At 33.6% G+C, this 57671-nt stretch carries 61 protein-coding genes and 7 pseudogenes (2 of these 68 cut by a window edge); 60 read left to right on the forward strand and 8 right to left on the reverse strand.

The window, feature by feature from the left end:
• The 5 genes and pseudogenes from ORL93_RS16030 to ORL93_RS16050 form a co-directional block, all read left to right on the forward strand.
• On the forward strand, positions 1-274 hold the end of the coding sequence (locus ORL93_RS16030) for a DUF6944 family repetitive protein (RefSeq protein WP_070129309.1). 380 nt of this gene lie to the left of the window's left edge; only the last 274 of its 654 coding nucleotides appear in the window; its start codon lies beyond the left edge, outside the window; the stop codon is at positions 272-274.
• Between the two features lie 219 nt (positions 275-493).
• Positions 494-964, forward strand: coding sequence for an ArpU family phage packaging/lysis transcriptional regulator (locus tag ORL93_RS16035; RefSeq protein WP_265959208.1), 471 nt, complete (start codon positions 494-496; stop codon positions 962-964).
• A pseudogene (locus ORL93_RS16040) lies at positions 961-1071 on the forward strand (site-specific integrase); the annotation flags it as partial. The gene ORL93_RS16035 and the pseudogene ORL93_RS16040, both read left to right, overlap by 4 nt.
• A 124-nt stretch (positions 1072-1195) precedes the next feature.
• The gene (locus ORL93_RS16045) at positions 1196-1717 is read left to right on the forward strand and encodes a GrpB family protein (protein ID WP_088059590.1); all 522 of its coding nucleotides are present in this window, start codon (positions 1196-1198) and stop codon (positions 1715-1717) included.
• Positions 1718-1737: 20 nt separating this feature from the next.
• Positions 1738-1860 (forward strand): annotated as a pseudogene (locus tag ORL93_RS16050) (recombinase family protein); the annotation flags it as partial.
• Positions 1861-2190: 330 nt separating this feature from the next.
• Here ORL93_RS16050 and ORL93_RS16055 read toward each other — a convergent pair.
• The gene (locus ORL93_RS16055; protein WP_265959210.1) at positions 2191-3864 is read right to left on the reverse strand and encodes a ribonuclease J; all 1674 of its coding nucleotides are present in this window, start codon (positions 3862-3864) and stop codon (positions 2191-2193) included.
• 317 nt (positions 3865-4181) lie between these two features.
• Between ORL93_RS16055 and ORL93_RS16060 the strand changes: the two are divergent.
• Positions 4182-4304 (forward strand): annotated as a pseudogene (locus ORL93_RS16060) (recombinase family protein); the annotation flags it as partial.
• Positions 4305-4598: 294 nt separating this feature from the next.
• Here the strand turns inward: ORL93_RS16060 and ORL93_RS16065 are convergent.
• Together ORL93_RS16065 and ORL93_RS16070 are read right to left on the reverse strand one after the other, a co-directional pair.
• Positions 4599-4802, reverse strand: coding sequence for a DUF1657 domain-containing protein (locus tag ORL93_RS16065; protein ID WP_265959211.1), 204 nt, complete (start codon positions 4800-4802; stop codon positions 4599-4601).
• Between the two features lie 277 nt (positions 4803-5079).
• Entirely contained in the window at positions 5080-5388 is a 309-nt protein-coding gene (locus ORL93_RS16070; RefSeq protein WP_265959212.1) for a hypothetical protein, read from the reverse strand.
• Between the two features lie 430 nt (positions 5389-5818).
• Here ORL93_RS16070 and ORL93_RS31530 point away from each other — a divergent pair, with 430 nt between their 5' ends.
• Positions 5819-5929, forward strand: a complete 111-nt coding sequence (locus ORL93_RS31530; protein ID WP_373926169.1) for a hypothetical protein — start codon at positions 5819-5821, stop codon at positions 5927-5929.
• Positions 5930-6149: 220 nt separating this feature from the next.
• Positions 6150-6941, forward strand: a complete 792-nt coding sequence (locus tag ORL93_RS16075; RefSeq protein ID WP_265959213.1) for an alpha/beta fold hydrolase — start codon at positions 6150-6152, stop codon at positions 6939-6941.
• A 107-nt stretch (positions 6942-7048) separates the two neighbouring features.
• On the opposite strand, the gene ORL93_RS16080 is transcribed toward ORL93_RS16075, so the two are convergent.
• Complete coding sequence (locus ORL93_RS16080; RefSeq protein WP_265959297.1) at positions 7049-8491, reverse strand: glycosyltransferase family 39 protein; 1443 nt, start codon at positions 8489-8491, stop codon at positions 7049-7051.
• 173 nt (positions 8492-8664) lie between these two features.
• Between ORL93_RS16080 and ORL93_RS16085 the strand changes: the two genes are divergently transcribed.
• On the forward strand, positions 8665-9045 hold the full coding sequence (locus ORL93_RS16085; RefSeq protein ID WP_265959214.1) for a GtrA family protein: 381 nt from the start codon (positions 8665-8667) through the stop codon (positions 9043-9045).
• 34 nt (positions 9046-9079) lie between these two features.
• On the forward strand, positions 9080-10057 hold the full coding sequence (locus tag ORL93_RS16090) for a glycosyltransferase family 2 protein (protein WP_265959215.1): 978 nt from the start codon (positions 9080-9082) through the stop codon (positions 10055-10057).
• A 98-nt stretch (positions 10058-10155) separates the two neighbouring features.
• On the opposite strand, the gene ORL93_RS31390 is transcribed toward ORL93_RS16090, so the two are convergent.
• Entirely contained in the window at positions 10156-10398 is a 243-nt protein-coding gene (locus ORL93_RS31390; protein WP_369124019.1) for a hypothetical protein, read from the reverse strand.
• A gap of 85 nt (positions 10399-10483) precedes the next feature.
• Here ORL93_RS31390 and ORL93_RS16095 point away from each other — a divergent pair, with 85 nt between their 5' ends.
• Positions 10484-12163: a DUF6044 family protein gene (locus tag ORL93_RS16095; RefSeq protein ID WP_265959216.1), complete on the forward strand. Its 1680-nt coding sequence runs from the start codon at positions 10484-10486 to the stop codon at positions 12161-12163.
• A 214-nt stretch (positions 12164-12377) separates the two neighbouring features.
• Positions 12378-12797, forward strand: coding sequence for a VOC family protein (locus tag ORL93_RS16100; protein WP_265959218.1), 420 nt, complete (start codon positions 12378-12380; stop codon positions 12795-12797).
• A gap of 458 nt (positions 12798-13255) precedes the next feature.
• Here the strand turns inward: ORL93_RS16100 and ORL93_RS16105 are convergent, their stop codons facing one another.
• Positions 13256-13876, reverse strand: a complete 621-nt coding sequence (locus tag ORL93_RS16105) for a DUF2238 domain-containing protein (RefSeq protein ID WP_265959219.1) — start codon at positions 13874-13876, stop codon at positions 13256-13258.
• Between the two features lie 457 nt (positions 13877-14333).
• On the opposite strand from ORL93_RS16105, the gene ORL93_RS16110 reads away from it, so the two are divergent.
• Entirely contained in the window at positions 14334-14897 is a 564-nt protein-coding gene (locus ORL93_RS16110) for an undecaprenyl-diphosphatase (protein ID WP_265959220.1), read from the forward strand.
• 44 nt (positions 14898-14941) lie between these two features.
• On the opposite strand, the pseudogene ORL93_RS31535 reads toward ORL93_RS16110, so the two are convergent.
• A pseudogene (locus ORL93_RS31535) lies at positions 14942-15016 on the reverse strand (hypothetical protein); the annotation flags it as partial.
• A gap of 112 nt (positions 15017-15128) precedes the next feature.
• Here ORL93_RS31535 and ORL93_RS16115 point away from each other — a divergent pair.
• The 41 genes and pseudogenes from ORL93_RS16115 to ORL93_RS16315 all read left to right on the forward strand — a co-directional run bounded on the left by ORL93_RS16115 (position 15129) and on the right by ORL93_RS16315 (position 51400).
• The gene (locus ORL93_RS16115) at positions 15129-15272 is read left to right on the forward strand and encodes a hypothetical protein (RefSeq protein ID WP_265959221.1); all 144 of its coding nucleotides are present in this window, start codon (positions 15129-15131) and stop codon (positions 15270-15272) included.
• A 587-nt stretch (positions 15273-15859) separates the two neighbouring features.
• Positions 15860-16039, forward strand: a complete 180-nt coding sequence (locus ORL93_RS16120) for a small acid-soluble spore protein H (RefSeq protein WP_002161935.1) — start codon at positions 15860-15862, stop codon at positions 16037-16039.
• Positions 16040-16290: 251 nt separating this feature from the next.
• Positions 16291-16482, forward strand: a pseudogene (locus ORL93_RS16125) (DUF1657 domain-containing protein); the annotation flags it as partial.
• Between the two features lie 20 nt (positions 16483-16502).
• Positions 16503-17372 (forward strand): DUF421 domain-containing protein, encoded by an 870-nt coding sequence (locus ORL93_RS16130; protein WP_265959223.1) that lies wholly within the window; start codon positions 16503-16505, stop codon positions 17370-17372.
• 115 nt (positions 17373-17487) lie between these two features.
• Positions 17488-17694, forward strand: a pseudogene (locus ORL93_RS16135) (hypothetical protein).
• A 643-nt stretch (positions 17695-18337) separates the two neighbouring features.
• Positions 18338-18685 carry an ArsR/SmtB family transcription factor gene (locus tag ORL93_RS16140; RefSeq protein WP_265959224.1) on the forward strand — a complete coding sequence of 116 codons (348 nt, stop codon included), beginning with the start codon at positions 18338-18340 and terminating at the stop codon, positions 18683-18685.
• 28 nt (positions 18686-18713) lie between these two features.
• Entirely contained in the window at positions 18714-19769 is a 1056-nt protein-coding gene (arsB, locus tag ORL93_RS16145; RefSeq protein WP_265959226.1) for an ACR3 family arsenite efflux transporter, read from the forward strand.
• 26 nt (positions 19770-19795) lie between these two features.
• Entirely contained in the window at positions 19796-20200 is a 405-nt protein-coding gene (gene arsC / locus ORL93_RS16150; RefSeq protein WP_265959228.1) for an arsenate reductase (thioredoxin), read from the forward strand.
• A gap of 63 nt (positions 20201-20263) precedes the next feature.
• Positions 20264-20623, forward strand: coding sequence for an arsenite efflux transporter metallochaperone ArsD (gene arsD, locus ORL93_RS16155; protein ID WP_070184279.1), 360 nt, complete (start codon positions 20264-20266; stop codon positions 20621-20623).
• Between the two features lie 18 nt (positions 20624-20641).
• A complete protein-coding gene (arsA, locus tag ORL93_RS16160) occupies positions 20642-22402 on the forward strand; it encodes an arsenical pump-driving ATPase (protein ID WP_265959230.1) in 1761 nt (586 codons plus the stop codon).
• Positions 22403-22439: 37 nt separating this feature from the next.
• The gene (locus ORL93_RS16165) at positions 22440-22721 is read left to right on the forward strand and encodes a HesB/IscA family protein (RefSeq protein WP_265959231.1); all 282 of its coding nucleotides are present in this window, start codon (positions 22440-22442) and stop codon (positions 22719-22721) included.
• A gap of 26 nt (positions 22722-22747) precedes the next feature.
• On the forward strand, positions 22748-23173 hold the full coding sequence (locus ORL93_RS16170; protein ID WP_265959232.1) for a protein-tyrosine phosphatase family protein: 426 nt from the start codon (positions 22748-22750) through the stop codon (positions 23171-23173).
• Between the two features lie 259 nt (positions 23174-23432).
• A complete protein-coding gene (locus ORL93_RS16175; RefSeq protein WP_265959233.1) occupies positions 23433-24167 on the forward strand; it encodes a TnsA endonuclease N-terminal domain-containing protein in 735 nt (244 codons plus the stop codon).
• 1 nt (position 24168) lies between these two features.
• Complete coding sequence (locus ORL93_RS16180) at positions 24169-25323, forward strand: hypothetical protein (protein ID WP_265959234.1); 1155 nt, start codon at positions 24169-24171, stop codon at positions 25321-25323.
• A 42-nt stretch (positions 25324-25365) separates the two neighbouring features.
• On the forward strand, positions 25366-26325 hold the full coding sequence (locus tag ORL93_RS16185; protein WP_265959235.1) for a Mu transposase C-terminal domain-containing protein: 960 nt from the start codon (positions 25366-25368) through the stop codon (positions 26323-26325).
• Positions 26306-27844: an ATP-binding protein gene (locus tag ORL93_RS16190; RefSeq protein ID WP_265959236.1), complete on the forward strand. Its 1539-nt coding sequence runs from the start codon at positions 26306-26308 to the stop codon at positions 27842-27844. The genes ORL93_RS16185 and ORL93_RS16190 overlap by 20 nt, the downstream gene beginning before the upstream one ends.
• 160 nt (positions 27845-28004) lie before the next feature.
• Complete coding sequence (locus ORL93_RS16195; protein ID WP_265959237.1) at positions 28005-29912, forward strand: TnsD family Tn7-like transposition protein; 1908 nt, start codon at positions 28005-28007, stop codon at positions 29910-29912.
• A gap of 1474 nt (positions 29913-31386) precedes the next feature.
• The gene (fdhF, locus tag ORL93_RS16200) at positions 31387-34326 is read left to right on the forward strand and encodes a formate dehydrogenase subunit alpha (RefSeq protein WP_097794116.1); all 2940 of its coding nucleotides are present in this window, start codon (positions 31387-31389) and stop codon (positions 34324-34326) included.
• Positions 34327-34341: 15 nt separating this feature from the next.
• On the forward strand, positions 34342-34824 hold the full coding sequence (locus tag ORL93_RS16205) for a helical membrane plugin domain-containing protein (protein WP_097794115.1): 483 nt from the start codon (positions 34342-34344) through the stop codon (positions 34822-34824).
• Positions 34825-35003: 179 nt separating this feature from the next.
• Positions 35004-35348 (forward strand): Na-translocating system protein MpsC family protein, encoded by a 345-nt coding sequence (locus ORL93_RS16210; protein WP_000041501.1) that lies wholly within the window; start codon positions 35004-35006, stop codon positions 35346-35348.
• Between the two features lie 16 nt (positions 35349-35364).
• Positions 35365-36162, forward strand: a complete 798-nt coding sequence (gene fdhD, locus ORL93_RS16215) for a formate dehydrogenase accessory sulfurtransferase FdhD (RefSeq protein WP_265959239.1) — start codon at positions 35365-35367, stop codon at positions 36160-36162.
• A 44-nt stretch (positions 36163-36206) separates the two neighbouring features.
• Positions 36207-37223, forward strand: coding sequence for a GTP 3',8-cyclase MoaA (moaA, locus tag ORL93_RS16220; RefSeq protein ID WP_265959240.1), 1017 nt, complete (start codon positions 36207-36209; stop codon positions 37221-37223).
• A gap of 215 nt (positions 37224-37438) precedes the next feature.
• Positions 37439-38233, forward strand: coding sequence for a formate channel (locus ORL93_RS16225; protein WP_265959241.1), 795 nt, complete (start codon positions 37439-37441; stop codon positions 38231-38233).
• 63 nt (positions 38234-38296) lie between these two features.
• Complete coding sequence (locus ORL93_RS16230; protein ID WP_097794112.1) at positions 38297-39313, forward strand: molybdopterin-synthase adenylyltransferase MoeB; 1017 nt, start codon at positions 38297-38299, stop codon at positions 39311-39313.
• 20 nt (positions 39314-39333) lie between these two features.
• Positions 39334-40629: a molybdopterin molybdotransferase MoeA gene (locus ORL93_RS16235; protein ID WP_265959298.1), complete on the forward strand. Its 1296-nt coding sequence runs from the start codon at positions 39334-39336 to the stop codon at positions 40627-40629.
• Positions 40630-40798: 169 nt separating this feature from the next.
• The gene (locus ORL93_RS16240; RefSeq protein WP_097794111.1) at positions 40799-41263 is read left to right on the forward strand and encodes a molybdenum cofactor biosynthesis protein MoaE; all 465 of its coding nucleotides are present in this window, start codon (positions 40799-40801) and stop codon (positions 41261-41263) included.
• A gap of 4 nt (positions 41264-41267) precedes the next feature.
• Entirely contained in the window at positions 41268-41504 is a 237-nt protein-coding gene (gene moaD / locus ORL93_RS16245; RefSeq protein ID WP_097794110.1) for a molybdopterin converting factor subunit 1, read from the forward strand.
• Positions 41505-41554: 50 nt separating this feature from the next.
• Complete coding sequence (locus ORL93_RS16250; RefSeq protein WP_097794109.1) at positions 41555-42640, forward strand: P-loop NTPase; 1086 nt, start codon at positions 41555-41557, stop codon at positions 42638-42640.
• A gap of 32 nt (positions 42641-42672) precedes the next feature.
• On the forward strand, positions 42673-42894 hold the full coding sequence (locus ORL93_RS16255) for a group-specific protein (protein ID WP_097794108.1): 222 nt from the start codon (positions 42673-42675) through the stop codon (positions 42892-42894).
• A gap of 553 nt (positions 42895-43447) precedes the next feature.
• Positions 43448-43801 carry an ArsR/SmtB family transcription factor gene (locus ORL93_RS16260; protein ID WP_003196899.1) on the forward strand — a complete coding sequence of 118 codons (354 nt, stop codon included), beginning with the start codon at positions 43448-43450 and terminating at the stop codon, positions 43799-43801.
• Between the two features lies 1 nt (position 43802).
• On the forward strand, positions 43803-44243 hold the full coding sequence (locus tag ORL93_RS16265; RefSeq protein ID WP_097794107.1) for a DNA mismatch repair protein: 441 nt from the start codon (positions 43803-43805) through the stop codon (positions 44241-44243).
• Between the two features lie 137 nt (positions 44244-44380).
• Entirely contained in the window at positions 44381-46144 is a 1764-nt protein-coding gene (locus ORL93_RS16270) for a SulP family inorganic anion transporter (RefSeq protein WP_265959242.1), read from the forward strand.
• A 43-nt stretch (positions 46145-46187) separates the two neighbouring features.
• The gene (gene dltC / locus ORL93_RS16275) at positions 46188-46427 is read left to right on the forward strand and encodes a D-alanine--poly(phosphoribitol) ligase subunit DltC (RefSeq protein WP_003196905.1); all 240 of its coding nucleotides are present in this window, start codon (positions 46188-46190) and stop codon (positions 46425-46427) included.
• 127 nt (positions 46428-46554) lie between these two features.
• Positions 46555-46896 carry a zinc ribbon domain-containing protein YjdM gene (locus ORL93_RS16280; protein ID WP_265959243.1) on the forward strand — a complete coding sequence of 114 codons (342 nt, stop codon included), beginning with the start codon at positions 46555-46557 and terminating at the stop codon, positions 46894-46896.
• A gap of 345 nt (positions 46897-47241) precedes the next feature.
• Complete coding sequence (gene brnQ / locus ORL93_RS16285; protein WP_018765410.1) at positions 47242-48594, forward strand: branched-chain amino acid transport system II carrier protein; 1353 nt, start codon at positions 47242-47244, stop codon at positions 48592-48594.
• 186 nt (positions 48595-48780) lie between these two features.
• Positions 48781-49200, forward strand: coding sequence for a VOC family protein (locus ORL93_RS16290; protein ID WP_003196910.1), 420 nt, complete (start codon positions 48781-48783; stop codon positions 49198-49200).
• Positions 49201-49214: 14 nt separating this feature from the next.
• Complete coding sequence (locus ORL93_RS16295) at positions 49215-49382, forward strand: hypothetical protein (protein WP_003196912.1); 168 nt, start codon at positions 49215-49217, stop codon at positions 49380-49382.
• A 294-nt stretch (positions 49383-49676) separates the two neighbouring features.
• Positions 49677-50096: pseudogene (locus tag ORL93_RS16300) on the forward strand (copper resistance CopC family protein); the annotation flags it as partial.
• 209 nt (positions 50097-50305) lie between these two features.
• Complete coding sequence (locus ORL93_RS16305) at positions 50306-50641, forward strand: DUF4064 domain-containing protein (protein ID WP_098161015.1); 336 nt, start codon at positions 50306-50308, stop codon at positions 50639-50641.
• Positions 50642-50721: 80 nt separating this feature from the next.
• Complete coding sequence (locus ORL93_RS16310; RefSeq protein WP_016114488.1) at positions 50722-51072, forward strand: DUF4064 domain-containing protein; 351 nt, start codon at positions 50722-50724, stop codon at positions 51070-51072.
• A gap of 151 nt (positions 51073-51223) precedes the next feature.
• Positions 51224-51400: an IS3 family transposase gene (locus ORL93_RS16315; protein WP_018781380.1), complete on the forward strand. Its 177-nt coding sequence runs from the start codon at positions 51224-51226 to the stop codon at positions 51398-51400.
• Positions 51401-51620: 220 nt separating this feature from the next.
• Here the strand turns inward: ORL93_RS16315 and ORL93_RS16320 are convergent, their stop codons facing one another.
• Positions 51621-52532, reverse strand: coding sequence for a DMT family transporter (locus tag ORL93_RS16320; RefSeq protein WP_098161014.1), 912 nt, complete (start codon positions 52530-52532; stop codon positions 51621-51623).
• Between the two features lie 97 nt (positions 52533-52629).
• On the opposite strand from ORL93_RS16320, the gene ORL93_RS16325 reads away from it, so the two are divergent.
• The 6 genes from ORL93_RS16325 to ORL93_RS16350 all read left to right on the forward strand — a co-directional run.
• Complete coding sequence (locus ORL93_RS16325) at positions 52630-53499, forward strand: LysR family transcriptional regulator (RefSeq protein ID WP_003196930.1); 870 nt, start codon at positions 52630-52632, stop codon at positions 53497-53499.
• Between the two features lie 133 nt (positions 53500-53632).
• Positions 53633-54064 carry an Rrf2 family transcriptional regulator gene (locus ORL93_RS16330; RefSeq protein WP_018765415.1) on the forward strand — a complete coding sequence of 144 codons (432 nt, stop codon included), beginning with the start codon at positions 53633-53635 and terminating at the stop codon, positions 54062-54064.
• A gap of 115 nt (positions 54065-54179) precedes the next feature.
• Positions 54180-54830: a DsbA family oxidoreductase gene (locus ORL93_RS16335; protein ID WP_097794102.1), complete on the forward strand. Its 651-nt coding sequence runs from the start codon at positions 54180-54182 to the stop codon at positions 54828-54830.
• A 75-nt stretch (positions 54831-54905) separates the two neighbouring features.
• Positions 54906-55508, forward strand: a complete 603-nt coding sequence (locus tag ORL93_RS16340; protein WP_265959244.1) for a nitroreductase family protein — start codon at positions 54906-54908, stop codon at positions 55506-55508.
• 656 nt (positions 55509-56164) lie between these two features.
• Positions 56165-56293 (forward strand): hypothetical protein, encoded by a 129-nt coding sequence (locus ORL93_RS16345; RefSeq protein ID WP_003196938.1) that lies wholly within the window; start codon positions 56165-56167, stop codon positions 56291-56293.
• A gap of 461 nt (positions 56294-56754) precedes the next feature.
• On the forward strand, positions 56755-57671 hold the 5' portion of the coding sequence (locus ORL93_RS16350) for an AI-2E family transporter (protein WP_003196941.1). The gene runs 118 nt beyond the window's last position; 917 of the gene's 1035 nt are visible here — the first part of the coding sequence; it begins with the start codon at positions 56755-56757; its stop codon lies beyond the right edge, outside the window.

A 57671-nucleotide genomic window follows, 5' to 3' on the forward strand; every position in this document is an offset into this window, starting at 1 on the left:
AGGAAACTTATTACAATCTATAGGGAATTCATTACAGGCAATAGGAGGTATTTACGAATTAAAAAGTAACAGAGATGAAGAACAGTACAATAAAGAAGGTAAAGTAAATGGTGTGGGGAAAGATACAGACACTCAAGTAAACAGCGAAACTAATGAAAATGAAGAAGGACAGAGAATAGATGTTGTAGGAAGTTGGATCCAAGCTGTAGGTTCTGTAATTTCATTAATTGGGCAGATACGTGAAGAGAGTGAGGAATTGGAAGGAAACGATTAATAGATTAGTTTAATAGAGCTTTTTAATAAAATAATCCTTTTCTAATAAGAAAGTTACTAAAATAAGAGAAAATGATATAATAATACCAATTACACATTTAGTCCTACTGGAAGAACCAGCGGACATCAAACTATAAAGAGCATTAGTGATATTGCTCTGTAGTTTGGTGTCCGCTTTTTGGTTTTTTATTAACAAAATAGATAAGGGGTGTTTATATATATGATGCAATTAACTTTCTTACCTAAAATTGATCGAAAAGCAACACAGCTTCGTTTAGAAGAGATTTTAGAAAATGTTCGTATTTACAGACAATTGGGGATGATTAGAAACGAGATGAAGGTCACAGCCTCTAGTGAGGTAAGATATCACGGTCCAACAAACATAATAGGCAAGCCAACTGAAGATGTTGCTTTAACGAATATTGCAATGAGTGAAAGAGAAGTGAAATTGCAACGCTTATCTTTTCAAATTGATAAGGCATTAAGTCGCTTTAGTAAGAATCAAAGAGACATCATTGTAAAGCGATATTTAGAAGATGAAGAAGTCTTTGATTACATGGTTTATAACGAGATTGGTATGAGTGAACGTACATACAGACGAAATAAATCTAATGCTTTTTATAAACTAGCGTTTGCTCTTAGATTAGAAGTATATGAGATAGAAGAGCACTACAGAGGGGATGATCAATGAATTTTGTTCAACCAATACGTGATCCAGAGCAAATACAATACATTAAAGAATATTTAAAAGAAAAGAATGAACGTGATTATATTTTATTTGTAATGGGGATAAATACACATGCCCATCAACCTAAGGAATCAAAATCTCCCCATAAAGAAAATTCTATTGATTTGAAGTAGCTTTGCTCATCTAAATTTGATATTATGTTCAAGCGCAAAATACATAAGGGGGATTAGGAATATGGAAAGACCAGTTGTTATTGAGGAGTTTACACCGGATTGGGCACTACAATTTAAAGAAGAACAAAGGCTTCTAAAAGGTATAATGGGAGATAAAGCTATTACAATTGAACATATTGGAAGTACATCTGTTGAAGGATTAGGAGCTAAACCAATATTAGATATTATGATTGGAGTTCATAATTTAAAAGAAGTAGATGAGTTTATTGAACCTTTAAAAAAGATTGCATATGAATATGTATTTCATAAAGAGTTTCCAAACAGAAGGTTTTTTAGAAAGGGATTATGGAGAGCGGGAACACATCATTTGCATGTTTATGAACTAGGGAGTGAAGAATGGAACAGTAATATCTTATTTAGAGATTATCTGAAAAACCATCCTGATACACTCCAACAGTATTATCAATTAAAACAAAAATTAGCTGAAAAACATCATCATGATAGAGTCGCATACACAAATGAAAAAGCGCCATTTATAACAGATATTATTCAGAAAGCTAAAAATGAAATTAACTTCCGCTAACGAAAATCATGTAAATATATATAGAAGAAACTCATTCCAAATGGAAGAGTGGAGAAATAACAGCTGTTATGTTCATGGAAATGTTAGAACTAAAGAAAAACACGTTTTATAAAATAATGAAGGAATATGAAGAAGCAAAGTAGCATCTCACCTATTGGAAGTGCTACTTTGCCCCCAGTTGTAGGAACGCTGGTACTACCTCTAAATGTGAAAGAAGTTTTTTAAAAAATGTATACAATTTTATTGACACATTTAAATAGGATTAAGTTGTATTTTAAATAAAAAACAAAAATTTTCAAATCTTTCATAAAGTGTACTTTTTGACATAGCATATAATTTTTATAAAAAATAAAGTCTATTCCCCCTTTTCGGGGGATAGACAAAAACACCCAAGTTGCAAATTTTAAAAGTATACTTTATTTAGATCCTACCTGATAAAGCTGTAAACTTAATTAGTACAAAAAATAAGCACTTTAGACTTCAATTATTATGGGGAGAATCATTGGTTTTCTTTTTGTATGTGAGTATATAAAATGGCCAAGTGTTTCTCTTAATTCTCTTTTCAGAACATTCCATTGATTAATATTTAATTTTTGTAAATTGTTAATAGTTTCCACAACTAGTCGGTTAATTTTCTTTAGGAAATCCTCTGAATCACGAACATATACAAATCCACGAGAAACCGTGTCTGGTCCAGAAATTATTCTCGCTTCTGTTTTACTAAGAGTGATAACTATCACAAGCATACCATCTTCAGAAAGTTGTTTGCGATCTCGTAATAAAGCATTTCCAACGTCTCCAATACCTAATCCATCTACATATACATTCCCGGCAGGTATACGTCTAGATTGATTGGCAATCTGATTTTTTATATCGACAACATCACCATTACCAATAACATAGATATTCTCTTTTTTAACACCAACGGACTCTGCTAGTTGACTGTGATGATGTAACATTCTAAATTCGCCATGGATAGGAATAAAATATTGGGGTTTTATTAAAGTAAGCATTAATTTTAATTCCTCTTGATAGGCATGTCCAGAAACATGCATTCCTGTTGAACTTCCTGATCCATAAATAACATTGGCTCCCAATAGAAATAAGTTATCTATAATACGTGAAACATTACGCTCATTTCCTGGTATGGGAGTTGCAGATAAAATAACAGTATCATCAGGTAAGATATCAACTTGTCGATAGTTTCCACTGGCTAATCGAGACAGAGCAGCCATAGGTTCACCTTGACTACCAGTGCAAAGGATAGCTATTTTTTGGGGATCCATTCGGTTGATTTCACTTGCTTCAATTAACATTCCTTCAGGAATATTCAAATATCCTTGTTCTAAAGCAACAGAAACTACATTTACCATGCTTCTCCCAAGCAAAGCAAGCTTTCTATCTGTTTTTAAAGCGGCATCTACGATTTGTTGTACACGATTCACGTTAGAAGCAAAAGTAGAGATAATAACTTTTCTACGAGCCTTGATAAATGCTTCTTCAATCCGTTCACCTACTGATCGTTCCGATGGGGTAAATCCAGGCCGTTCGGCATTTGTGCTTTCAGAGAGTAGAGCTAAAACACCTTTGCTTCCAATATTGGCCATTTTATGAATGTCTGGATATTGATTATTTACGGGCGTCAAATCAAACTTGAAATCGCCTGTATGAACTACTGTACCTTCTGGGGTATGAAAAGCAATCCCGAGGCAATCAGGAATACTATGATTGGTTTTAAAAAAGGTTAGATTTATCTTTCCGAAATCAATTAACGAATCAGAATCAATAACAAACAACTGTGTTTGATTTTGAAGCCCATGTTCTTTTAATTTAATTTCTATTAATCCTAGAGTTAATTTCGTTGCATAAATTGGTACATTCAGTTGTTTTAAAAAATAAGGAATACCTCCAATATGATCCTCATGTCCATGTGTAACAACTAAACCACAAATTTTATTCTTATTTTCTTGCAAATATGTAATATCAGGTATAATCAAATCTATTCCTAATAAACTTTCATCTGGAAATTTAGAACCACAATCAATGATCACAATGTCATCTGAATATTGTATTACATACATGTTTTTTCCTATTTCATTAACGCCACCTAAAGCAAAAATAGATAGTGTATTTTCTACTGTACTCAAAATGAATACCTCCTTTTTGAAAACACCCAAGTATGTCCGAATTAATATAGAAATGTTTAAATTGAGGTTCATGACCAATCATTTATAAAGCGTTGATCATGATAGTCTCAACGCTCCATATCTTTTAATCCTGGACTATGTCATTAGCTTAAAATATAAGTATCGCGACATAGCTATTAACGTAGGTTTTTAATCTATTCCTAAAGAGGAAGAAGTAAATATCACGCACAAGGATTAGTTGCTAGATATATGGATTAACCAACAGATCGTAAGTACCAACAATCATGCAATTATTTGATAGAAGAAACTCATTCCAAATGGAAGAAACTCATTCCAAATGGAAGAGTGGAGAAGTAACAGCTGTTATGTTTATGGAAATGTTAGAACTAAAGAAAAACACGTTTTATAAAATAATGAAGGAATATGAAGAAGCAAAGTAGGATCTTGCCTATTGGAAATGCCACTGTGCCTCCAGTTGTAGGAACGCTGGTACTACCTCTAAATATGAAAAAAGTTGTTTTTTTAATGTTAATAATAGCTAACAAAAAGAAATTGGAGCTCGCTTACTGTTTTATAAAATACGGAAAATTTGTTGTTTCTCGGTTTATTACCTGAAGAAAAAGAATGACATTGAATCATCTCTTTTCAGTTAACCTAAAAAGTATAAATACTTTCTAGATATATAAATCCAACCATGATGCTGCTTATGCCAAAAGTCTAGTAATCACCCCATTTTATTGATTATACTGGGGTTCTTCTTGTTGAACTTCTTGAATGCGTGGGTCTAAAGAATCAATAATTGTCTGTGTTTGCTGAGCTGCATTTTGATACAGTTGTTTTGCTTGCTGATTGTCAGTATCAAGAACAAATCCTTCTAAACTTGCTTGAGCACTTTTTAATCCGGAAATAGTTTGTTTAAGCTTAGTAATTACTGTCATAATTAAATACCTCCTTATAAGTATGAATTCACTACTTAGAATAGCTATTTTCTACCAAAATATGTTTTCTAAATATTGGTTATTTTTATAAATACATTGACTAAGATTTAAAAAATACTAAACGAATCGTACAGAATAAGCCATGTTAGAGGATTATTAAATACGAAGGGAAGTTGCACAATTAAAATGGGAAAAACTGTTTCGATACAGCTATAGAGTCATTAAGAATAATAAAAAACTCGCGACTAAAAGACGAGTTTTTTATTATTCACGATAGTTATTGGTTTTGATTCCCTTGTTTCTTTTGGTTGTTAGGTGTAATTTCATCGGCAAACTCCATATTTGCCAAGTTTACTTTGGATGGAATAAATGTTCTTGTTGTATTTTGAACACCTTGGAACATACGTTGGATAGGTCTCATCATATTTGAATTACGTGTTGCTACTACACTAAAGAATGTTCCTAATCCTAGTAAAGAAACCCAAATCCATCCTCTATTATTTCGTCTATTTCTAAACAATTTAAACATTTGCTGAGTTCTTCTTCCAGAATTGAATAATGACAGCAAGAAGTTAAGAATATTCATTTTTTACCCCCTGTAAAAAAGTTAGGAAAAAGAAGCACTAAGTTCAATTTCACATGCTTTATATTGCATTGTTTTATAGAAATTTATGATGCCAACTTATGCTAATCCCTCTTCATTTTTCTTTCCTAAAAAGCCTAAGATTTCCTAAATATTTTTTATTGAAAATATGCAAGATAATAGTAACAGATATTCAAAAGTGAAAATGAAAGCAAGTTGAAAAGCTATGTACTAACGATTTTAAATTTTATCGATCCAATATATTATAAATTCAGTCGCTTAACTTATAAATAAAACTCACAAGGACAATATTTTACGTGTAAGGCTTACTCGATACAAAGGGAAAGCTGTTACTCTTTTTGATGGAACCTAAATAAAGAAGAATGATATCTTGGTTAAAATCCATTTACACAATGTTTATTTATTAAACGAAATGAAGTGCTTTAATAATCATGTTAAAAAAGGACGATTTATTTATCAACATGTTAAAAAGACCTTGCTTGGCCCTAAAATCATTCTAGGACAGATGAGACTTAAGGGATGATTAGGATTTCCATGTTAAACAAAGGAGCTGACCGATTAGGTTTTGAATTTGTTTCTATTTCTGATCCTTTTAACAATGGTATAAATGGTTAGCATTTATACCAATATGTTTATAATCTAATAATAATTCAATTTTTTATTATGCATCATTTTTTGAAAGTTGCTTTTTTTCTTTAAAGAAGAGTTAGGAATGATTTCAGATTATTGAGGTGATTAAATACATGCCAATGTTGGATGTGGACGGTAGTAGTCTGTATTATACCGTTAAGGGAAAAGGAATTCCTATTGTTTTTATTCATCCTCCTGTACTCACTTGTGTGAATTTTGAGTACCAAATAGAGGAATTATCTAAAGAGTTTAAAGTGATTGCTTTTGATATTAGAGGACATGGAAGGAGTCAATATTCAAGACAACCGATAACCTATCCGCTGATTACCCAAGATATTAGACGTTTATTGGATCATTTGGAAGTCAAAAAAGCCTTTATATGCGGATATTCGACTGGAAGCTCTGTTGCATTAGAATTTTTGTTAACTTATGCCGAATATGCCTTAGGGGGTATTCTAATAGGAGGAATGTCAGAAGTAAGGGATGGATACCTAAAGAATAAAATTTCACTAGGCGTGAAACTTGCGAAAACAGGCGCAGTTTTATTTTTAGCATGGTCTATTTCATGGGGCAATTCAAATACGTATAAATTGTTCAGAAAGATGTTTAAAGAAGCTCGAAAAGGAAATGCCCAAAATATCGAGCAGTATTATCGTTATAGTTTGCACTATAACTGTACTAATCAGATTAGAAGCATTGAGCTTCCGGTTTTGTTGGTTTATGGTAAGAAAGATAAATCATTTTATGATCACGCGAAACTACTGCATAGGAAGTTGCCATGTAATGAATTAAAATTCGTTGATAATGCAAAGCATCAAATTCCTACAAAAGCAGCGAAGGATTTGAATGAAATGATTAAGCAGTTTGTTTTTATTCATACCATGGTCAACAGATTTCCCAACTAAATGCAGAGTGCTAAAAAAAGTGAAGTAAACAAAAAATAACTCCAAAATCAACTTTTAGTGTATATTTTGGAGTTACTTGACGTTTACATATATTTAATTCTGTCATACTAACGGGCATTACTATGTTTGTATAGATGATTCATACCCAAAGCAGCTAAAATAACCATAGACATTGTAACAGAATAATGATATCTTCCTGCAACTTCTACCAGCATTTGCGCCATTGTTAAACCAATAGCATAAAGACAAATAAAGAGCGCTGCTGATTTATTCTTATCTTTTAATGCAATAAATACACCTAACAGTGAAATAACAATTAAGAAACAATAAAAAATATCACATATAATCATATATCGGATCTGATGGTCTAATACCGGGATCGCGTATAAAACTGCTGCCCTATCATGACCTAAGAAAATAATGAATTTATCAAAAAATAATTTAGCAAAATCAATATTATCATTTTTCAATCTATCCTTTGTATCCTCTAACATCTGTTCTTGAGCATCATTAGCAGTCCAGCCTTCTTTCTCATTATAATACATAAGTAACTTTGAGTCTTCTTCATTCCACGTTCCTAAGCTTTCTTTGTTAAACCCTACATACATGTTATACCCAGGTGCTTTTGCTATTTCTTCGCCTAATCGTGCAGTTGTATAGTTGTGTACAACTGAAGAAAACACAAAATAGCCAGCTAACACCGTTGCTATATATACATTTTTTTTAAAAAGGGTATTTTTATGACCAAGATGTTTTATATCAATAATAAATACCCAAACAATTAATGCAATAATAGGTACCGCTGCAATTGGGCGTACCATATTCATTAATGCAAGCAATAGGGACAATAAAAGAGAGTAAAAAATAAGCTTTATCATACCTATTTTAGATAACTTTTCATCAATAGTAATCATAATAACCCAAATTAACAATAGCTCAGTGCAATAAAGGGGTTCCGACATTGCAAACATATTATAAATTGTTTGTGAAGGTAACAGAATCCAAAATATACTCGCTATGGTTGCCGTTCTTACTCCATCAATTTTTCTACCTATGAAATATATTAATGCCATTGATATCGTAGTTAGAATAACATTCACAATAGGTGGAATCATATAACTTGTTCCAAATATTTTGAAGAAAACACTTAAAAATAATGAGTATCCGAAAATATGTGGAAATAATGCTACATACCGACTCTCAATTTGGAAATTTGCACTTAAAGCTTCTGCTGTATTATAGAAAGTTGCATAATCGACAAGTGGTTCAATTTTGTACAAACAAATCCATGTTACTTTCACTACAAAACAAGTAAGTAGTAATATAATAAAACATTTCTTTTCATTTAACTTTTCAAGATATAAAGAACTTTTTCTTAACATAAAGGTTCCTAACGTACATAAGACTAGAAAACCCAATAATAAAATCATATAATTATCTTTTTTTATATCTGTAAAATAAGTAAATATTAATACCACAGCAAAAATCCCATAGAGAGCATATATAAAACGTGTTGAAAAATTAGAAAATCCTTTTAAAAGTGTAAACAACCTTGCCACTCCTTTATTTGTATTCAGTTCCGATGTCATACAATTAGCCACTGCATATACTTGGCTTAAATTATAAATCGTTAAAGTAATAATCATCGATTTATACAAAAAACTTAAGATGGTTATTATACATATATTTACTATATTTTTTATGAAAATGAGGATATTACATTATGAAGAAATTTTTAAAGTTTAGCTTAATAGGAGTATTAAATACGCTTATCACAATTATTAGCTATATATTTCTCATTAAAATTGGTATGAATTACCTTATCGCCAACTGCTTTGCTTATTTGGTTGGTGTTGCTAACAGCTATTATTGGAACAAAAATTGGGTTTTTGAATCGAAAAATATAGATTTATCATTATTTTTCAAATTCCTAACTGTAAATTTAATTGTATTAACTTTTAATACAATTAGCCTGTTCATATTAGTTGATAAACTTTTCATAAATAAGTTTATCTCACAAATTTTTTCTATCAGTGTTGGTATGATTATGAACTTTTTCCTTAATAAACTTTGGACATTCAACGAACAAAACCATTTCCAATAAATTAATATATTGCTGCTACAAGGAGGATAAAAACTTGGAGAAACTTATTTCAATCATCGTTCCTATGTATTTTGAAGAAGAAGTAGCACAAGAGTGTTATAATTGCTTAAAGTCTGTTACGCTACAAAATAATATTAATTATGAATTTGTCTTTGTAAATGATGGTAGTACCGATCGGACAATGGAAATTTTAAAAGGTATTTCAGCCGAAGATCCTCGTGCTAAAATCGTAAACTTTGCTCGTAATTTTGGACATCAAATAGCTGTAACAGCAGGAATTGATGTTGCCAAAGGTGATGCTATCGTAATCATTGATGCTGATTTACAGGATCCACCTGAAGTCATCCCAGAACTTATTGCAAAATGGGAAGAAGGTTATGAGATTGTTTATGCGAAAAGAAAACAGCGTAACGGTGAAACTTGGTTTAAACTTGTTACAGCTAAATATTTCTACTGCTTTTTAAATTACATGTCTGATATCGATATTCCTAAAGACACAGGTGACTTCCGTCTTATCGATCGCAAAGTAGCAGATGTATTCAAACAAATGAAAGAACGAAATCGTTTCGTACGTGGAATGATGTCTTGGATTGGATTCCGCCAAACATATATTCAATACGAAAGAGATGAACGTTTTGCGGGTGAAACGAAGTATCCATTAAAGAAAATGATACAATTTGCTTCAGACGGAATTATCGCATTTTCTACAAAGCCACTAAGAATGGTTATGACTTTAGGTTTAATCTCTGTATTAATTTCTATTGCAGTTTTAATATACTCGGTTATCGTTAAAATTATCGGACAAGACATCCAAACTGGATGGGCTTCTCTTATGGTTGCCATCACATTCTTCAGCGGTATGCAACTGCTCGGTCTTGGTATTGTTGGTCAATATATCGCTCGTATTTATGACGAAAGTAAGAATCGACCAATTTATGTTGTAAAAGAGACTGTGAATATAGAAGAAGATGATGTAACTTTATACAATAAGGAAAAAACAAATATATCTTAAATATAATAAAAAGGATTGTAGCATGTGTATCTCACTGCTACAATCCTTTTTATCATTTAGATTAAATGAAGAATTCTATCTAGTATTTGAGCCACTTACTATTCAGAGTACTGCCGAGCCCCATTTTGAGCAAAATAATGGAATTTCTCATCAATTATATTCCAACCTGTATACATGTAATAACAATGAGTATTTAAGTAGTATGTGTTATTTCCTTTGTATAAGTGACCGTTTTCCATTCTTCCAGAAACACTAAAATGATACCACTTTCCTCCAATATTTTGCCATCCTGTTCTACGCCTACATTTATATAAGAATTTTCTTGTTTGTAAAAAATTGATAGCAAATTGATTACCAAGGGGATAATTTCTTTCGTTTTGGAAATTTTATAAGTAAACTTTTTAAGAATTTCTTGAGGTGAAGTGAATGTTTTCAACCCAGAACAATCAAGAAAAAAAGTTACTTGTTTTTGCAGCAATTATACTCATTCTTTATTTGTCTCCTTTATTTATTCTTGGAGAAAATGCGCATATTCGTGTTCATGATAATCTTGATTCCAATTTGTCCTGGTATAAGGTTTTGGCAAGGAGCGGGGAGATAATAGGTCCGATTGATGCTACAATTCCACAGGTGATAAACAATCAATTATCAAGAAATGCATTTAGCACGGAATTTAGTGGTATTGTTTGGTTGTATGCTTTTTTTCCAAATATGGTTGCATATGCATTAAGTCAGATGATTACAAGAGTGGTTGCTTTTATAGGGATGTATCTTCTTTTAAAACATCATTTTTTATCTAGAGAGGAATGGATGTTCATTTCAGTTGGAGTTTCATTGGCTTTTTCTCTTACTCCTTTTTGGCCTTCAGGAATGCTTAGCACTCTCGGAATGCCTCTTGCACTTTGGGCATTTTTAAATATTCGAAAAGGAGAAAAGTCGTGGAAGAACTATTTCGTACTCACTCTTATTCCTCTATATTCGAGTATTGTTTTAGGTTTTTTCTTCTTTTTAAGCGGGATGGGGATTCTTTGGTTATTGGACGTAGTAATAAAGAAAGAATGGAACTTTCGTTTTCTTTTTTCAATTGTTTATATGACGCTCATTTACATGATTGTAGAATATCGCTTAGTATCTTCCGTCTTATTATCCACTGCACCTAACAGCAGAGATGAATATTTTCATGCAAGATTATCGTTATGGCGGTCTCTCCGTCTTACAGTGAAAAATTTTATTTTAGGACATAACCATGTCATGACAGTCCATACATTTGTTATTTTACCTGTCATACTTATTGCGTTGTATTTTATCATTTCCAAGAGGAGATGGAAGCAAGAAAAAGTCTTTGTTTATTTGTTCTGGTTTAACATAGTATTGTCAATTTGGTATGCTTTTTGGTTTTATAAAGGTTGGCTTCCATTAACAAAACGTTTTCACATTTTGGATACGTTTAATTTTGCACGTTATCATTTTTTGCGCCCGTTAGTTATTTATGTTTTATTTGCTCTTGGATTAAAAGTTTTATGGTTACAAGGGAAAATATGGAGACACGCTGTGACAGGTTTTGTGATAGCTCAAATTATTTTGTTAAGTTTTTTTAATGAGGAAATTATTTTTCAAAGTAAACCTTCGGTAAAGGAATTTTTTGCAGAAAAACAATTTCAGGAGATAAAAGAGTATATCGGTTTACCTTTGGAGCAGTACCGTGTCGCTAGTGTTGGTTTACATCCTGCTATCGCTCAGTACAACGGATTCTATACACTTGATACATATAACAATTTTTATCCGCTATCATATAAATATGAATTTCGAAAAATAATCGAAAAGGAACTAGCGAAAAATAAAACGATTCGTACGTATTATGACGAGTGGGGTGGCCGCTGTTATATTTTCACCGATGAACTTGGAAAACACTATATGTTTAAGAAAAACTCGAAAAAACGCTTGGAAAATTTACAACTAAATATAGAGCATTTTAAAAAAATGGGTGGTCGATACATGTTTTCTGCTGTCCCTATTGAAAATGCAGTAGAAAACAATTTATTCCTTGAGAAAGTGTTTACATCAAAGACATCCGCTTGGAAAATTCATTTGTATAAAGCGATCTAGATGAGTGAAATAGATTGCCTCTCTCGATGTAAATTCATAAAAACCAAACTAATATTTAGATGCAATATTAGTTTGGTTTTTACTATTTCCATTAAAGGGATATTTTCTTGAATAAGAGAAAGGATTATTCGTCAGTAAATCGAAGTTAATTTCAGAAGATGTTATTTAGTTTAGCATAGGGACGTACTACTCAACATTAAGGAGGAAATCGATTATGAGCGACACACAGACATTACGAGGACTAACTACAGTCAGTTTTTGGACGGATGATCTAGCAGAGGCAAAGAAGTGGTACGCCGAGCTATTAGGCATCGACCCATACTTCGAACGTCCAGGATATGCCGAGTTTCGCCTTGGCGACTACCAGCCCGAGCTGGGCCTAATCGATAGCCGCTATGCGCCCGATGGTTCAACGACCGGTCCGGCCGGTGCTGTAGTGTACTGGCACGTCGACGATGTAACAGCAACTTTCGAGAAGCTGCTGTCTATGGGAGCGAAAGAGTACGAGGCACCTACAGAGCGCGGCGAGGGGTTCATCACTGCTTCCGTGGTCGATCCCTTTGGGAAGAACATTCTAGGCATTATGTACAATCAGCACTATTTGGAGGTTCTAGGTTCAATCAGAAAAGTTTGATCCTCGCCTTCAGTATTCACAGTTCACTGAGGTTTGGCAAGTTGCACTGTGGGACATAGCAATTATCTGTGCAGTGGCAGCTGTCTCGATTTATGTTATGCTTACCCTAACTGTTCGATACTCAACTACTATTCTGGAGACAAAAAGCATAAGAAGAGTGAAAAGGTGAAAAGGATTTCACGAGGTAATATTAGTAAAGGATTATTCCAGAATAGGGCGCGATTGTGCAATAACACTTAGATTTAAACGACGTGATTGTTGTATTTTTAAGTGTAGTGAAGTATTTTACATCAAAAATTAAACAACTTTATTTTAACCCCTTCTTAAAATCAGAACGGGGTTATACGTGTTTTAGATTTTAAAATTTAATAATTTCATTGTCATTTTACATTATATCCATTAAGGTATTTAACATGATTTAGTTTCACTGCTAAATAGATTCCTCTATATTCACTCTTTTATTCATTCTTTTTTAACAACCGATTATGTAGTTTTGAAAGGGTAAGTAATGCGAGAATCGAACCAACTAAGGCAAGCGACATATCCCATTGTGCATCCCACATATCACCTTGTGTACCTAAAAAGTCTTTAGCTGCTGTTCCTCCCTTTGTTATTTTAAAAGCCAACCATTCAATAATTTCGTATAATGCAGCGATAGCAAGCGAAATACTTATACTAATCGTAACTAACCAAGGACCTTCGGTTAGTTGAGTTTTCCGTAATAATATTTCTCTTATCACAATTGTAAACAAGCCTTTTATCAAATGTCCAAATCGATCATAATGATTTCGATTTAAATCAAAGACATCTTTTATCCAATTAAAAAGAGGAACCTTTGAGTATGTGTAATGACCGCCGATGAACATTATAATGGCTAGTATTGCAATAACGATATAAGAGAGAGTAGTAAAGCGAAACTTATTGTATATTGCAATTATAATGATTAGACCGAGAACGGCAGGAATAGCTTCCGCTGCCCATGTCGAGTATCTTGCAGGCTTAATAACAGACCATATAAAAACTGCAGTAACAATTAATAATAAAAATAGATGAATCATTTTACTTTTGTCTCTTATCACTTTTTTCACTCCTATTGAAAGGTTTTCTGCTTAAAGTATTTGAAAAAACACAGTTTCGTATACAAAGTACTTGGCACTGTTTGCCTTAGTTTACACTTAAGAACAGCTCTTTTAATGGGGAAAGTGTTTTTGTCTAGTAGATATTCACAATGAAAATAGACATATTCACAGCCTTCGTAAACTGCTCTAAAAGGTGTAGCTCTATATCAATGTCAAGTTAAGAATGCCAAGAGAATATAGGGGAGTGTGCTTTCTATAAATTTTTGTGACTAAACTAAAAATGTACATAACCAGTAGGAGGAGCATTATCACGTTAAACATGTTCAATTTGCAACTATATATTATTTATCTATTTAAACGGAGTAGAATAATAAGAAAAGGCATGCACACTACATATTTCTCTTTCGTGAGGGAATGATATTTATATAACAATTCAAAAATAAAGGAGAGCATCTGCATGAATTATAAGATGTTTAGGTCTATCAATCGTCTAGCTGGTCGTAACTCAACATTGGATACATTTATGATATTTATTTCACAAAAGACTCGATTCCTGTACATTTTCTTATTAACCTTAATGTGGTTTAGAAACAATTCCTACAAAAAAATTATTTTATTTGCAGGGGTGTCAGTAGGGTTCTCATTATGTATAAATCGTTTTATCCAGTTCTTTTATTTTAAACCTCGTCCGTTTGTTATACATCGTGTGCGTTTACTTATCCCATCAAAGAATAATTCCTCATTTCCTAGTAAACATACAGCCGTAGCATTTGCCTTAGCAACCTCCGTCTTACTCCGTGAGCGTTTATTTGGCTCAATCATGTGGTTCTTAGCAATTTTGACAGGTTTTTCACGTATCTGGCTAGGGCATCATTATCCATTTGATATCATAGGAAGTGCCTTCATAGGAATCTTAACCAGTATAGCTATTGGCAATACTACATATTTATTTAATTCTTTTATTACCTGGATTATAAATGTATATAGAAAATTAATTTTTGTGGATTTGAAACATTCCTGACGATATCTTTGATAAATCACAGCACATAATTTTGCACATTTTTTACTAAAGTTACTCTTCTTTGAAATACATTTTGCGGTAAACTCACAAATATCTAGGAAATCCCTTAATAATTGAATTTGATTCTAATTTGATATAAAGGAAAAAAACGTTAAAAAAACTGTAGCATATTCTTTTTCTTTAAGTAGAAGATAATAGCATAAATATTTCTCTGAAAGGAGCAATAATCACTTGAAGAAAAGAAAATATCTACTTGCTATCATGTCTACTATTTTATCTGTAGGTTTCTTGTGCGGTTGCACTGGCGTTGATGAGAATGAGCCAGATCCAACTGAAGAGCCTTCTGAAGAAATTCAAGAAAAGAATAATCAATAACAGGTTAATGTAAAGATTATCATTGGCTTACAGCGGATTCTTAAATATAGGAGAACCTAATTGAAGTAGAACAATATAGAGTAATCCAATAGAATAAAAAAAGAAAAAATACCTCTTATACCTTATTTTATTAGATATGGTACAAGAGGTGTTTTCTGTTTATGGGTACATTTCAGAAATTTATACAGTTACTTCTTGTTTCCTAAAAATTGTCATTGTAACCATGCTACTTACCTTTTCAAAATACTCATGCTAAGCATCCTGATTTTAAAACAAAAAGTTTTTAAAATATAAAATGTGCAAAATAAAGAACCGGTAGCGGTTCTTTATTTTGCACATTTTCATTTTTTATCTATGTAGAAATATTTAAGTATAGAAAAGGCTTAGCTATAAAAATTAAAACATTTACTTTCTACATAAACTAATCCCGCAACCAACTAGGAAATCAAAATCTAACCGTTGTCTTCGTTAGTCAAGTAACCGTAATTAAAACTAGCTCCCTGTTTACTTATTATTGAGTAATAAGAATACTTAAGTAGTTTGAAGTAAATATTATAACTGTTACAAATCAAAAGGAGGTCATTATAATGAACAAACAAAGAGCACAAGAGATTGCCGCTTCACCAGTCATGGCTAATGTAACGTATAATGGAGTTCCAATTTATATTCAAAATGTGGCTGAAAATAATGAAACAGCTAGAATTTATCCTCTTAATGAACCCAAGAATGAACAAGAAATTCCTTTATCCAACTTAATAGAACATTAATTGGTTACATGTTACCTCAATAAATAATTACTCAAACATACAAGCACCACTTACAATGGTGTTTGTATGTTTGAGTAATCTTATTTTCTTCTAGCTAATTAGGTTAATAAGGATAAAAAACATTTTTGATTGGTGGTTACAATCCTCTTTAATAAAGCAGCAAAAAAACTACCAAAATTATGGTAGCATTTACTAAATAAATGACTTATTTAAATTAGTGATAACGATGTACCTCCAACGGCACCAGTAAAAATGTAAAAACATGCCTCGTTAGTTTAAGGGGCGCTCAAGCAAGCTTAAGTTCCCTTTCATTAAATTCAAAAGATGAAGAAGTAAAACGTGTTTTTCATGAATGTATGTTAGAAATGGACAGCGTCATTGCTGATTTAAAGGATAGAGTTTCCGTATTAGAACGTGAAGAACCTCAATATAAAGGGTTTTAAGTAGACTGGAGGAAATTACTATGTCTCACCTACCCGAATGGACGCTTGTCATTCTCCGCTCTGTATTCATATTAATTGTTTTATTTACTATCACAAAATGTTTAGGAAAAAGGCAAATCTCTCAACTTTCCTTTTTCGAGTACGTAGCTGGGATGACAATCGGTGGTATCGCCGCTCAAGTATCTACAGGGCTAGACCAAAAAATTTTCCATGGCGTCTTAGCCATACTTATTTTCGCTTCGGTACCTTTTTTCGTAGGAATTCTTTCCTTAAAAAACAAAGCCGCGAGAGATTTCTTTGAAGGTAAGTCTACAGTTTTAATAAAGGATGGCAAAATACTTGAGGATAATTTAAAGAAAGAAAAGTATACCAGTGATGAATTACTTGAACTTCTCAGAGGAAACGGATCCTTTAGTATATCCGAAGTAGAATTTGCCGTCTTAGAACCAAGCGGAGAATTAAATGTATTATTAAAGAAAGAATCTCAACCACTTACAGCAAAAGATATTGGCTTGAAAGTACCAAATAAAAAGGAACCACAAACTGTTATTATGGATGGAAATATACTAGATGAACCTCTTTCAGCTAGTGGGCATAACCGCGCTTGGTTACATTCAGAACTAGAAAAACTCGGTGTTGTCATTGAAAATGTCTTTCTCGGTCAAGTTGATTCATACGGACAACTTACTATCGACATTTATAATGATAAACTCCAAATGCCTTCTCCTCAAAACAAACCTTTATTATTAGCATCTTTAAAAAAATGCCATGCTGATCTTGAACTATTTTCTTTAGAAACGAAATCAAAAACAGCAAGTGAAATGTATAGTAAAAATGCACAACAAATTGAAGCTATTTTAAACAAGGTAACCTACCTTTTAAAGAAATAAAAAAGGACGTTCTCACAAACGTCCTTTTCTCAGAGTGTCGGAAAACCCTTTAGGGTTTCCCAACACTCTGACATCTTTGTAGATTTTAGCAAATGAAAACAATAAATGAGGATGGATTTGGGCTTCTTTACTAGGATTAGGAACCGTTTTTGGTGTATTAGCAACACGTAATTCAAATATGACGAGACCTATCCAACGTATGTTCCAAGGTTTTTAAAATACAACAAGAACATTTATTCCATCCAAAGTAAACTTGGCAAATATGGAGTTTGCCGATGAAATTACGCCTAACAACCAAAAGAAACAAGGTAACAAAAACTAATAACTATTACCATTACAATACAAAAATTCCATCAAAAAACAGTGAAATAGATAGCCGGTTCCTTAACGTACAGGAAACCGGTTAACTTGTGTCTAAACGTACAATTTTCTTTTTTTGATATGGTGACCCCTCGTAGGTAATATGAATATAAAAGATTAGAATCTTAGCGGATTTGGCAGGGGTATTTATAAGCTTTATCACCTTTTATATAGACATATAATTATTTACTTATGTTATGATTTTAAAAAGGGCCTAAGAATTATATATTAAAAAGAACGGAGGGATAGGTTTGTTGGATCAATTGCTAATTGTAGGTATATATCTTTTAATAATTTACATGTGTACATATGTTACGCTCGAATATCAGAAAAATAAAATTAGTAAGCAGCACTTTCTGATATGGTTAGTTTTTATTTTTTTAACAGGACCTTTAGGATTTATCATTTATATCTTTTGGGATAAGAAAAAGAGTACAAACTTTAAATAAGAAAATCTAATGTGAATTTTATGTAAAGGTGAGACTTTTTCGTTGAATACATAAGCATATAGTTATATACTTATTTAGAAAGAGAGAATAAAGCACTTTATTTTTACACAACATATAAGCGTATGCTTATGTAATTATAACAAGGTAGGTGTAGATATGGAAAAAACAATTGTAGAGGTAACAAGAGCATCCCAATTTCTGAAACTATTAGGAGACAAAACAAGGTTAACAATTGTATCAATCCTTAAACAACGTGAATGCTGTGTCTGTGAGCTTCTCGAAGTATTTGATATGAGCCAACCTTCTATCAGCCAGCATCTTCGAAAGTTGAAGGATTTAGGTTTAGTGCAAGAAGAGCGTAGAGGTCAGTGGATTTATTATTCTTTAAATCAAGCAAGTGATTTATATGCGCTTTTAGAAGATATTTTAGCGCATGTATCTGACCAAACAGAGAAAATTAAACAAATTGAGAAGAGCAATCCTACACTCCGGTGTGGTTGTTAATAAATAGTTAGAAAGGGAAGTGAGAAGGATGAGCAACACGGGGAAAAAACGTCTGTCTTTCCTAGATCGATATCTAACCCTATGGATTTTTCTTGCGATGGCAGTAGGGATTGGAGTTGGATATCTATCACCTGGATTCGTTGATGGAATGAATAGTTTACAGGTAGGAACAACGTCTATTCCACTTGGGATTGGCTTAATTTTAATGATGTACCCACCGCTCGCTAAGGTTCGCTACGAAGAGATGGGGCGCGTTTTTAAAGATGTAAAAGTATTGGTATTATCACTGGTACAAAACTGGATTATTGGTCCTGTTTTAATGTTTGCTTTGGCTGTTATATTCTTACCAGATAAGCCAGAATATATGGTGGGCTTAATCATGATAGGTTTAGCTCGTTGTATTGCGATGGTTATCGTATGGAATGACTTAGCGAAAGGTGATACAGAATATGCGGCAGGATTAGTAGCATTTAACTCTGTATTCCAAATGTTATTTTTCTCAGTATACGCTTATGTGTTTGTAACAGTTATTCCAGAATGGTTAGGAATTGAAGGTGCTGTTGTAGATATAACAATGGCAGAGGTTGCAAAATCAGTGTTTATATATTTAGGAATTCCATTCATCGCAGGAATGCTAACACGCTTGATTTTTGTAAAAACGAAAGGACGAGAATGGTATGAAAAAGTATTCATTCCAAAGATTAGTCCAATTACTTTAATTGCATTACTATTTACAATCATTGTGATGTTCTCTCTAAAAGGAGAAGTGATTGTTAGCGTACCATTTGATGTTGTACGTATTGCAATTCCATTACTCATTTATTTTGTAATCATGTTTTTTATCTCTTTCTTTATGGGCAAAAAAATCGGTGCAAGTTACGGGGTATCAACAACATTAGCGTTTACGGCTGGAAGTAATAACTTTGAATTAGCGATTGCAGTAGCTGTAGGTGTATTTGGAATTCAGTCAGGTGCAGCGTTTGCAGCAGTTATCGGACCTTTAGTCGAGGTTCCAGTTATGATAGCACTTGTAAATGTAGCACTTTGGTTCCAGCGTAAATACTTTCAAACACAACCCAAATAAATATTCATAATAAAGGTGGAATTATCATGGAAAACAAGAAAACAATTTACTTTTTATGCACAGGAAACTCATGTCGTAGCCAAATGGCAGAAGCTTGGGGTAAAAAATATTTAGGTGACAAATGGAACGTACTTTCTGCTGGTATTGAGGCACACGGAGTAAATCCGAATGCAGTTAAAGCAATGAAAGAAGTAGACATTGATATTACGGATCAAACATCTGATATCATTGACCATGATATTTTAGACAAAGCAGATTTAGTTGTAACACTTTGTGGTCACGCAAATGATGTATGTCCGACAACACCACCACATGTAAAACGAGTTCACTGGGGATTTGATGATCCAGCTGGTCAAGAGTGGTCTGTATTCCAAAAAGTTCGCGATGAGATTGGTGGACGTATTAAAAAGTATGCCGAAACAGGAGAATAATTGAAAACAAAATAAGCCGAGAATCTTCTCGGCTTATTTTATAAAGAAGGGGAGAAATCAGAGATGAAAAAGATTGAAATTTTTGATCCTGCAATGTGTTGTTCTACTGGGGTTTGTGGACCAAGTGTTGATCCGGAATTAATTCGTATTTCAGTTGCTGTTAACAACTTGAAGAATAAAGGAATTGATGTGACCCGTTATAATTTGGCAAGTGAACCAGATGCATTTGCCAATAATGTTGTTATCAGTCAACTATTAACAGATAAAGGACCAGACGTATTGCCTGTAACCTTGGTAGATGGAAAAGTAGTAAAAGAAAAAAGTCACCTGACAAATGAAGAACTTACACAGTTAACAGATATAACAGAAGAAGAGTTGAGTCAAAAGCCAGTCGTACGTTTAAAGTTAAACGTGAAAAAATAGAGAAAGAAGTGAAAGGCAATGACAAACTTATATAACCCAAACACAATAGCATTCACACCATTTTTATTCTTTACTGGTAAAGGCGGAGTAGGAAAAACATCTACTGCATGTGCAACAGCTATTACGTTAGCTGATATGGGGAAACAAGTTTTATTAATAAGTACTGACCCAGCTTCTAATTTACAAGATGTGTTCGAAATAGAACTTACGAATAAACCGAAAGAAATTCCAAGTGTTCCAAATCTACAAGTAGCAAACTTAGATCCTGAAACAGCAGCTTATGAATATAAAGAACGTGTTGTTGGTCCATACCGTGGAAAGCTCCCTGATGCTGTTATTGCAACGATGGAAGAGCAATTATCTGGAGCTTGCACAGTAGAAATGGCCGCATTTGATGAATTCTCTACGTTACTTACAAATAAAGAATTAACATCGAAATTCGATCACATTATATTTGATACAGCGCCAACCGGTCATACGTTACGTCTTCTTCAACTTCCTACGGCTTGGAGTGGTTTCCTAGAAGAGAGTACGCATGGAGCTTCTTGTTTAGGACCATTAGCAGGCCTTGGTGATAAAAAAGAGTTATATAGTCAAACGGTTCAGGCACTATCTAATCCGAATCAAACAATGTTATTGCTAGTCACACGACCAGATAGTTCTCCATTACAAGAAGCGGAGCGAGCAGCTCATGAATTAAAAGAAATTGGTGTTAGTAATCAATTTCTACTTGTAAATGGGATCTTGAAAAACTATTTACAAAATGATGATATCTCAAATGCATTATTTAAGAGACAATCACACGCGTTAGAAATCATGGCAGAAGAATTAAAAAATGTGCCTACTTATGAAATTCCATTAGTACCGTTTAATGTTACTGGGATAGAGAATATGAGAAGACTGGTTCAACCAATGGCAAATCTCTCAGTTCCACATGAAGAAGCAAATACCGTCTCTCTTCCTTCACTTCAGACATTGATTACTAATCTTTCAGAGTCAGGAAAACGAGTGATTTTTACAATGGGAAAAGGTGGTGTCGGAAAAACTACTGTAGCTTCAGGAATTGCAGTTGGTCTGGCCGAAAAAGGACACCATGTACACTTAACTACAACTGATCCCGCAGCACATATTGATTATGTCATGCATGGAGAACAAGGGAATATTACGATAAGTCGAATTGATCCAAAAGTAGAAGTTGAAAACTATCGTAAGGAAGTCATAGAGCAAGCAAAAGATACAGTTAATGAAGAAGGTTTAGCATACTTAGAAGAGGACTTACGTTCTCCTTGTACAGAGGAAATTGCAGTTTTCCGTGCTTTAGCGGACATTGTTGAGAGAGCTAATGATGAAATTGTGGTAATTGATACAGCACCAACAGGTCATACATTATTGTTACTGGATGCGGCACAAACGTATCATAAGGAAATTGCACGCTCTTCCGGTGAAGTGCCTCAGTCTGTGAAAAACTTATTACCACGTCTTCGTAATCCAGAAGAAACAAGTGTTGTAATTGTAACGCTAGCAGAAGCGACACCAGTTCATGAAGCAAGTCGTTTACAAGAAGACTTAAAACGTGCGGATATTACTCCAAAATGGTGGGTTATCAATCAAAGTTTTTATGCAACACATACAATTGATCCAGTGTTAAAGGGTAGAGCGCATTCTGAGGTACAGTGGATTCAAGCGGTTCAAAGAGAGTCACAAAACAACTGTGTGATTATCCCTTGGCAATCAGAAGATATTGTAGGATATGAGAAACTTAAAGAGTTAGTAAAATAAAAAATTCGAGTAGTTACTGTGAAGGGGAGAAATAGGAATGAATATTACAGATAAAGCAAAAGAGTTTATTCAAAATGCTATGAAAGAAAACAGTGTTTCAACACTACGTTTTACATTTGAGGGCGCTGGGTGCTGTGGCCCAAGCTACGGTGTTACTTTAGCAGAGGCACTAGAAAATGATTTAAAAGAAACAGTAAATGGGATTGAGATTGCAATAGATCCTCAAGTAGTAGACATGGTTAATACGCTTACTTTGGATTACGTAGAAGACCAACAAGGTGCAGGTCTTGTCATCAGTGGCGGATCTAATTGCTGCTAAATAATGATTGAAGGAGACTAACAAACATGACTAACTATCACGAACTCGTAAAAGGAAAAGTATATATTGGTGGAGTAGAGGCTATACAAGAAGCTGTACAAATGCATGGAATTACTGAGGTGTTTGATTTACGTGCTGGAGGAAAAGAACCAGAAGAATTTCCAACTGAGACTACGCGTCATTCATATCCAATTGTAGAAGGTGCAGAAGGACAGGATGAATCGGTAAGAAATGCAATTGAAGCAGTTAAAGAAGCTGTGGAACAGGGGAAAACAGTATACTTCCACTGTTCAGGTGGGCGTAATCGTACAGGTACTGTTGCAACGGGCTTATTGTTAGAATTAGGTCATGCTTCTAATGTTAAAGATGCGGAACAACAAGTAAAGGCAGTTCGCTCAATTATTGCAATAAAGCCAGAGTTAAAACAAGTATTAATAAACTTATATCAATAATAAAAATAGAAGGCATTCGTAAGCTTAAACATACGGATGCCTTCTATTTTTATTAAGTAATAGCTTTGCTCAATAGAGTTTTCAGAATAAATGTTTCAATATTTAGTATATTGTTAATCCTAGTAAAAACTGTTACTGCGAGAGGACGATTTAATAATGAAGAGAGGAAGAATATGGACATGGGAAAAGATGGGGAAATGGATTAATGAAGGTAGAGGATTAGGGGAAGGTTCAGAATATCTCCCTTGGATAACAGTAAATGACTTCCCATCAAACGGTATTGTATCTAGGGAGTTGGGGGTTAAAACAAAAAGAATGCACCATTTTTTTATCTCGTCTTGAGTATAACTATTTTTTACTGTTAGATTACTCAAAGCATGTTATTGATATTCGGGAGCAGTATCCACTACTTGATTTAGAATTAGCAATGGAGATTGCAAAGGAAAAGAAGATTAAATATCCAACAGATAGTAGAAGTAGTACACCTTATATCATGAGTACAGATTTTATAATCACTATAAATGAAAATAATTGTGAAAAAATAATTGCAAGGACAGTAAAATCCTCAAATGAATTAGAAAAAAAGCGCGTTCAGGAGAAATTTGAAATTGAACGTTGTTATTGGGAACAAAAAAATATAGATTGGGGTATTATAACCGAACGAGATGTACCTCTTCCTTTTGTTAATAATTTAAAAAGAATTAGAAATGCAAATATAGTTATGAGTTGTCCTATGTTAACTAAAGAAATGATTCACCTACTAGAGAAATTTGTTGTTTATCTAAATGAATCTACTGTATATCTTGAAAAATCTTTAGAAGTCTTTACAAGAGAAAACCTTTTAAAGAATGGAACAGCACTAACATTTTTTAACTTTTTAGTTTTTCACCATGTTATTAAGATTAACTTACAACAAGATTTTAAAATACATTGGTTAGGTAGAGAAGATTTTTATGTAGATAGAGAGGCCTTCTATGAACATTTTATATCATAATATGATTTTAGAAGAAGATAAAATTTACTATAGAGTTTTATGGGTAGATTATAAACAAGAAGTCATGTACATTTTTGCTTTGAATGATAGCAAAGCCCTTCCTATCAAGAGGAATGTACTTGATATTATAAGTGATATTCAAAATAACATGGTTAGAATAAGTTTATCTGATCCTTATTATAAGTTATATATGGAAGAGGAGTTAAATGTATTACAAAGGGAACGCATAGAGAAAAATTGGGACTTAATTCAACAGTTACTATCAGAAGAGAATATTCCGGCTATATTTGACAGACAGGCAAGAGGTAGAATTTTAAAGCCATATATTGAGCAAGGATACACAAAGCCAACTCTATATAAGTTATTAAGAATGTATTGGAAAAATGGTCAAAATAAAGGAGCAATAGTTGATAATTATAAAAATTGTGGTGGAAAAGGAAAGGAAAAGATCCTTGGGCTCATAAAAGTTGGTAGACCAAAAAAAGATAAAGATATTCATGGGGAAGGAATAAATATAACACAGCAAGTAAAAAAACTAATCGTTAATGCGTTTCAAAAATACTATATGAATCAAAAAGAAAACTCCCTCCGTTATACATATGAAAGGTTTTTAGCGGAAAATTTTATGGTCAAGATAAAATTTGGTGGAGGGACTGTATTGAATTTTAAAGAAAATGCAAATCCTCCTTCGTATGCTCAATTTGCTTATTGGGCAAAAAAATTAACTAGTTCACATAAGGTATCAATAAAACGTTTAGGGGAAAAAGAACATAATTTAACTCAAAGAGCTATCCTAGGAAAATCAAATGATTATGTTTATGGACCAGGTAGTTTATATCAAATTGATTCTACAATCGCAGACGTCTATGTTGTATCTTCGAATAATTATAATGCGATAATAGGACGACCAACTTTATATCTTGTAGTTGACGTATTTAGCAGAATGATAGTTGGTTTTCATGTAGATACCAGATCGGCTTCACTAGAAATGGCCAGATTAGCACTTTATTGTGCAGTTAGCGATAAAGTAGAGTATTGTGGAAATCTGGGAATTTCAATTGAGCCAGGTGAATGGATAGCATCTAATTTGCCAGCAGCATTATTAGCCGACCGAGGAGAATTAATGGGAAAAGAAGCCCAAAAGCTAGCTGATTGAATTAATATTCGTCTTGAAAATACCCCTCCATATAGAGCTGATTTGAAAGGTATTGTAGAGCGTGCATTGGGGCTTCTTCAACAGAATGCTAAACCATTATTACCAGGATACGTTGAAAAAAATTTTGGGAAACGGGGGGCACCAGATTACCGTCTAAAGGCAGTTCTTACAATTCAAGATATTCGTAAAATCATTATTGAATATATAAGAATGCATAATCAGAAAATCCTTGAACACTATGAATTAAGTGAAGCGATGTTAAGAGATCAAGTAATTCCTACTCCAAATAATATTTGGAATTGGGGAATTGAAAAGTGCTCAGGTGTCTTAGGGACATTTCCAAAGGAAGAACTAAAATTTGCATTTATGTCAGTAGATGTAGGAAGGGTTTCTGGTGCAGGGATTAGATATAAAAACATGAGATATACGTGTACAAAAGCAATACAAGAACATTGGTTTGAAAAAGCTAGAAATAAAGGATGGAAAATTAAGTTACTTTTTGATCCGAGGAATATGACGTTTATTTATATTAAAGATGAAAATGAGGGCGACTACATAGTTTGTGAAATGGACAGGACTAGCGCGTATTATGGTAAAAGTTTAAGTGAAATAGAATATCTACAAAACACAGAAAGAGAATTAAAGCAGGTTAAGATAAAAGAGGATTTAGAAAGAAAATTGACTTATCAGTCTAGGGTGGAAGAGGTTGTTGCTGATGCAGGGCAACGAACAAAAAGTATTATACCGATATTTGAAGAAAGTAATACGGCAAAAATAAAAAATATTAGAGAAAGAAGAACAGAAGATAACTTTGAACGTCAACCACAAGAGGCATTTTTAATTGAAAATAGAGAAGAAAAGGGCGAGAAATTACATAAAAAAACATTATCCTTAGGATGTGAACAAGAAGAGGCGGAATTAAATGAATATGAGGTAGAACAACTAAAACTATATGAAAAGTTAATGGAGAAGGAGGGGAACTATGAGGAAGAAAATGGTTAATCATATCTGCATAGAAGAAAATTGCTTTCACCCTAAGGCGGTATACTTGCCTCAACAAGTCAAGGAGTATGAAGGAAACCCATTCTTAGAGACTTTGCCTCCTATACTGAGTATGGAAAGCCTTTACAAATCGTTAGCGGTTTATCCACATTTTAACAAAGGGGAAAGGTTACACCCCAAAGAGTTACGTTGCCATTATGTAATGCGTTTAAACAGTTTTTTTCAGCCATATGGTAGACAGATTTCTCTTTATAATCTTTTTGATAGAGCTCTTAGACAAGGGTATTTATATAGAAATCCTATGAATAAAGAAGAAAAATTATTGCTCAGGCAAATATACGATAATTTACAAAAAGGTGAAATGCCTTTAACAAATAGTGATGAAGTACCTGGAGAAGGCTTTATGATAATTGGAACTTCAGGTATTGGAAAATCAAGAAGTTTAAGCAGATTGCTCTCTACTTATCCGCAGGTAATTCAACATACAGAATATAAAAATCAACCGTTTATTAGAAAGCAAGTTGTTTATTTAAAAATAGATTGTTCTCATGATGGTACACTGAAAGGTTTAATAGGAGCATTTTTTAAAAAACTCGACAGTGTATTAGGAACGCAATATACACAAGAAATATTTAAGTCGCGTGTTACTGTTTCTAAACTTATTGTAGCTATGCAAAGTCATATAGTACAACATGGTATTGGAGTATTGATTGTGGATGAAATTCAACATCTAAGTATAGCTAAAAGTCAAGGTGAAGAAGTAATGCTGAATTTCTTTGTTACTTTAAATAATACATGCAAAATCCCAATCATATTTATTGGGACACCCAAAACAGAAGTGTTGTATAAAAGAGCATTGAGACAGATCCGGAGAATGTGTGGCCAAGGAGATTTAATTTGGATGCATCATAGAGAAACAGATAGAGAATGGGAGTTGTTGTTAAAAGGGTTATGGCGCTATCAATGGAACCGAGAGTATACAGAGTTGACTCCTGAATTAAGTAAAGTAATGTATGAGTACAGCCAAGGAATTATTGCAATTGCAGTCAAGTTATTTATGCTTGTACAAATGGAAACCATGAAAAAGAAAAAGGAAGTCATAACACCTACTATTATTAAACGAGTTTCTGAAAATTATTTAAAGTCACTACAACCAGTTCTTAAAGCGATGAAAACGGGGAAAAAATCTAATATGGCAAGGTATGAAGATATAGTATTGAGTACACTAGATGATACACTAGATTCTGGATTGAACGAAGCAACTAGCGTAGTCAATGTGAACTATTTTTTAGAGAAGCAAGAAGCCCTGTGTAGTCAAAATTCTAAAGATGACTTAGATATAAGAATTATTCAAAAATTGCAAAATATGGAAATAAACTACGAAGTTGCTAAAGTTTCTGTTGAAAAAGTATTAGAGGAATATGGAGAAAAGAAAAGCTTTAAATTTTTATTGCAGCAATCAGCATCGCTGGCTTTAACATATGGATTAGAAGAAAACATACAGAATGAAAAAATTTAATTAAAGCAAAAAATTAATTTTGGATCAAAGTTAAAACTTATGTATTGAATAACTTTTAAAGAATTGAACATAAATTCTCAATTATTAAGTGTAGGATACAACTAATTTGTAAATGAGTTAACAAGAAAAAGTTTGAAAGTGCTATTAGAAAGGAGTTATTATGATTTGTTATTTTCCAACTCCATACGAAAATGAGTTATTTTATAGTATTATAGCTCGTTATCATTATCACTCTGGACATAAATCTAAACGTGAAACGCTACTAAGATTATTGGGAAGTAATGCAAAAAAATTTGATGTTGATATTCCTAATGGAATTGATTTAATCGCGGAAAAACTAAAAGATGTATCTAAGGGTCTAACTGCAGACTATTTTATAGAAAAACATTCTATATTACCTTTCTTCCGCCAATTCATGGAAGTGGATAATTATCATAATGTTCTACTTAAGGTCAAGGGACAGGATAAATCTTTATATTCAACGCGTGTAATTCGAGAACTTGCTGACGATGTAAAGAGAAAAGAACACTTATATTATTGTAAACAATGTTTGAAAGATCAATTTGAAACGTATGGAGAAGGTTTCTGGAATAGATTTCATCAGGTGTCAGGGGTGTTAGTTTGCACAAAGCATAAAGTTTGTTTAACCAAGCTCCCTAGAAATAATCTCAAAAAGGAATTTAATAAATTTATTATGCCTAATATCAATGATGTGGATTCAAATGTAGAAGAAATACAGGTCAGTGACAAATCATTTGAAATTTTACTAGATATTGCTAAGGATATTGAGTATTTGTTTAGTGAGAATTTAACAGTTCACCCACATCAGCATTATTATGATAAATATATGGAACTTTTAAAAATTCATGGGCTTGGTCATCCAATAGCTAAGAGAAAATATTTGTTAGCAGAAAAGATATTAGATTTTTATCCCAAAGAAATTTTAGATTTATTTAATTCATATTTAAGTCCTGATAATCCTTTATCGTGGGTGCGATATATTACAGAGAAGCATAGGATTAGATATTTACATCCAGTAAGGCACATATTGATAATGCGTTTGTTATGCGGTAGTGTAAGAGAATTTTATGAAAATGATTACATTTATCAACCGTTTGGTTCAGGTCCGTGGATATGTATGAATCCTTTGGCAGACCATTATTTAGAAGAGTGTGTAGAAACTTTAGAAACTGATACGCACATGGCTTATAGGAGATTACAAGGTGATTTTACATGTAATTGTGGATTTAAATATAGATTGATTTTACCTGAACAAACACCTCTAGAGATTACTAAATTCTCTTTACGTATAATTGAAAGAGGGAATATATGGAACAATGAATTCCAAAAATTATTATCTCGAAATATATCTGTCAGAGAAATTAGTCGCATTACAAAGATGAGCTGTCAGACAGTGAGGAGTATAAAAAAACAAATGGTTAGTGGTAAACAAAATATAAATAATCGACCCACGGGAAGAATTAAGGAACTTTCCAATGAAGAGAAAACCCAAAAGTATAAAGAAGAGTGGGAAATTATTTTTACCCAGAATCCTAACCTCAAGCGTACTCAACTAAAAGCTTTAAACCGAGCGGCATTCTCCTGGATACAAAAGCATGATAAGTCATGGTTGGAGAAACATTTGCCACCTATGAGATGGAAGCAGAGAAATAGTAATCAGTACTATATAAAAATGGACAATAAATTATTGCAGGCCGCTCAAGGGGTTATCTCAGACTGGGCTGTATTTGAGAGCGAAAAGGGGGCATTACAGAAAATCACAAAAAACGCTCTTTTGACTCAAATAGGAATATCTATTGATTTATTAATAAGAAAAGGGGATAATTATCCGTTATTTAGAGAATATGTAGATTCTGTTATAGAAACCAAGGGGGACTTTCAGAAAAGAAGGATTAAATATTTATTAGATAATAAATTCAGTGCCCAAATGGTTACTGTTCCTAAGATAAAAGAATTGGCGAGTCTTTATTATAGAGTAAAGCCAGAAGTTGAAAATTATCTAGAAGAAGAAGTTGAATCTCATAATAAGCTACATCAAGGTTTTTAATAAACATGAACCGATGTAATTGAATTAAAAGAGACTGTTCTATAAGAAATAGTGGTAAAATAACTTGAAATTAATGTGATTTTATCCAAAAGAGATGTAAAAACATACAAAAAATATTTAAATCCGAAAAGGACATTTGATTAATAAAAATAGATACAAAGTTAATTTAGGCTCAGTTAAGTTACTTGTTAAGATGAGGAAATCCACAAATTCTTAAATATAGTCGTATGTCTATTTATCTCATTATTAATGCAGAAATGAATCGAAAAATTAAATGCATGCATTACCTAATATCGTACAATCAAGACTTTTAACTAACAGTATGTGATGATAAAATATAAGTATAAAGTTTTTTATAATGTGAATTTTTAAAAAAGTTCTTTACTTAAGTTACTTTTTTAGTTGAATGTTGCTATGTAGTTAAAGATAAAAAAGTTCTTTACTAATTCATAAATGAGCTGATTATGCTACTTGTTAGTAAAGAACTTTTTTATGTAACGACAGAGAGTTGTCAGCTAATAAAAAGTTCTTTACTAGGTAAAAAGGTTCTGTAGCAAGATGGAGTGCTTTTTTTCGTATATCTTGCGTCAAGACAATTTAAGCCATTCAGAATAAGAATAACTATACAAAGGTTTTATTTGGGGAATTAATGTTCACGAATTAAAAAGGTATTTAACAAATAATAAAGCCATTTAAAAAATAATAAAATAGCATTGCACGTTGATTCTAATATAAAACAACGTGTGATATGAAGTATAACTTTGCATAAAATGCAGATGTATGCTTTCTTTTTGTTGTACAAAGATATGTTTCATCAAAGTTTGCTAATTCAAATTATGATTATAAAAAAGCTGGAGGATTTTTTATAAGAAATCCTTTAGCTTAATAAATAACCGTGTATTTAAAATTAAGTTACATTTATTTTTTTATGTGAGCTAATACTTATTATTAAGTGAACTTTTATTGCGAGAATAACAAAAATAAATAATTAGTCCTACAGCTATCAAAGAACTGAGTTTGACTCATCTGTAATATCTTGTTCCTCTGGTACTTTGGGAAAGCAAACAAAGCACGGTGAAGGCTGGATACAGGAACACTTATCCCTATGTTGAAACGGATGGAGACTGCAAAGTTAATTCACCGAAAGCTCAGTAGCATGCGTTGAATTATGCTTGTCAATGCATGGCTTCGTGATTAAACGAATATATCCAAACAAGTCAGAGCATTGAGTGCCGTGACTTTTTTATCATTATTATATTGTGTATTTTTGGATTAAACGCTATAATTATAGTGTTAAAGATGGAATCGTGATATGACCTGTTATGAATCTATCATTTTACTTATGAATAAATGGATTGGTATTTTAGCAAGATGTGCTAATAAACTACTCCACCATGATGATAGCGTACCTATTAATTCGGTGCGTATATTTTCGTGGTGGAGTTTTTTTTATTCTCAAAAAGGGGGAAAGACCATGAATGACAGCATGGTTCATATTACAATTGACGGCAAAGAATATAGTGCTAAGCCCGGTTCAACTATATTAGGCATCATTAATGAGAACGGGATTGAACATCCACAAATCTGTTATGTGCCTGAAGTGGATCCTATTCAAACATGTGATACTTGTATTGTAGAAGTTGATGGGAAACTTGTGCGATCCTGCTCGGCAGTAGCAACGGATGGTATGAATATTGAGTTGTCCTCTATTAGTGCAAAGGCAGCACAAACGGAGGCGATGGATCGCTTATTAGAAAATCATTTACTTTATTGTACGGTCTGTGACAACAATAACGGGAACTGCAAATTGCATAATACGGCAGAATTAATGGAAATTGAGCATCAAAAATATCCTTACGAGCCAAAAGTAGATACAAGTGAGGTTGATATGTCTCATCCATTTTATCGCTATGATCCTAATCAGTGTATTGCGTGCGGTCAATGTGTAGAGGTGTGTCAAAACTTACAAGTAAATGAAACGTTATCTATTGATTGGGAAGCGGAACGTCCTCGTGTTATTTGGGATGATGGAGTGGATATTAACGATTCTTCATGTGTTAGCTGCGGTCAATGTGTAACTATTTGCCCTTGTAATGCTTTGATGGAAAAATCGATGCTTGGTGAAGCTGGATTTATGACTGGGCTGAAGTCGGACATACTTGAGCCTATGGTTGATCTTATAAAAGAAGTGGAACCTGGATACAGTGGTATTTTCGCTATATCAGAAGTAGAAGCTGCGATGCGTGAAACTCGTACGAAGAAAACGAAAACAGTATGTACGTTTTGTGGTGTAGGGTGCTCATTCGAAGTGTGGACGAAGGGACGTAAAATTCTTAAAGTCCAACCAACTTCTGAAGCGCCGGTTAATGCAATTTCTACTTGCGTAAAAGGAAAATTTGGTTGGGATTTTGTAAATTCTGAAGAACGACTCACTAAGCCTTTAATTCGTAAAAATGGAACATTTGTTGAATCAACTTGGGAAGAAGCACTTGAATTAGTGGCAAATAAATTAGGATCTATTAAACAAGAGTACGGCAGTGGTTCTGTAGGTTTTATTTCTTCTTCTAAAATTACGAATGAAGACAACTATGTTATTCAAAAATTAGCTCGACAAGTATTCGAAACGAACAACATTGATAACTGCTCTCGTTATTGTCAATCACCAGCAACAGATGGGTTATTCCGTACGATTGGTATGGGCGGAGATGCCGGAACGATTAAAGATATTGCACAATCAGGTCTTGTTATTATCGTTGGTTCAAATCCAACAGAAGGCCACCCAGTTTTAGCTACTCGTGTGAAACGTGCGCATAAACTTCACGGTCAAAAACTAATTGTTGCAGATCTTCGTAAAACCGAAATGGCAGAGCGTTCAGATATCTTTATTAGTCCAAAGCAAGGAACAGATCAAGTATGGTTAATGGCTGTTACGAAATATATGATTGATCAAGGTTGGCATGATCAACAGTTCATCGACGAGAATGTAAACTTCTTTGAAGACTTCAAAGATAGTCTTGCAGAATATACGCTTGAATATGCAGAAGAGATTACAGGCATTTCAAAAGAAACTCTCGTTAGAATGGCAGAAATGATTCGTGACGCAGATGGTACTTGTATTCTTTGGGGAATGGGTGTAACGCAAAATACGGGTGGTTCAGATACTTCCGCTGCGATTTCAAATTTACTTCTTGCAACAGGAAATTATCGTCGCCCAGGTGCTGGTGCGTATCCGCTACGAGGTCATAACAACGTACAAGGTGCTTGTGATATGGGAACTCTCCCAGGCTGGCTTCCAGGATATCAGCACGTTACTGACGATGTAGAACGTGCGAAATTTGAAATAGCTTACGGGGTGAAAATTGATAACAAACCAGGTCTTAATAACATTGAAATGCTTCACGCAATTGAAGAAGAGAAAATGAAAGCAATGTATCTAGTTGGGGAGGATATGGCCCTTGTAGACTCTAACGCAAATCATGTACATGAAGTTTTATCAAGTCTTGAATTCTTTGTCGTTCAAGATGTTTTCCTTTCTAAAACTGCTCAATACGCCGATGTAGTGTTACCAGCAGCACCATCTCTTGAAAAAGAAGGTACTTTCACAAATACAGAGCGTCGTGTACAAAGATTATATCAAGTTCTTCCAACGCTAGGTGATGCGAAACCAGATTGGTGGATCGTACAAGCGATTGCAAATAAATTAGGCGCAAATTGGAACTATAGTCATCCAAGTGAAATCTTTGCTGAAATGGCAAGTTTATCGCCACTTTTCGCACAAGCAAACTATGAAGTACTTGAAGGCTGGAATAGTTTCCATTGGGGAAGCTTTGAAGGAACGAATACGCCGCTTCTTTTCCAAGATGGATTTAACTTCCCAGACAAAAAAGCTCGTTTTGCGCTAGCTGATTGGGTACGTCCTGCTGAATTCCCAGCGGAATATGATCTTCACATTAATAATGGTCGTATGCTTGAACATTTCCATGAAGGTAATATGACAAATAAATCAACTGGTATTCAAACGAAAGTGCCTGGTGTATTCGTTGAAGTTTCTCCAGAACTTGCAAAAGAACGTGGAGTTAAAACTGGTTCGTTAGTGCGCCTTGTTTCTCCTTTTGGAGCACTTAAATTACGTGCACTTGTAACGGATCGCGTAAAAGAAAATGAGCTTTATTTACCGATGAACTCAACTGATAAAGAATCGGCGATTAATTTCTTAACTGGTCCGGCGGTCGATCAACGTACGAATACACCTGCATATAAACAAACGAAGGTTCGTATGGAAGTATTACAAGTAGAAGGTGAAAATCCGATGCCAAAAGCGAATCCACGTAACAAAAAGCGTCATCCTCAAAATGGGATTGAGGTAAATCGTAAGTGGGCTCGTCCAGGATACGTACATTTAACGGATAACTAGGGAGGAGAAAAGAATATGGCAGCACCTATTAAGGCGATCCAGAAGCAGGGGCTAACTGAGGAAGAACAAAAGCAACAAAAGCTAGAATGTTTAAAAGAACTTCTAGCTAATAATGAAGAAGCTTTAAATCAAATGTTTAATATTGTAGGTGAACTGAATGATATTGGGATGTTGGAAGCTGCAAATTCTATGCTTAAAGCGAAAGAACCAATTGCAAAAATTGTTTTAGGACAAGTCACTCGTGAACCAGTTACAAATTTAATTAATAATATGATGGGCGCTGCAGGAGCTTTAACAGAGCTTAATCCGGAACTTACTAAAAAGCTTGTAGGTAGTGTATTAACAGGCATGGATGAAGGTAATCAGCATCTGCAAAGTAATAAAAAAGTAGGAATACTGGACCTTATGAAGGTACTTAAGGATCCGGATATTAACCGTGCTATCGGATTCGGTCTTCATTTCTTAAAAGGTATGGGTAAAGGGTTAAAAGACGAATAGGTAAGCAACAATAATATTATTTCATATGTTGTATGCATGTTTGAAATAATGCCAAAAGATGAGCCTTTTCGTTTAATTATTTGAGTGAATAATTTAGACGAAAAGGTCATTTTGTTACAATGTTTATGATGAAGTAGTATTCGGAAAATTAATATTGATTAACTGGGAGGAATGAGAGTATGTCAAAAATGGTGCATGAATTTAATGATATGATACGAAAGCTTCGAAAAGATTTGTTCGGAAAGGGACCAGAACGAATTCATACTGTATTTGCTGAGAATATGGCTATTGCCACACTTTATGGAAATTTGACACCTACTGAGAAATTCATTTCGGGAACTATGGATGGTGCGGAAATGGTTCATATGGCTCGAACGAAAATGATTCAGGAGGTTTATGCTGTCAATTCTCGTGAACATTTGGAGGAACTTGTTGGGGCAAAATTAGTTCATCTGTTTTCGGATATGAAAGTGGAAGAAGATATTGCAGTTTCAGTCTTTGTCTTTGATAAAAATATAACGTGAGAGAAGGATACTGATCGTGAAATCGATACAGGTGGAACGGGGGATTTTCCGTTATGAACAAGGGGAATTTAAACAAATAGAGGACAGCATTGTAACAGAGTTTCCAGTGACGGTTAAAATTAACGGACAGGAATTTGTTACAATGGTTAGTACTCCAGAGTATATTGAAGATATGGTAATAGGCTTTTTAGCCTCTGAAGGTATAATCCGAAAGTATGAAGATATTGATGAAATATGGGTACAGGAGAAAGAAGGATATGTACATGTAAAAACGACAAAAATCAATCCTTATTATCGTGATATCCAAAATAAGCGTTATATCACTTCATGCTGTGGAATGAGTAGGCAAGGATTTGTTTTCGCAAACGATGCGCTGACTGCGAAGAAGATGAATGATATTCGCGTAAAGATCACTACTCAGGATTGTTTTCGATTAATGAATGATATGCAGCAATCTGCGGCTACTTTTCAACATACAGGCGGCGTTCATAATGCAGCTTTATGCGATGTGAATGGGATTATTTTAAGCCGAATGGATATAGGAAGACATAATGCTTTAGATAAAATTTACGGCTATTGTTTAAAAAATAACATTTCTATTGGTGATAAAATTATTGTTTTTAGTGGCCGTATATCTTCTGAAATTCTATTAAAAGTTGCGAAAATTGGCTGTGAAATAATATTGTCAAAATCCGCTCCAACTGAGTTTGCATTGCAGCTAGCAGAAGAATTGGGGATTACTACAATAGGTTTCATTCGGAATCAATCTTTAAATGTATATACTCATCCAGAGCGGGTTGTAAATATTAAATAAAACTTGTACGGAATTATAAAATATGTAGAAGCGAGGCAATAAACATGAAATCCGTCACATTAGACAAATTGCACCGTCCTTTAAAGGATTTACGTATTTCTGTTACCGATCGCTGTAATTTTCGCTGTCGATATTGTATGCCAGAGGAAATATTTGGTCGTGATTATTCTTTTTTGTCTAATGATAAAATTTTATCTTTTGATGAAATTGAAAGGATAGCGCGTATTTTCGTTTCTTTAGGTGTAAGAAAGTTGCGTATTACTGGGGGAGAGCCTTTACTTCGGAAAAACCTTTCTGAATTAATCGAGCGACTTAACAAGATTGATGGAGTAGAGGATATTGGTTTAACTACAAATGGATCACTACTTAAGAAGTTTGCTCCGGATTTATATAAGGCGGGTTTATCGCGTGTGACAGTTAGTTTAGATTCTTTAGACGAAGAGCGTTTCTCTTATTTAAATGGGAATAGAAGTAAAGTAAAAACGGTTCTTGCAGGAATACAGGATGCAGCGGAAGTCGGGATGAAAATTAAAATGAACATGGTTGTTCAAAAAGGAAAAAATGAACAAGACATCGTTCAGATGGCGCAATACTTTAAAGAGAATAAGCATATTCTTCGGTTTATTGAATATATGGATGTCGGAAATTTTAACGGCTGGGAATTAGGCGAGGTAGTCTCTAAACAAGAAATATTAGAGATGATTCATAAAGTTATGCCGCTTGAACGAATTGAAGCGAACTATCCTGGTGAAGTTGCTACTCGCTATCGTTATATCGGTAGCGATGAGGAAATAGGAATTATTTCATCTGTAACAGATTCTTTTTGTTCATCATGTACAAGAGCTCGTATTTCTGCAGAAGGAAAATTATATACTTGTTTGTTTGCTTCTAAAGGAAACGATCTTAGAGAATTACTTCGCTCTGGATATACCGATGAGGAGATTACTGATGTTATTCGTGACATTTGGAATAATCGTTCAGATCGCTATTCAGATGAACGGCTAAGTAATACAAATAAAAAAGCATTGCCGAAAATTGAAATGTCGCATATTGGTGGTTGAGAAATCACTATGAAAGAAGGCTGTTCGTAGCTTCTTTTTGTTAAAGTAAGTAGTGGAAAGTGTGCAAGTTTTGCAGATTTTCTATTTTATAGTAAAAGTGATGATTGATATCTCTGTAAGAGAAATGCAGGGAGATTAAGCAGCATTCAAAAATCCTTATTATGTTAAGGGTTTTTGAAGCTGCTTTTTTAATTGGGAAAATGGAGGAATTGGTTATGTCATTTCATAAACCGGAACAAATCGCTGAGCTTGTGATTGAATCCGGTGTTCAAAAGGTAAGGCAATCGCTATCCGCAATGCTTATTCTTGGATTTTTAGGAGGAGCATTCATTTCGTTAGGATTTTTGCTTAATATTCGCGTTCTAGGCAATGTACCTCAGCAATGGGGAAGTTTAGTAAATTTTATAGGAGGAGCGGTTTTTCCTATAGGTCTTATGCTCGTAGTCTTAGCAGGAGGAGAATTAATTACGGGAAACATGATGTCACTGTCCATGGCACTTTATGCACGAAAAATTTCATTGAAAAATGTGTTGAATAACTGGGTTTGGATAACTTTAACTAACTTTGTTGGTGCACTTTTCGTAGCTTATTGTTTCGGCCACCTTGGCGGGCTAACAGAGGGGGCGTATTTAAATAAAACGATCTCGATAGCTCAAGATAAGTTACATGAATCGTTTGGGAGAACGTTAATTTTAGCAATTGGTTGTAACTGGCTCGTTTGCCTTGCGATTTGGTTAGCTTATGGAACGAACGATTTGATTGGAAAGATTGTTGGAATTTGGATTCCGATTATGGCCTTTGTAGTAATTGGATTTCAGCAAGTAGTAGCAAATATGTTTGTTATTTCAGCAGTTATTTTTGCTGGTCATCTTACGTGGATGGATCTTGCTAAAAACTTTGTTCCTGTCTTTATCGGAAATGTAATTGGTGGAGCTGGATTTGTTGGGTTTGCTTATTTTTCTTGTTATCAGAAACAAAGTGCTACAGAGAAAGATGTATTGAGAAAATGATCGAATATGAAGCATGTTTTTTAAATTAAATGATGAGTATGTACATGAAAGGAAGGCTATCTAATGATAGAGCGGTATTCACGTCAACAGTTGTTCACTCCTATTGGAAGTAAAGGACAAGAGAAGATTAGAAATAAGCATGTGTTGATTGTGGGGGCAGGTGCATTAGGAAGTGCAAGTGCAGAAGCGTTTGTTCGTGCAGGTATTGGAAAGTTAACGATTATTGATCGTGATTACGTAGAATGGAGTAATTTACAGCGACAACAGCTTTATGTTGAACAAGATGCGATAGAAAAATTACCAAAAGCAATTGCAGCTCAAAATCGGTTGAAACAAATCAATTCAGAGGTACAGATTAATGCTTTCGTGATGGATGCAAGAATAGAAAATATGGAAGCTTTGTTAGGCGATGTCGATATAATCATTGATGCAACAGATAATTTTGATATTCGATTTGTGATAAATGACCTATCACAAAAATATGATATTCCGTGGATTTATGGTTCTTGTGTCGGGGGGTATGGTATGAGCTATACGATTATTCCAAAGAAAACACCGTGCTTACATTGTGTACTTAAAAGTGTTCCAGTTACAGGAGCGACGTGTGACACAGTTGGAATTATTAGTCCCGCTGTCCAAATAGTGGCAGCGTATCAAGTGGCAGAAGCATTCAAAATTTTAGTGGAAGATTTCGCAGCAATTAGAAAAACCTTTTTAATGTTTGATATATGGAGTAATCAACATCATTCCATCAAACTAGAAAAAATAAAAACAGACAATTGTCCTTCGTGCGGAACGCATAGGATTTATCCTTATTTATCTTATGAAAATCAAACGAAGACAGTTGTTTTATGCGGAAGAAATACGATTCAAATTAGACCGATGCATAATAGTTGTTACAATTTTGACCAGTTAGAAAAACAACTAAAAAAACACGGGAAAGTAGATCGAAACCCGTATTTGCTATCTTGCCAACTAGAGGATTATCGTGTGGTCATTTTCCAAGATAGTCGTGTATTTATTCACGGGACAAATGAAATTCAAAAAGCGAAACAAATATACTATCGTTTATTAGGATAACAGAAGGAGTGAGGGGAATGATGGAAAAAAGAATACCGATTACAGTTGGAGAGGCTGTCCATAAAGTAATGGAATTTGCCAATCGTGGTTTAAAAGAACTACTGCCACTTGAACTAGCTTATGGGCGTACATTAGCAGAGGATTTAGTAGCTGATCATGATGTTCCTTCCTTTGATCGCTCACCATATGATGGATTTGCTATTAGGGCAGAAGATACTGCCTGGGCAAGTTATGAGAATCCAATTTTGTTCGAAGTAATTGGCGAAATTGGGGCAGGTTCCATATTTCCTCAAGAGGTAGGTCAATTTCAAGCAGTTCGAATCATGACGGGGGCACAAATTCCAAAAGGATGTAATGCAGTTGTGATGCTGGAACTGACCCGTCAATATGAGGATGTCGGTAAAGCCTATATGGAAGTGAAACGCTCATTCAAAAAAGGAGAAAATATTTCCTTTCAAGGTGAAGATACACGTAAAGGAACAATTCTTGCGAAGAGAGGTTCTTACATTAATCCAGGTATTTCAGCTCTCCTTGCTACATTTGGTTACAGCGAAGTGCCAGTTGCAAAAAAGCCTGTAGTTGGAGTATTGGCGACTGGGAGTGAGCTTCTTGATGTAAATGAATTACTACAACCTGGGAAAATTCGAAATAGTAATACGTACATGATATTGTCCCAAATTCGAAGAGCAGGGGGAAGAGTGAAATACTTTGGTAAGTTTAGTGACGATTTTGATACGTGCCACGCAGCCGTAAAAGAAGCGTTAAGTCAAGTGGATATGTTAATCACAACCGGTGGTGTTTCGGTAGGGGATTATGATTATTTGCCAGCTATATACGAAAAATTAGGGGCATCGGTTCTTTTTAACAAAGTTGCAATGCGGCCAGGTAGCGTTACGACCGTAGCACAATTAAATAAAAAACTATTATTTGGGTTATCAGGTAATCCTTCTGCTTGTTATGTAGGCTTTGAGTTATTCGTAAGACCTAGCATTCGTACCTATATGTTTAGTGAAAAGCCACATTTAAAAAAAGAAAAAGCATTACTAGGAGAAGATTTTTTAAAACCTAATCCATTTACAAGATTTGTACGAGCAAAGCTCAAATATAACGAAGGACAAGTAATCGCCTATCCATCAGGGTTTGATAAGTCTAGTGCGGTTTCTTCATTAGCTGAATCAAACGCTTTTATCCTACTCCCAGGCGGTACAAGAGGATATAAGAAAGGGATGTTCGTAGATGTTCTCTTATTAGAAGATAATCAAGGCAGTGAATGGCCTTGGATCGATATTATTCCATCCTATAAAGTGAAACTTTAATCAGTGGGGGATGGCCCCCACTGATTATTAGTTGAACCAATCAGGCTTTTACGGGCAGTTGATCTCCCACCTAACCTTTTTGTTTTCGCTGAGTTTTGAGGTGGAGTCTTACTGCACGCAAATAGCGGGATAAATAATAGAGCTTTAAAACAAGAGGAGGATCATGTTGATGGGACAAGTATTATTTGAAATTGTAGATACTCCTATTTTAGTCGAAGAAGTAACGAATAAGGTAGCAAGAAGAGAAGCGGGTGCTATTACAACCTTTATTGGAACAGTAAGAGAATTGACAAAGGGAAAAAGAACTTTGCATTTAGAGTATGAAGCGTATAAACCAATGGCAATAAAAATGCTTACTCAAATTGGTGAAGAAATTAAGAAGAATTGGCCGGGTGCAAAGATAGCAATTACACATCGAGTGGGACGACTAGAAATAATGGATATTGCAGTTGTAATTGCAGTGTCGTCGCCGCATCGTAAAGTTTCCTATGAAGCGAATGAATACGCAATTGAACGCATAAAACAAATCGTCCCAATTTGGAAAAAAGAATTTTGGGAAGATGGAACAAAGTGGATTGGAGATCAGCTCGAAAATACGCCGTACCTGGAAGGGGAACCAAAGAAGGAAGAGTGAGAAGATGATTACAATTTTATTGTTCGCAAATTTGCGAGAGGAAGTCGGCTCAGACCAATTAGTAATAATAGAAAAACAAAAGATTAGTGTTCATCAATTAAAAGAATGGCTTAAAGATAGTTATTATTTACAATCGTTGGATAGAGTCATGGTGGCTATCAATGAAGAATTTGTAACTGACGAACATATTGTAAAATCCGGAGATAACGTTGCGTTTATCCCACCTGTAAGTGGAGGATAATGTTGTTTGTACTAAAAATTATCAAATAAAAATGAAAAGGACTGAGATTTATGCTTACTCATGAACAAATTATGAAAGTTCTAAGCCATGTTCAGGATCCAGAGTTGCACAAAAGTATTGTGGAATTAAACATGGTAAGAAATATTCAAATTGATGGCACACATATTTACCTTGAAGTTATTTTAACGATTCAAGGTTGTCCATTAAAGGCAAAAATTCAACAAGATATTGAAGACTCTCTTCGGAACATTGGAGCCTCTAAGGTGTCTTTGACTTTCGGCTCCATGACACCGGAAGAACGAGCTGTATTAACAGAAACTTTAAAGAAAAATTCTAGAACGGAAACCGGCATGCCTAGTATATTGCGACCGGATTCAGGTGTACGTTTTATTGCTGTGACAAGTGGAAAAGGTGGAGTCGGAAAATCAACTGTGACGATTAACCTTGCTACTGCTTTAGCCCGTATGGGGAAAAAGGTTGGGATTTTAGATGCAGATATATATGGATTCAGTATCCCTGCTATGATGGAAGCTAATCAAAAGCCAATAATGATAGATCAGACAGCGATTCCGGTCGTTAGCCACGACGTTAAAATTATGTCAATGGGATTTTTTACAGAGGGTAATAACCCAGTTATGTGGCGAGGGCCAATGTTAAACAAATGGATTCAAAATTTCATTGCCAATACTCATTGGGGAGAATTAGATTATCTTCTTCTTGATTTGCCTCCTGGTACAGGAGATGTCGCGATTGATGTGGCTGCGATGATTCCTCATGCGAAGGAAATTATAGTTACGACTCCTCATAGTGTAGCTTCGTTTGTTGCTTCCAGAGTAGGCGTAATGGCAAAGTATACAAAACACGATATTTTAGGTATCGTTGAGAATATGGCATATTATGAGGAACAAGATGGTTCAAGGAATTATCTCTTTGGGAAAGGTGGCGGCGAAATGTTAGCAGAACAACTGCAAACAGAAGTGATGGCACAAATACCTTTTGCAAAGCCTGAAGAAAATAAAGGTTCGTCCGTATATGACGAAGATTCGCTTGTTGGAGAGATGTTTACATCTTTAGCTCAAGATCTTATCTACAAATGGAAATTAAATATCAACATAGTAAAAGAACGGAACTTTTAAAAGAGAGAGATATAAGGAGGGATTTTAATAGAATGTGTAATATAGATCATTCTTTTGAAGATGTAATCAATAAACTTGAAACGCAGCAATGTTTTTTATCCGAATTTTTGGTTAAAGACTTACATGAATTTCTAAAAAGCAATCATTCACAGAAAATATTAAATGAAATATTTCACCTTTTAAAAAAGTACGACCTAGCAGCTAAAGAAGAACATGAGAAAAGAAATGAAAAATTAATGTTACTTATAAGTTAATTAATAGAATTTCCAGCAGTATTTAACTTGTGTTTTCTTTAGTTAGCTTTTCGGAAAGGGTGAATCTTATGGATATCAAAAAGTAAAAGATAAAAAAATTTTTACTAAATGAGTTATTATAAAATGCATGAAAAAAGCATGACAGCGAAATGTCATGCTTTTCTTGTTAGGCAACAAATGAGGGTAGAAGAAACGTGGCAAAGTCAAATTTGAATATATACTGTCCTCATTTCAAAACTTCACATCATTAAGGATGCGAGGTTTTTTCGTTTGAAATATTTCACTCAGAGGGAATTATAAATGAGAATAGACGCAATGATTTAAAAGAAAATAATGGATAAATTATTTGTCTCAATTCCTATCAAACTAATACTAAAAACCTTATCGAATTAAAATAAGGAACTTTGTTCTGGTACAAAAAACAGTTAGGTTTTTAAAGTTTCAAAATTTATATTGAAACTTGTAAGTTTTAGAAGTATCATATACATATTCAAACATTTGAAGATGTATATGATGATTTTTCAAATTAAGGATAAATAACGGAGGCGTTTGAATGGGAAACGAAATGCAACAATTTAAAGCTGATTTTTTTAAAGCCTTATCACATCCTTTGCGAATAGGTATTCTTGAATTATTATCAGAGGGCGAAAAAAGCGTAAATGAAATGCAAACGATTCTTAATAAAGAAGGTTCAGCTGTTTCTCAACAACTTAGTGTACTACGCTCAAAGAACATTGTTGTTGGTACGAAAGACGGAAAACGAGTTTTATATTCCTTGCGAGATCCTATGATTGTGGATTTACTGGTAGTTGCTAAGAAAATTTTTAACAACCATTTAATCGATACAATTTCAATGTTAGAAGAGTTGGATGAAACAGAACGTGAAGTGATGAGTAAGGAGGATTAGATTGAGTATTGAAGTTAAGAAAGAGGATATTATTCAATACGGAATGGAACTATTTCGCTCAATAGGAGCTCATCACGTTTGTAAAGTTTGTATTGAAAGTGGGAATTCTTGTTGTTTTTTATGCGAACATTTGCAAGAAGGAGTAGGATGTCAAAAGAGAAATACAGCTTGCACAGCTTGGCTATGTGGGATGCAATGTTTTTTATTTGATCAAATCGGAATATTGGACGAGTGGAATCGTTTCTGGAATGAAGTTCCAGGACAAATGTTTCGTAGAGATATTACCCCAGATATAGTAAAGGTTACATCGTTTATAAATATGAAAAAATTAAATAATCGAGATGGATTACTTTTAGCAGAAAGGTTAAAATCCTACATGCAAGAAGGTGGAGACATAGGGAAATTAGAACGACATTTAAGCAAAACGTATAGCCAATACTAGGCTGATATTTTCTTGTAACGGGATAAAGAACTCTTGTACAAAAGTATGAAACATACATTTAGGATTCAAATTTATCAAAAGAAAATATTCTTTCAGAAGAAATTAGATTTATTAAAAATAGAAAAGAAGGGTTTGTAATGAAAGGGTTATTTACAGGAAGATTTGAAGGATATTCATTGGGACATTTTCAAAAGGATCTTCTTTCTGGAATGATTGTAGGAGTTGTCGCGATTCCACTTGCAATGTCTTTTGCTATAGCCTCTGGTGTTAAGCCGGAGTATGGGATTTATACAACATGTATTGCCGGGATACTCATTTCGCTATTTGGTGGTTCAAAGTATCAAATAGGAGGACCTACAGGTGCTTTTGTTCCTATTCTTTTAGGGATTGTTATTACCTATGGGTATGAAGATTTACTACTTGCTGGTTTATTAGCTGGAATTATCTTATGTCTTATGGGGATTTTTAAGCTAGGATCTTTAATTAAGTTTATTCCGCGTCCTGTAACAATTGGCTTTACGTCAGGTATTGCTGTCATTATCTTTACAGGACAAATTTCCAGTTTCTTAGGTTTAACGGGTATCAAAAAACATGAAGAATTTATAGCGAACTTAAAAGAAATCTTTACTCATATTGATACTACTAATTTTTACAGTGTTTTAACTGCCTTGATTTGTTTGTTCATTATACTCATAACACCAAAAATTTTTCCAAAAGTACCAGGTTCATTAGTAGGGATTATAGTTTCAACTGTAATTGCAATTATATTTTTCTCAGGGCATATACCTACTATTGGCACAGCATATGGTACGATTCCAAATACACTTCCTCATTTTGGTATACCAGAAGTTACATTAGAGCGGATACAACAGCTAATTGGTCCAGCATTTGTTATTGCAATGCTGGGTGGTATTGAATCCCTTTTATCTGCTGTCGTAGCAGATGGTATGACAAATAGTAAACACAACAGTAATAAAGAACTGTTTGGTCAGGGTATTGCTAATATTGTTACACCGTTATTTGGAGGGATTCCTGCAACTGGAGCGATTGCTCGCACAGCAACCAATATCAAAAGTGGAGCCATATCTCCGATGTCAGGTGTGATTCATGGGGGATTTGTGTTATTTACACTTCTATTGTTAGCTCCATATGCTTCGCATATTCCTCTTGCTAGTATGGCTCCCATTTTAATGGTAGTAGCTTGGAATATGAGTGAGCAAAAACACTTTGTTCACATACTGAAAATGAAGACAGGGGATTCCCTTGTATTACTTGTAACTTTTTTACTCACTGTATTTACTAGTTTGACAACTGCTGTGGAAATCGGTCTTATTTTAGCTATTATTTTGTTTACAAAACGTATGAGCAATATGCTCGTTATATCTAAAGTGCTTCCTGATCACACAAAAAAGAACGAAAAATTGCTACCACATGTGGTAAGTAAAGCTCATGATTGTCCGCAAATTAGTATTTATACAATAGAAGGTCCGTTATTTTTTGGTGCTGCTCAGACGTTTGAACAAAACATTTTAGCAACCATTCATTATAAACCTAAAGTTTTAATTTTACGTATGGGAAAAGTTCCTTTTATTGATACAACAGGAGAATCATACTTTAGGAATATTGTCCAGCATTTTAAAAAACAAGGTGGCGTACTTCTCGTTTCGGGAGTTCAATCAGAGTTAAAAACAACTCTAGACAAGAATGGATTATACGCTGAGATTGGAGAAGAAAACTTTTTTGATCATACAGGAGAAGCGATTAACTACGCTCTAGAGCATTTAAATACGAAAAAATGTATAGGGTGTAAGCATTTCGCTTTTCGTGAATGTACCGGGCTTTCTCAGCAATCCCAGGAAGGGAATACAATAAATAATAAAGCTAATGCACTAGATTTTTAAGAAGAAATGTATTATAAATCATGGATATAAAGGAGAATAAATAATGTCTGAATTTCAAGATCAAGTATTAAACATTTTAGAAGAAGTATGTGAAAATGATATCGTAAAAGATAACCCAGATGTGCAATTATTTGAAGAAGGGATTTTAGATTCTTTTGGTACGGTATCTTTATTAGTAGAATTTCAAGAACGTTTAAACATTGAAGTGTCTATCTCTGATTTTGATCGCGATGAATGGGCGACACCAAACATGATTATTAAGAAATTGAAAGAAATTCGATAAAAATAGAAGTTTGAGAAATGGATAAGAAACAGTTTAACTTCGTAATTGTTTTTCTTATGAAGTCGTAAAAAGGAAATTGAAAATAATTCATATATATTAGAATGATAACAAGTGGAGGAAATAAAATATGTCTAATTTACCAAATTGTCCTAAATGTAATTCGGAATACACTTATGAAGATGGGAATCTTTTCGTATGCCCAGAATGTACTCATGAGTGGACTTTAGAATCAGAAACTGAAAATAGTGAAGATACAAAGGTAATCAAAGATGCAAATGGAAATGTACTAAACGATGGTGATTCTGTAACAGTCATCAAAGATCTTAAAGTAAAAGGAACTTCATCAGTTATAAAAATCGGTACAAAAGTAAAGAGTATCCGCTTAGTTGATGGAGATCATGATATTGATTGTAAAATTGATGGTTTTGGAGCAATGAAATTAAAATCTGAATTTGTTAAAAAGATATAAATGTTGCTTTATAATAAAAGATAAAAAATCTTTACTACTTGGAAAACATGTTGATTTCGCTATTTATTAGTAAAGAACTGTTTATATAACGATAGAGGGAAGGTGTTGTGATGATACGCAACACCTTCTTAAATATTGATGCGGAATTATATAATAACAGGGAAATTGAGTCTCTATTAATATTTGTATATCTAAAAAAAGAAAAGTTAGAAAATAGTATTGCAATATATTATCCTTGGGACTATAATAAATGAAAAGAATACCTAACTTTTAAGTTAAATATTCAGAATCTTCAATTAGTTAAATTTGGAAATGAGATACGTAATTTTTAATGGAGGTTTTATGATGACGAACAAAGTACCATTTTCGTTCATAGTAGTTATTGGATTAATGTTGTTTGCTCTCTTTTTTGGGGCAGGAAATTTAATTTTCCCTGCGATGCTTGGACAATCAGCAGGAACAAATGTTTGGTCAGCGAATGCAGGATTTTTAGTGACTGGAGTTGGACTACCGTTACTTGGTGTATTAGCATTTGGAATTTCAGGTAAAGAGGATTTACAATCGCTGGCAAGTCGTGTTCATCCTGTTTTCGGAGTTGTGTTTACAACAGTTTTGTATTTAGCAATTGGTCCTTTGTTTGCTATACCGAGAACGGGTAATGTTTCCTTTGAAATTGGTGTTAAACCTTTTGTACCAGAAAGTTTAGGTTCTATGCCTTTAATCATTTTTACAATTATATTCTTTAGCATTACATGTTTTTTTTCGCTCAATCCTGCGAAAATTGTCGATATTGTTGGGAAAATCTTGACGCCAATCAAATTAACGTTCATTGGAATTTTAGTAATTGTTGCTTTTATTCACCCAATAGGGGATATGCAAGCACCTGTTGAAAATTATACATCTCACGCATTCTTTAAAGGTTTTCAAGAAGGATACTTAACAATGGACACGCTTGCATCTTTCGTATTTGGCATTATTATCATTAATGCTATTAAAGAAAAAGGTGCGAAGACGAAAAAACAAATTATGGTTGTTTGTGCAAAAGCAACAATTATTGCAGCAACGACATTAGCGATTATTTATACAGCGCTTTCTTATATGGGAGCTTCAAGCGTAGCGAAGCTTGGACATTTAGATAATGGAGGAGCAGTGTTAGCGAAGGTTTCAAATTACTACTTTGGTTCATATGGCGGAATACTGTTAGGATTAATGATTACAGTAGCTTGTTTAACGACTAGTGTAGGGCTTGTCTCAGCATGTTCTTCATTTTTCCATAAATTATTTCCAAAGGTATCTTACAAAAAAATCGCGATTATGTTATCTGTGTTTAGTGCAATTGTTGCGAATGTAGGATTAACACAATTAATTGCTATTTCTGTTCCTGTATTAACAGCTATATATCCATTAGCAATTGTATTAATCTTCTTAACGTTTTTACATCCATTATTTAAAGGGAGATCAGAAGTTTATCAAGCAAGCTTACTTGTAACATTTATTATAAGTTTATTTGATGGACTTGGTGTAGCTGGAGTAAATATTCAAGTAGTTAATCAGCTGTTCACTCAAATTCTTCCGATGCATGAAGTAGGGCTCGGATGGATTTTCCCAGCTATTATTGGTGGACTTATTGGATATGGGATTAGTTATTTACGAATGAAAAGTGAAATTCATTCTAACGTAGCGAGAGTAAATAAGTAGTTATATGTACCAAAAAAAGTTATAGAATTCGTTTCTATAACTTTTTTATTATTATAGGAGATGAATAGCGAGAGTTTTTATAATAATTTAGATGTATAATAAATATAGAGATCTGGATCATTCATAGATGGCAATTTGATTAGATGTCTTTTATAAAAGAAGTAAAATGAAGCTAGGAGAAACGAAATGAATAAAAAAATTGATCATATTGGTATTGCTGTTCGTGATATAGATAGTAGTATACGTTTTTATGAAAAAGTCTTATCAGGAACATTAATAGATCGTTACATAAGTGAAGCGATAGGTGTTGAGAGTGAAGTGGCTATTCTTGAAGTGAACGGAGATAGAATTGAGTTACTTGCGCCGACGAATAATACAACTTCGCCAATTGCTAGGTTTATAAAGCAAAAAGGAAAAGGTGTACATCACATTGCTTATCGTGTAGATAATTTGGATCAAGCTTTAGAAGAATTAAAACAACAAGGAATTCGAACGTTGGAGCATACACTCCGTATAAACAAGCATGGTAGAAGATTAATTTACCTCAATCCAGCAGATACAGAGGGGACAATTATCGAATATTGTGATTACCCAGAGGAACAATAATTTGTATATGAAGTGTGATAAAAGGTGTCGCAGCAGCAAGTTTAGAAGCCTGGACAATCGCGACAACACTTACTGCAGTAACGCATCGATTAGATAGAGTAGGTTGTATAATATTGATTAAAAAACAAAAAGGTGTTACGCATTGGCGTAATACCTTTTTTGTGAGGAATTACGCTGTATGAAAGTAGATTTCACACTTTCTTCACAAATGATTCACTGTTTCTTTTCGTTTTTAAAAACTTATATTTATATATTATATGTTATAATCGTAACTAACTTTCTAAAGATAAGTGATGTTTGTATAAATAGTAGCTTTATAAGTGTAAGTTAAAGGTGGTGTGTGAACAGTTCATAATGAGAATTTATATTTTATTATTTGATATTTAATGAGGTTAATTTCTAAAAAAAGAGAGTAAAAATAGTGGTACTTTATTAACTTCCAAGTGAAATATAGTGATGCAAAAGAAAGAAGTGAAATGAATGTGAGTGTAGTAAGAAAACTAGGAATCTGGATGGTAATGGTATGTGTGTTACTGATACTGGCACCGAGCGCGGCTTCCGCTCATGCTTATATTGTTAAATCAAATCCTGCAGAAAATGAAACATTAGAAAAAGCACCTTCCGTTGTAAGGATTGAATTTGATGAAATGCTTCAATCCTCACACTTTAATACAGTATTCGTAAGGGATGCTTCAGGGAAACGAGTAGATTTGAAAAATGCTCATATTGATAAAAAGAATCCCAAATTATTAGAAGCTGGAGTGGAACAAAATATACCAAATGGTACGTATTCCATTTAGTGGAAAGCTATTTCTGCTGATGGGCATCCCATTCAAGGTGTCATTCCGTTCCGTATTGGAACAGAGGGAAAGGGAACGAGTGATATACAAGCCGAAGTTCCCTTACATATCAAATCTATATTTTGTTAAAGTTTGCTGTTTAGAGATTCCTCTAACATATCTTCTAACTCGTTCTTTGTCTCCTCAGTGCACAATTATTTATTGAACTAAATACATTTATGCATATTTTTTCCAAATTAGATTTGATAATATAGATAAACGGACATTAAATACATAATATATTAATAGTTAGGGAGGTATTAGAATTGAAAAGAACACCTGAATTTATACTAGGTTTAATTGGTGGTATTTTTGGAGTTATAGGTTCTTTTATTATATTGATGATAGCTATAACTGCTATGGATGGTTATATTGATTATAAACTTTTAACTTATTATTCTATTTTATTAATTATTCAAATAGGGCTGTTAGTTTTAGCATGTTCAGTAAATAAGGTTAACAATATAGCCTATGGACTTTGTATGATATTACTCCCATTAGTAACATTGGTTATGTCATTATTCCTTTTACTTATTCCAGTAATTCTTCAAATTATTTCTGGTGGATTTGCATTTCGATTTTTAAAGCAAGAATATCATTAAAACATTTAGTTATTACGAAATAACAGTAATTATATATAAGGATTAATTTAAATAATATTTTTGAAGGATGGTATTGTAATTTGAAACGCACTGTAGAATTTGTAATCGGCTTAATCGGAGGAATCTTAGGACTCTTACTTTCTTTATTTATTGTAATTGGTAGTATTTCCTACACTAGTTCTCACACTAGTTCTGGAGGTATTGAAGAATATATTATCATTACTTCTAGCATCGCCTTAATTATTCAAATAGGCCTATTAGTATTAGCTTGTTGTGTTAATAAAATAAATAATAAAACTTATGGTATTTGTATGATTGTATTAAGTATAATTTCATTGTTTTTAGGATTATTTATATTATTTCTTCCAGTGGTTTTACAAATCATTTCAGGTGCATTTGCATTTAGAACATTAAAACAGGAATATAATTAAAACTACAACCGACTAATAAATCTAATAAAAAACTTCCTTATCATACAAATAATAGGGTGTTTTTTTGTTGTATGAAGGTACAACGATAGAATTCATTTTGAAATATAATCTAGGCACGTAATAAACAAATAGGTAGAAAAGGGGTATTAAATTGTTACCTACAGTATTAGATTATGCAGTTAGAACTGTATTCTTTGTTCTTCAAACGTTCCAATCTCTTCAACTGGTAATCGAGAAGTATATGCAAGATTATAATTATGATCGTTATCAATGGACACTCAAAAAGATGGTTCCGGTACAATACCGGAACCATCTTTTAAGTGCCTAATTTTTAAAGGTCTTTTTATTAAACTGTCCATTTTATAGGGTACAGTTCATAGGCTCTTTCTTTTTTATCCCGCATTAACGGACAGTAACACTCTCCCCTCAAAATTCAGCGAAAGCAAAGAAGTTAGGTGGGAGATGAACTGTCCGTAAAAGCCCGATTGGTGAGGGCTAATAATCAGTGGGGGATGGAGAAAACCCCCACTGATTAAAGTTTCACTTTATTAACATTTTTTGGGTTCAATAGATTGTTTCATGATGAGCGATTTCGGTTTTATATTTACAAAGCAAATGCTTACGACAATAAATAGAAGTCCAACAAATAAGCTAATTGTAATCGCCTCATGTAGGAAAATAGAACTTATAATAATTGCGATAAGTGGAATAAGAAATGTATAGGCACCAACTTTACTTGCTTCTCCAGCTCCGACAAGTGTAAAGTAAGCGAGCCAGCCCATTGCGATAACAAAGATTGAGATGAATAGTAGTACGATTACAAATGGTATGCTCCAAGCGATGCTGGACCAGCTTTCAAATTCTGAACCGAAGCCAATTAAGCAAAATCCACCGATAATAAGTTGAAGTGTCACCATCCAAATTGCGTTTACACGGTTTCCAGTTTTTTTGATAAACACTGTACCAAGCGCCCATCCAATTGCACATCCTAAAGCAAGTAAGATGCCGATGACAGAAATATGTCCAGTTAAGCTACTAGAGCTAATAACAGCAACGCCCGCAAATCCAAGAATAAGACCAAAAATTTTCAAGCCATACATTGCTTCTTCCAGCCAAATCCAAGAGAAAATTCCAAGTAAGACAGGCTGAAGAAATACAATAGCGGAAAAGAGTCCAGCGGGCATATACTGAAGCCCTACAGTTTGTAGTCCGTAAAATAAAATAATGTTGAGTAGAGCTGAAATAAAGTATAAATGCCAAGTTTTTTTTAGATGTAACTGTTTGTATTTTGGCAATGCAAAAATAAGTAGAATGAATCCTCCAATTATTGTTCTAATTCCTGCAAACAATACGGGCGGTGTATAATGCAGAGCGAATTTAGATAAAGGCCAATTAATCCCCCACATAAGAACGAGAAATGAAAGGATTATGACCGTTTTTGTTCGTGAAAGCTGTGTCACGATAATACCTCCTTGTTGTATATCATTTCACTATGATATGATATTGAACACGATAAATAAAATGAATCTTTTTTATAAGGAGTATAAGTAATTTGTTATGACCATTACACAACTTCAAGTTTTTATAAAAGTAGTTGAACTAGGAAGTTTTACGAAGGCAGCTCGAGTTTTAAATATGACACAACCAGCTGTGAGCCATGCTATTTCTAGTGTTGAATCGGAACTCGGTGTAACGCTTATTATACGCGATAAAAGGAAAGGTCTAATTCTGACTGATGTAGGAAATCGGATTCTTGTTCATTTTCGAGAAATTTTAAATGGCGTTGAGAAAGTAGAACAAGAGGTTGCGATGGAGAAAGGGCATGAAGTCGGGACGATTCGAATCGGAAGCTTTCCAAGTGCATCAGCATATTTCTTGCCTAGAATGATTAATATCTTTCGTGAAAAATATCCGAATTTAGAGCTAGTTCTCCATGAAGGAACACTGAAAGAAGTAGAAGAGTGGCTATTATCACGTGTAATTGATGTCGGAATTGTTATTTTGCCCAATAAAGAAATGGAGATTGTACCGTTAACGAGGGGGAAAATGGTTGTTGTCCTGCATAATGATCATCCTCTTTGTGAGAAAGAAGCTATTACAATAAATGATTTAGAGGGTGAACCAATTATTTTATTTAAGGGAGGATACGAACCACCAATTATTGATATGTTTAAACAAGCAGGTGTACCACTTCGAGTTGAGTATGCGGTGTCTACCGTTACAACATCTTTAAATATGATTCAAGAGGGGTTAGGTTTAGCGATATTAGCTGAATTATCTTTAACGAATTTACCTCCAAATGTCAAAACGAAAGAATTAGCACCTCAAGTATGGAGGGAAATTGCTTTAGCTGTTCCTTCATTAAGGGAATCTTCACTAGCTGTTCAACTATTTATTGAAGAGTTCCAAGGGCTATTCGCAGAATGATAAAGAGCGTCTCATATATGATAATGAGATGCTTATTTGTTTTTAACTATAATAATGTCCAAAAAAATCTATAAAAAGGATTGACTTATTTTTTAGTTGTAACTATAATAATTACACTGAGGTGGTGATCATGATGAAAATTAGTAGCCGCTTTTCTATAGCTGTTCATATTTTATCTATTTTGAAAAACAATTCATCTTCTATTTGTACTTCAGAATTTATCGCTGAGAGTGTAAATACAAATCCGGTTGTAATTCGAAAAATAATGTCTGACTTAAAACGGGCTGAGTTTGTTTATGTAAATCGAGGGCCAGGTGGGGCTGAACTATTAAAGGATTTAAATGAGATTACATTATTAGATGTGTATCATGCAGTAAATGTAGTTGAGGCAGATAAGTTATTTCATATTCATGAACAACCCAATCCAGATTGTCCAATTGGAGCAAATATTCAAGCTGTATTAGAAGTGGTTTTGGTTCAAGCGCAATCTGCAATGGAAGAAGTTTTAAAAAATATCACGATGGAGAATTTGTTTGAATCGTTACAAGAGAAAATAAATGCTTGAAATAAGGATTGAAACATGCAAAGTTCTATAAAAGAGAGAGTGCATATTTTTTTTATATAAATGTAACCACTTTGGTTACAATTAATGACAATTAATGAAGGTAAGGTGTAATTATATGACTATAAAAATGAAAGTGTACTCTGATTTTATTTGTCCATTTTGTTTTTTGGCAAAGGGCCCATTGGATGAAGTAGCTAAGGAAAAAGATGTAGAAATTGAATGGATGCCATTCGAATTACGTCCAAGTCCATATGCAAAAATTGATCCATGGCAAGAACCAGATAAATTAAGTTCTTGGGATTCGTTTATTCTTCCTACTGCGAAAAAGTTAGGGGTTGAGATGAGTTTACCACGTGTTTCACCTCATCCATATACACACTTTGCGTTTGAAGGATATCAATTTGCGAAGGAACATGGTTTGGAAAATGCTTTTCATCATCGAGTGTTTACAGCATTTTTCCAGGAAGAACAAAATATTGAAGAGATTGATGTACTAACAAAGTTAGCAGGTGAAGTAGGGCTTCCTGAAGCTGAATTTAAAGAAGCTTTAATAACTCGTAAATATAAAGAGAAACATCAAAAAGCAATCCAACACGCATATGATGAAGCAAATATTATGGCTGTTCCAACGGTAATGATTGGAGACGAAGTAATTCAAGGTCTTGCTAGTAAGGAGATGCTAAAAAGAGTAATTGATAAAGAAATACAAAAGGGAAAAACAAATTCATTTGATGGAATGCAATGTACAACTGATGGATATTGCTAATACTTGTCTTCAATTGAAGAAACAAATCTATTTGTTTAAATAAATTATACAACTTATATACTTGGAGGAATTAACATGTCAGTAACTAGAACAAATTTAAAAGATGCAATCGTGAACCGTCGTTCAATCCGTAAAGTAACAAAAAATGCTACGATTACAAAAGAAAGAATCCAAGATGTTTTAAAAACAGCTTTACACGCACCATCATCTTTCAACATGCAAAGTGGTCGTATGGTTGTATTAATGGATGCAGAGCATGAAAAGTTCTGGGATGTTGTAAAAGAAACACTTAGAGCGCGTGTGCCAGCAGAAAATTTTGAAGCAACTGTTGAAAGACTAAAAGGTTTCCATGATGGAGTGGGGACAGTATTATTCTTTGAAAATCAAGCAACTGTAAAACAAATGCAAGAAAATGCACCTTTATATAAAGAGCAGTTCCCATATTGGTCTCACCAAGGGAGCGCAATGTTACAATATGCTGTTTGGATGTCATTATCTGCAGAGGGAATCGGAGCATCATTACAACACTACAATCCAATTGTAGATGCTGAAGTGAAAGAAACATGGGATATTCCAGCAGAATGGAGCTTAGTAGCACAAATGCCATTTGGTGAGCCAAATGAACAACCAGGAGAAAGAACGTTCTTACCTACTGAAGATGTAGTGAAATTTTATTAAAATGTACGACTGAAAGTATAAATATATATAGCAGAAAAAGAAGCTGTTTTGACAAATAGCTTCTTTTTTTATGTAAATGATTTTAAGGATTAATTGAAAAATATAAATAAAGTTGTTTAATCTTTTATGGGAAATTTGGTTTTAAAACCGAAGGCATTCTAAAAAATGACAAATTCCGTTCTGCCGACCAATACTATAACACCGTTGATGTGGGAGGATTTCATGTGTGATGTCTTGTGCACAGTCTGTATTTTACTGCGCAATAAAAGAATGAAACAACTTTATTGTAAATTAAACAACTTTATTGTAAATTAAACAACTTTATTGTAAATTAAACGACTTTATTGTAAATTAAACGACTTTATTTGTAATTAAAAACCTTTATCCCGCATTAGCGGGCAGTAAGACCCCCACCTCAAAATTTGGCAAAAGCAAAGAAGTTAGGTGGGGATGAACTGCCCGTAAAATCCCGATTGGTTCAACTAATAATCAGTGGGGGATGAAGAAAAACCCCACTGATTAAAGTTTCACTTTATTGTTCAGGTACACTAATACTTAATTTGTTATGGTATGAGTATGAACTCTTCGTTTAGGGAAGAAATATAATAAATAATATTTGCTCGATTCAATGAAAGTTTATAAAAGGATGTGTAATTATGAATAAAGAGAAGAAATATACAGTTGTAGGCACAGATATTGATGAAGTGAAACGTTTAAATAAAAATTCTGGGTTAACGTATAATCAAGTAAAGGAGTTACTAGCAAAGCGGATGAAGCGGAAATAAGGAAATAAAATAGTAGTCATGAATCATACGTTTATCTCGCTATTTGCTGGCAGTAATCCCCCCTCAAAATTCAGTGCAAGAAAAGAAGTTAGGTGGCAGATGAAGCCCCCGCTGATGGAAGTTTCTAGTTATGGCTTATTTGTTTCTGTATTTTGAATAAAAACTCTTAAAATATCAGAAAATGATAGAATTATTTTGAATAGGTTATGTATATCAGTAGTTATCCAAAAAATGAAAAAGACTAAGATTGTGTGTTGTGATGTATATACTAATATAGTTTTACGCTTTGATATGGAATAAGAAAATAAGACAATTAAAAAGAAAAAGAGGACACTTTCAAATTAGTGAGAAAGATTGTCTTTAGAAGTTCATAAAATGTCTTAATATAGTAACAAATAAACGGTTAGTACTTTCATGAATATATGGAATTTCCATCCGTCGAAGGGGGAGAGTGAGACTTAATGATTCAAATGAAAAATTTCTTTCAAAGTAGAGGGTTTCAGAGGCTTCTTATATTAGTCATTTTAGCCCTTATATTATACGGGCTAAAAAGTATGATTAATTTAATATTGATTACCTTTATCCTTACGTTTCTAATGGATCGCTTTCAAAGATTTATTTCTGAAAAACTTAATCGTTTTGTACGGATAAATAGGAAAGTGATTATCGCCTTTTTATACATTGTTTTAGTTACGTTTATTGTTGCTACGTTATATAAATATTTGCCTGTATTAACGATACAAATTTCACAATTGATTTACCAGTTCAAATTGTTTTTTAAAAATCCCCCTGATAATGAAATGATAAGATATGTGTTTTCTGCAATTAATCAGATGGAAGTATCAAAATATATTGAACAAGGTGTGGATGTTATTTATCAATCTTTGGCGAATATTGGAAAGATAAGTTTACAAATTTTACTTTCCCTTATTTTAAGTTTATTTTTCTTATTAGAAAAAGAGCGTATCATTGTTTTTACTTCAAAATTTGAGGATAGTAAACTTAGTATTTTTTATGAGGAAATTGCATACTTTGGTCAGAAATTTGCGCGTTCATTTGGAAAAGTCATTGAGGCACAGTTTTTAATTGCCGTTGTAAACTGTATTCTTTCTGTCATTGCACTAGTATTTTTAGGTTTCCCGCAGTTACTTGTATTAGCGGTTATGATATTCTTGCTTGGTTTAATTCCTGTTGCAGGTGTTATTATTTCACTATTTCCACTTTGTATCATTGCGTATAATATTGGTGGAATTGCATATGTCGTATACATATTAATTTTTATTGCAGTTATTCATGCAATTGAAAGTTACTTCTTAAATCCGAAATTTATGTCCGCAAAAACGAATTTACCCATTTTTTATACGTTTATGGTTCTTAT

This window comes from Bacillus sp. DHT2 (genome assembly GCF_026241455.1).
Taxonomy (GTDB): Bacteria; Bacillota; Bacilli; order Bacillales; family Bacillaceae_G; genus Bacillus_A; species Bacillus_A pseudomycoides.

Excerpts from the sequence above, each read along its gene's own strand:
- ORL93_RS16235 (WP_265959298.1), top strand. The coding sequence starts at position 39,334 with ATGGAAAAAAGAATACCGATTACAGTTGGAGAGGCTGTCCATAAAGTA.
- dltC (WP_003196905.1), top strand. The coding sequence starts at position 46,188 with ATGTCTGAATTTCAAGATCAAGTATTAAACATTTTAGAAGAAGTATGT.
- ORL93_RS16075 (WP_265959213.1), top strand. The coding sequence starts at position 6,150 with ATGCCAATGTTGGATGTGGACGGTAGTAGTCTGTATTATACCGTTAAG.
- ORL93_RS16270 (WP_265959242.1), top strand. The coding sequence starts at position 44,381 with ATGAAAGGGTTATTTACAGGAAGATTTGAAGGATATTCATTGGGACAT.
- ORL93_RS16130 (WP_265959223.1), top strand. The coding sequence starts at position 16,503 with ATGTCTCACCTACCCGAATGGACGCTTGTCATTCTCCGCTCTGTATTC.
- arsA (WP_265959230.1), top strand. The coding sequence starts at position 20,642 with ATGACAAACTTATATAACCCAAACACAATAGCATTCACACCATTTTTA.
- arsC (WP_265959228.1), top strand. The coding sequence starts at position 19,796 with ATGGAAAACAAGAAAACAATTTACTTTTTATGCACAGGAAACTCATGT.
- ORL93_RS16170 (WP_265959232.1), top strand. The coding sequence starts at position 22,748 with ATGACTAACTATCACGAACTCGTAAAAGGAAAAGTATATATTGGTGGA.
- ORL93_RS16345 (WP_003196938.1), top strand. The coding sequence starts at position 56,165 with ATGAATAAAGAGAAGAAATATACAGTTGTAGGCACAGATATTGATGAA.
- moaA (WP_265959240.1), top strand. The coding sequence starts at position 36,207 with ATGAAATCCGTCACATTAGACAAATTGCACCGTCCTTTAAAGGATTTA.
- ORL93_RS16095 (WP_265959216.1), top strand. The coding sequence starts at position 10,484 with ATGTTTTCAACCCAGAACAATCAAGAAAAAAAGTTACTTGTTTTTGCA.
- ORL93_RS16190 (WP_265959236.1), top strand. The coding sequence starts at position 26,306 with ATGAGGAAGAAAATGGTTAATCATATCTGCATAGAAGAAAATTGCTTT.
- ORL93_RS16140 (WP_265959224.1), top strand. The coding sequence starts at position 18,338 with ATGGAAAAAACAATTGTAGAGGTAACAAGAGCATCCCAATTTCTGAAA.
- ORL93_RS16230 (WP_097794112.1), top strand. The coding sequence starts at position 38,297 with ATGATAGAGCGGTATTCACGTCAACAGTTGTTCACTCCTATTGGAAGT.
- arsD (WP_070184279.1), top strand. The coding sequence starts at position 20,264 with ATGAAAAAGATTGAAATTTTTGATCCTGCAATGTGTTGTTCTACTGGG.
- ORL93_RS16085 (WP_265959214.1), top strand. The coding sequence starts at position 8,665 with ATGAAGAAATTTTTAAAGTTTAGCTTAATAGGAGTATTAAATACGCTT.
- ORL93_RS16330 (WP_018765415.1), top strand. The coding sequence starts at position 53,633 with ATGAAAATTAGTAGCCGCTTTTCTATAGCTGTTCATATTTTATCTATT.
- ORL93_RS16100 (WP_265959218.1), top strand. The coding sequence starts at position 12,378 with ATGAGCGACACACAGACATTACGAGGACTAACTACAGTCAGTTTTTGG.
- ORL93_RS16045 (WP_088059590.1), top strand. The coding sequence starts at position 1,196 with ATGGAAAGACCAGTTGTTATTGAGGAGTTTACACCGGATTGGGCACTA.
- ORL93_RS16335 (WP_097794102.1), top strand. The coding sequence starts at position 54,180 with ATGACTATAAAAATGAAAGTGTACTCTGATTTTATTTGTCCATTTTGT.
- ORL93_RS31530 (WP_373926169.1), top strand. The coding sequence starts at position 5,819 with ATGAAGTGCTTTAATAATCATGTTAAAAAAGGACGATTTATTTATCAA.
- ORL93_RS16325 (WP_003196930.1), top strand. The coding sequence starts at position 52,630 with ATGACCATTACACAACTTCAAGTTTTTATAAAAGTAGTTGAACTAGGA.
- brnQ (WP_018765410.1), top strand. The coding sequence starts at position 47,242 with ATGACGAACAAAGTACCATTTTCGTTCATAGTAGTTATTGGATTAATG.
- ORL93_RS16195 (WP_265959237.1), top strand. The coding sequence starts at position 28,005 with ATGATTTGTTATTTTCCAACTCCATACGAAAATGAGTTATTTTATAGT.
- ORL93_RS16280 (WP_265959243.1), top strand. The coding sequence starts at position 46,555 with ATGTCTAATTTACCAAATTGTCCTAAATGTAATTCGGAATACACTTAT.
- ORL93_RS16255 (WP_097794108.1), top strand. The coding sequence starts at position 42,673 with ATGTGTAATATAGATCATTCTTTTGAAGATGTAATCAATAAACTTGAA.
- ORL93_RS16225 (WP_265959241.1), top strand. The coding sequence starts at position 37,439 with ATGTCATTTCATAAACCGGAACAAATCGCTGAGCTTGTGATTGAATCC.
- ORL93_RS16035 (WP_265959208.1), top strand. The coding sequence starts at position 494 with ATGATGCAATTAACTTTCTTACCTAAAATTGATCGAAAAGCAACACAG.
- ORL93_RS16110 (WP_265959220.1), top strand. The coding sequence starts at position 14,334 with ATGAATTATAAGATGTTTAGGTCTATCAATCGTCTAGCTGGTCGTAAC.
- ORL93_RS16290 (WP_003196910.1), top strand. The coding sequence starts at position 48,781 with ATGAATAAAAAAATTGATCATATTGGTATTGCTGTTCGTGATATAGAT.
- ORL93_RS16205 (WP_097794115.1), top strand. The coding sequence starts at position 34,342 with ATGGCAGCACCTATTAAGGCGATCCAGAAGCAGGGGCTAACTGAGGAA.
- fdhF (WP_097794116.1), top strand. The coding sequence starts at position 31,387 with ATGAATGACAGCATGGTTCATATTACAATTGACGGCAAAGAATATAGT.
- ORL93_RS16165 (WP_265959231.1), top strand. The coding sequence starts at position 22,440 with ATGAATATTACAGATAAAGCAAAAGAGTTTATTCAAAATGCTATGAAA.
- ORL93_RS16240 (WP_097794111.1), top strand. The coding sequence starts at position 40,799 with ATGGGACAAGTATTATTTGAAATTGTAGATACTCCTATTTTAGTCGAA.
- ORL93_RS16070 (WP_265959212.1), bottom strand. The coding sequence starts at position 5,388 with ATGAATATTCTTAACTTCTTGCTGTCATTATTCAATTCTGGAAGAAGA.
- ORL93_RS16065 (WP_265959211.1), bottom strand. The coding sequence starts at position 4,802 with ATGACAGTAATTACTAAGCTTAAACAAACTATTTCCGGATTAAAAAGT.
- ORL93_RS16340 (WP_265959244.1), top strand. The coding sequence starts at position 54,906 with ATGTCAGTAACTAGAACAAATTTAAAAGATGCAATCGTGAACCGTCGT.
- ORL93_RS16180 (WP_265959234.1), top strand. The coding sequence starts at position 24,169 with ATGATTTTAGAAGAAGATAAAATTTACTATAGAGTTTTATGGGTAGAT.
- moaD (WP_097794110.1), top strand. The coding sequence starts at position 41,268 with ATGATTACAATTTTATTGTTCGCAAATTTGCGAGAGGAAGTCGGCTCA.
- ORL93_RS16210 (WP_000041501.1), top strand. The coding sequence starts at position 35,004 with ATGTCAAAAATGGTGCATGAATTTAATGATATGATACGAAAGCTTCGA.
- ORL93_RS16250 (WP_097794109.1), top strand. The coding sequence starts at position 41,555 with ATGCTTACTCATGAACAAATTATGAAAGTTCTAAGCCATGTTCAGGAT.
- arsB (WP_265959226.1), top strand. The coding sequence starts at position 18,714 with ATGAGCAACACGGGGAAAAAACGTCTGTCTTTCCTAGATCGATATCTA.
- ORL93_RS16260 (WP_003196899.1), top strand. The coding sequence starts at position 43,448 with ATGGGAAACGAAATGCAACAATTTAAAGCTGATTTTTTTAAAGCCTTA.
- ORL93_RS16120 (WP_002161935.1), top strand. The coding sequence starts at position 15,860 with ATGAACAAACAAAGAGCACAAGAGATTGCCGCTTCACCAGTCATGGCT.
- ORL93_RS16175 (WP_265959233.1), top strand. The coding sequence starts at position 23,433 with ATGACTTCCCATCAAACGGTATTGTATCTAGGGAGTTGGGGGTTAAAA.